At 65.8% G+C, this 55,544-nt stretch carries 55 protein-coding genes and 4 tRNA genes (1 of these 59 running past the window's edge); 16 read left to right on the top strand and 43 right to left on the bottom strand.

Annotation, left to right across the window (positions count from 1 at the left end; translation table 11 throughout):
- Positions 1-108 precede the first annotated feature (108 nt).
- Entirely contained in the window at positions 109-1,485 is a 1,377-nt protein-coding gene (gene otsA / locus WS45_RS26210) for an alpha,alpha-trehalose-phosphate synthase (UDP-forming) (RefSeq protein WP_059523680.1), read from the bottom strand.
- Complete coding sequence (gene otsB / locus WS45_RS26215; RefSeq protein WP_059523682.1) at positions 1,482-2,234, bottom strand: trehalose-phosphatase; 753 nt, start codon at positions 2,232-2,234, stop codon at positions 1,482-1,484. The genes otsA and otsB overlap by 4 nt, the downstream gene beginning before the upstream one ends.
- A 283-nt stretch (positions 2,235-2,517) precedes the next feature.
- Here otsB and WS45_RS26220 point away from each other — a divergent pair, with 283 nt between their 5' ends.
- The 3 genes from WS45_RS26220 to WS45_RS26230 are packed head-to-tail and all read left to right on the top strand — an operon-like array spanning position 2,518 to position 4,494.
- Positions 2,518-3,162: an SCO family protein gene (locus tag WS45_RS26220; protein WP_059702462.1), complete on the top strand. Its 645-nt coding sequence runs from the start codon at positions 2,518-2,520 to the stop codon at positions 3,160-3,162.
- An 8-nt stretch (positions 3,163-3,170) separates the two neighbouring features.
- On the top strand, positions 3,171-3,611 hold the full coding sequence (locus WS45_RS26225; protein ID WP_059691100.1) for a copper chaperone PCu(A)C: 441 nt from the start codon (positions 3,171-3,173) through the stop codon (positions 3,609-3,611).
- A 10-nt stretch (positions 3,612-3,621) separates the two neighbouring features.
- The gene (locus WS45_RS26230; RefSeq protein WP_059702464.1) at positions 3,622-4,494 is read left to right on the top strand and encodes a cytochrome c oxidase assembly protein; all 873 of its coding nucleotides are present in this window, start codon (positions 3,622-3,624) and stop codon (positions 4,492-4,494) included.
- Between the two features lie 12 nt (positions 4,495-4,506).
- Here the strand turns inward: WS45_RS26230 and WS45_RS26235 are convergent, their stop codons facing one another.
- The gene (locus WS45_RS26235) at positions 4,507-4,998 is read right to left on the bottom strand and encodes a GNAT family N-acetyltransferase (protein WP_059523690.1); all 492 of its coding nucleotides are present in this window, start codon (positions 4,996-4,998) and stop codon (positions 4,507-4,509) included.
- A gap of 127 nt (positions 4,999-5,125) precedes the next feature.
- Positions 5,126-5,992, bottom strand: a complete 867-nt coding sequence (locus tag WS45_RS26240; protein WP_059523692.1) for a pirin family protein — start codon at positions 5,990-5,992, stop codon at positions 5,126-5,128.
- Between the two features lie 110 nt (positions 5,993-6,102).
- Between WS45_RS26240 and WS45_RS26245 the strand changes: the two genes are divergently transcribed.
- Positions 6,103-7,020 (top strand): LysR family transcriptional regulator, encoded by a 918-nt coding sequence (locus WS45_RS26245; RefSeq protein WP_059691097.1) that lies wholly within the window; start codon positions 6,103-6,105, stop codon positions 7,018-7,020.
- Positions 7,021-7,134: 114 nt separating this feature from the next.
- Entirely contained in the window at positions 7,135-7,638 is a 504-nt protein-coding gene (locus tag WS45_RS26250) for a GAF domain-containing protein (protein WP_059702466.1), read from the top strand.
- A 74-nt stretch (positions 7,639-7,712) separates the two neighbouring features.
- On the opposite strand, the gene map is transcribed toward WS45_RS26250, so the two are convergent.
- Positions 7,713-8,519, bottom strand: coding sequence for a type I methionyl aminopeptidase (gene map / locus WS45_RS26255; protein ID WP_059523698.1), 807 nt, complete (start codon positions 8,517-8,519; stop codon positions 7,713-7,715).
- Positions 8,519-8,755 carry a ParD-like family protein gene (locus WS45_RS26260; protein ID WP_059523699.1) on the bottom strand — a complete coding sequence of 79 codons (237 nt, stop codon included), beginning with the start codon at positions 8,753-8,755 and terminating at the stop codon, positions 8,519-8,521. The genes map and WS45_RS26260 overlap by 1 nt, the downstream gene beginning before the upstream one ends.
- A gap of 149 nt (positions 8,756-8,904) precedes the next feature.
- Here WS45_RS26260 and WS45_RS26265 point away from each other — a divergent pair, with 149 nt between their 5' ends.
- Positions 8,905-9,564, top strand: a complete 660-nt coding sequence (locus WS45_RS26265; protein WP_059523701.1) for a helix-turn-helix domain-containing protein — start codon at positions 8,905-8,907, stop codon at positions 9,562-9,564.
- Entirely contained in the window at positions 9,561-10,109 is a 549-nt protein-coding gene (locus WS45_RS26270) for a GNAT family N-acetyltransferase (protein ID WP_059691094.1), read from the top strand. The genes WS45_RS26265 and WS45_RS26270 overlap by 4 nt, the downstream gene beginning before the upstream one ends.
- Before the next feature lie 265 nt (positions 10,110-10,374).
- Here the strand turns inward: WS45_RS26270 and WS45_RS26275 are convergent, their stop codons facing one another.
- The 10 genes from WS45_RS26275 to uvrC form a co-directional block, all read right to left on the bottom strand.
- Positions 10,375-11,067, bottom strand: coding sequence for a hypothetical protein (locus WS45_RS26275; protein WP_059702468.1), 693 nt, complete (start codon positions 11,065-11,067; stop codon positions 10,375-10,377).
- Between the two features lie 12 nt (positions 11,068-11,079).
- Entirely contained in the window at positions 11,080-11,694 is a 615-nt protein-coding gene (locus tag WS45_RS35275; RefSeq protein ID WP_156437284.1) for a hypothetical protein, read from the bottom strand.
- Positions 11,691-12,431, bottom strand: a complete 741-nt coding sequence (locus WS45_RS26280) for a hypothetical protein (protein ID WP_059702471.1) — start codon at positions 12,429-12,431, stop codon at positions 11,691-11,693. Before WS45_RS26280 ends, WS45_RS35275 begins: the two co-directional genes overlap by 4 nt.
- 94 nt (positions 12,432-12,525) lie before the next feature.
- Positions 12,526-13,614, bottom strand: a complete 1,089-nt coding sequence (locus WS45_RS26285) for a site-specific integrase (protein WP_257140629.1) — start codon at positions 13,612-13,614, stop codon at positions 12,526-12,528.
- 279 nt (positions 13,615-13,893) lie between these two features.
- Positions 13,894-13,967 (bottom strand) — tRNA-Cys (locus WS45_RS26290).
- A 100-nt stretch (positions 13,968-14,067) separates the two neighbouring features.
- Positions 14,068-14,143, bottom strand: a tRNA-Gly gene (locus tag WS45_RS26295).
- Between the two features lie 51 nt (positions 14,144-14,194).
- Positions 14,195-14,270: transfer RNA gene (locus WS45_RS26300), tRNA-Gly, on the bottom strand.
- A gap of 53 nt (positions 14,271-14,323) precedes the next feature.
- Positions 14,324-14,399 (bottom strand) — tRNA-Gly (locus WS45_RS26305).
- Between the two features lie 144 nt (positions 14,400-14,543).
- Positions 14,544-15,131 (bottom strand): CDP-diacylglycerol--glycerol-3-phosphate 3-phosphatidyltransferase, encoded by a 588-nt coding sequence (pgsA, locus tag WS45_RS26310; protein ID WP_006757520.1) that lies wholly within the window; start codon positions 15,129-15,131, stop codon positions 14,544-14,546.
- A 99-nt stretch (positions 15,132-15,230) separates the two neighbouring features.
- Positions 15,231-17,261, bottom strand: coding sequence for an excinuclease ABC subunit UvrC (uvrC, locus tag WS45_RS26315; protein ID WP_059702472.1), 2,031 nt, complete (start codon positions 17,259-17,261; stop codon positions 15,231-15,233).
- A 76-nt stretch (positions 17,262-17,337) separates the two neighbouring features.
- Between uvrC and earP the strand changes: the two genes are divergently transcribed.
- The 3 genes from earP (at position 17,338) to WS45_RS26330 (ending at position 20,878) form a co-directional block, all read left to right on the top strand.
- Positions 17,338-18,525 (top strand): elongation factor P maturation arginine rhamnosyltransferase EarP, encoded by a 1,188-nt coding sequence (gene earP / locus WS45_RS26320; protein WP_059691089.1) that lies wholly within the window; start codon positions 17,338-17,340, stop codon positions 18,523-18,525.
- Between the two features lie 138 nt (positions 18,526-18,663).
- Positions 18,664-19,221, top strand: coding sequence for an elongation factor P (efp, locus tag WS45_RS26325; protein WP_034206788.1), 558 nt, complete (start codon positions 18,664-18,666; stop codon positions 19,219-19,221).
- 271 nt (positions 19,222-19,492) lie between these two features.
- Positions 19,493-20,878 (top strand): sigma-54-dependent transcriptional regulator, encoded by a 1,386-nt coding sequence (locus WS45_RS26330; RefSeq protein ID WP_059523708.1) that lies wholly within the window; start codon positions 19,493-19,495, stop codon positions 20,876-20,878.
- A 172-nt stretch (positions 20,879-21,050) separates the two neighbouring features.
- On the opposite strand, the gene nagZ is transcribed toward WS45_RS26330, so the two are convergent.
- From nagZ to WS45_RS26445, 23 genes are all read right to left on the bottom strand, one after another.
- Positions 21,051-22,079 (bottom strand): beta-N-acetylhexosaminidase, encoded by a 1,029-nt coding sequence (nagZ, locus tag WS45_RS26335; protein ID WP_059702475.1) that lies wholly within the window; start codon positions 22,077-22,079, stop codon positions 21,051-21,053.
- A gap of 16 nt (positions 22,080-22,095) precedes the next feature.
- Entirely contained in the window at positions 22,096-22,536 is a 441-nt protein-coding gene (gene acpS, locus WS45_RS26340; RefSeq protein WP_059702477.1) for a holo-ACP synthase, read from the bottom strand.
- Between the two features lie 69 nt (positions 22,537-22,605).
- The gene (gene pdxJ, locus WS45_RS26345) at positions 22,606-23,382 is read right to left on the bottom strand and encodes a pyridoxine 5'-phosphate synthase (protein WP_059447973.1); all 777 of its coding nucleotides are present in this window, start codon (positions 23,380-23,382) and stop codon (positions 22,606-22,608) included.
- A complete protein-coding gene (gene recO / locus WS45_RS26350; RefSeq protein WP_014897645.1) occupies positions 23,379-24,218 on the bottom strand; it encodes a DNA repair protein RecO in 840 nt (279 codons plus the stop codon). Before recO ends, pdxJ begins: the two co-directional genes overlap by 4 nt.
- Positions 24,205-25,104, bottom strand: a complete 900-nt coding sequence (gene era, locus WS45_RS35280; protein WP_059523712.1) for a GTPase Era — start codon at positions 25,102-25,104, stop codon at positions 24,205-24,207. The genes recO and era overlap by 14 nt, the downstream gene beginning before the upstream one ends.
- A gap of 60 nt (positions 25,105-25,164) precedes the next feature.
- Positions 25,165-26,412 (bottom strand): ribonuclease III, encoded by a 1,248-nt coding sequence (rnc, locus tag WS45_RS35285; RefSeq protein ID WP_059702479.1) that lies wholly within the window; start codon positions 26,410-26,412, stop codon positions 25,165-25,167.
- Between the two features lie 153 nt (positions 26,413-26,565).
- Positions 26,566-27,459 carry a signal peptidase I gene (gene lepB, locus WS45_RS26365; RefSeq protein ID WP_059447970.1) on the bottom strand — a complete coding sequence of 298 codons (894 nt, stop codon included), beginning with the start codon at positions 27,457-27,459 and terminating at the stop codon, positions 26,566-26,568.
- A 16-nt stretch (positions 27,460-27,475) separates the two neighbouring features.
- Positions 27,476-29,269: a translation elongation factor 4 gene (lepA, locus tag WS45_RS26370; RefSeq protein WP_021159691.1), complete on the bottom strand. Its 1,794-nt coding sequence runs from the start codon at positions 29,267-29,269 to the stop codon at positions 27,476-27,478.
- A 196-nt stretch (positions 29,270-29,465) separates the two neighbouring features.
- Positions 29,466-29,702 (bottom strand): glutaredoxin family protein, encoded by a 237-nt coding sequence (locus WS45_RS26375; protein ID WP_059702481.1) that lies wholly within the window; start codon positions 29,700-29,702, stop codon positions 29,466-29,468.
- A 7-nt stretch (positions 29,703-29,709) separates the two neighbouring features.
- Positions 29,710-31,215, bottom strand: a complete 1,506-nt coding sequence (locus WS45_RS26380; RefSeq protein ID WP_059523716.1) for a DegQ family serine endoprotease — start codon at positions 31,213-31,215, stop codon at positions 29,710-29,712.
- A gap of 121 nt (positions 31,216-31,336) precedes the next feature.
- Positions 31,337-33,037 carry a group II intron reverse transcriptase/maturase gene (ltrA, locus tag WS45_RS26385; RefSeq protein WP_059702485.1) on the bottom strand — a complete coding sequence of 567 codons (1,701 nt, stop codon included), beginning with the start codon at positions 33,035-33,037 and terminating at the stop codon, positions 31,337-31,339.
- Positions 33,038-34,001: 964 nt separating this feature from the next.
- Entirely contained in the window at positions 34,002-35,081 is a 1,080-nt protein-coding gene (locus tag WS45_RS26390) for a MucB/RseB C-terminal domain-containing protein (protein ID WP_059523721.1), read from the bottom strand.
- Between the two features lie 5 nt (positions 35,082-35,086).
- On the bottom strand, positions 35,087-35,704 hold the full coding sequence (locus tag WS45_RS26395; RefSeq protein WP_059702487.1) for a sigma-E factor negative regulatory protein: 618 nt from the start codon (positions 35,702-35,704) through the stop codon (positions 35,087-35,089).
- Positions 35,705-35,792: 88 nt separating this feature from the next.
- Entirely contained in the window at positions 35,793-36,392 is a 600-nt protein-coding gene (gene rpoE / locus WS45_RS26400) for an RNA polymerase sigma factor RpoE (protein ID WP_006752490.1), read from the bottom strand.
- 91 nt (positions 36,393-36,483) lie between these two features.
- Positions 36,484-36,948 carry a protein YgfX gene (locus tag WS45_RS26405; protein ID WP_059702489.1) on the bottom strand — a complete coding sequence of 155 codons (465 nt, stop codon included), beginning with the start codon at positions 36,946-36,948 and terminating at the stop codon, positions 36,484-36,486.
- An 11-nt stretch (positions 36,949-36,959) separates the two neighbouring features.
- Positions 36,960-38,192: a beta-ketoacyl-ACP synthase II gene (gene fabF / locus WS45_RS26410; RefSeq protein ID WP_059691082.1), complete on the bottom strand. Its 1,233-nt coding sequence runs from the start codon at positions 38,190-38,192 to the stop codon at positions 36,960-36,962.
- A 162-nt stretch (positions 38,193-38,354) separates the two neighbouring features.
- Positions 38,355-38,594 carry an acyl carrier protein gene (acpP, locus tag WS45_RS26415; protein ID WP_004197638.1) on the bottom strand — a complete coding sequence of 80 codons (240 nt, stop codon included), beginning with the start codon at positions 38,592-38,594 and terminating at the stop codon, positions 38,355-38,357.
- A gap of 144 nt (positions 38,595-38,738) precedes the next feature.
- Complete coding sequence (gene fabG / locus WS45_RS26420; RefSeq protein WP_059702491.1) at positions 38,739-39,488, bottom strand: 3-oxoacyl-ACP reductase FabG; 750 nt, start codon at positions 39,486-39,488, stop codon at positions 38,739-38,741.
- A 36-nt stretch (positions 39,489-39,524) separates the two neighbouring features.
- Positions 39,525-40,457 (bottom strand): ACP S-malonyltransferase, encoded by a 933-nt coding sequence (gene fabD / locus WS45_RS26425; RefSeq protein ID WP_059702493.1) that lies wholly within the window; start codon positions 40,455-40,457, stop codon positions 39,525-39,527.
- A gap of 85 nt (positions 40,458-40,542) precedes the next feature.
- Entirely contained in the window at positions 40,543-41,532 is a 990-nt protein-coding gene (locus tag WS45_RS26430) for a beta-ketoacyl-ACP synthase III (RefSeq protein ID WP_059523733.1), read from the bottom strand.
- Positions 41,533-42,639, bottom strand: coding sequence for a phosphate acyltransferase PlsX (plsX, locus tag WS45_RS26435; protein ID WP_057928056.1), 1,107 nt, complete (start codon positions 42,637-42,639; stop codon positions 41,533-41,535).
- A 129-nt stretch (positions 42,640-42,768) separates the two neighbouring features.
- The gene (gene rpmF / locus WS45_RS26440) at positions 42,769-42,948 is read right to left on the bottom strand and encodes a 50S ribosomal protein L32 (protein WP_006051932.1); all 180 of its coding nucleotides are present in this window, start codon (positions 42,946-42,948) and stop codon (positions 42,769-42,771) included.
- 98 nt (positions 42,949-43,046) lie between these two features.
- Positions 43,047-43,682: a YceD family protein gene (locus WS45_RS26445; protein ID WP_059702495.1), complete on the bottom strand. Its 636-nt coding sequence runs from the start codon at positions 43,680-43,682 to the stop codon at positions 43,047-43,049.
- A 255-nt stretch (positions 43,683-43,937) separates the two neighbouring features.
- On the opposite strand from WS45_RS26445, the gene WS45_RS26450 reads away from it, so the two are divergent.
- The gene (locus WS45_RS26450; protein ID WP_059702497.1) at positions 43,938-44,567 is read left to right on the top strand and encodes a Maf-like protein; all 630 of its coding nucleotides are present in this window, start codon (positions 43,938-43,940) and stop codon (positions 44,565-44,567) included.
- Positions 44,564-45,286: an SAM-dependent methyltransferase gene (locus WS45_RS26455; protein ID WP_059523739.1), complete on the top strand. Its 723-nt coding sequence runs from the start codon at positions 44,564-44,566 to the stop codon at positions 45,284-45,286. Before WS45_RS26450 ends, WS45_RS26455 begins: the two co-directional genes overlap by 4 nt.
- 72 nt (positions 45,287-45,358) lie before the next feature.
- On the opposite strand, the gene WS45_RS26460 is transcribed toward WS45_RS26455, so the two are convergent.
- The 4 genes from WS45_RS26460 to rluC are packed head-to-tail and all read right to left on the bottom strand — an operon-like array spanning position 45,359 to position 48,440.
- Positions 45,359-46,351 (bottom strand): S49 family peptidase, encoded by a 993-nt coding sequence (locus WS45_RS26460; RefSeq protein ID WP_059702499.1) that lies wholly within the window; start codon positions 46,349-46,351, stop codon positions 45,359-45,361.
- A gap of 12 nt (positions 46,352-46,363) precedes the next feature.
- A complete protein-coding gene (locus tag WS45_RS26465) occupies positions 46,364-46,774 on the bottom strand; it encodes a Rieske (2Fe-2S) protein (protein ID WP_059702501.1) in 411 nt (136 codons plus the stop codon).
- Positions 46,771-47,430 carry an HAD-IA family hydrolase gene (locus WS45_RS26470; protein WP_059702503.1) on the bottom strand — a complete coding sequence of 220 codons (660 nt, stop codon included), beginning with the start codon at positions 47,428-47,430 and terminating at the stop codon, positions 46,771-46,773. Before WS45_RS26470 ends, WS45_RS26465 begins: the two co-directional genes overlap by 4 nt.
- 5 nt (positions 47,431-47,435) lie before the next feature.
- Complete coding sequence (rluC, locus tag WS45_RS26475; RefSeq protein ID WP_059702505.1) at positions 47,436-48,440, bottom strand: 23S rRNA pseudouridine(955/2504/2580) synthase RluC; 1,005 nt, start codon at positions 48,438-48,440, stop codon at positions 47,436-47,438.
- A gap of 729 nt (positions 48,441-49,169) precedes the next feature.
- Between rluC and WS45_RS26480 the strand changes: the two genes are divergently transcribed.
- The 4 genes from WS45_RS26480 to moeA form a co-directional block, all read left to right on the top strand.
- Positions 49,170-52,295, top strand: a complete 3,126-nt coding sequence (locus tag WS45_RS26480) for an Rne/Rng family ribonuclease (protein ID WP_059702507.1) — start codon at positions 49,170-49,172, stop codon at positions 52,293-52,295.
- A 131-nt stretch (positions 52,296-52,426) separates the two neighbouring features.
- A complete protein-coding gene (gene moaA, locus WS45_RS26485) occupies positions 52,427-53,539 on the top strand; it encodes a GTP 3',8-cyclase MoaA (RefSeq protein WP_059702509.1) in 1,113 nt (370 codons plus the stop codon).
- Positions 53,540-53,567: 28 nt separating this feature from the next.
- Positions 53,568-54,185 (top strand): molybdenum cofactor guanylyltransferase MobA, encoded by a 618-nt coding sequence (gene mobA, locus WS45_RS26490; protein ID WP_059702511.1) that lies wholly within the window; start codon positions 53,568-53,570, stop codon positions 54,183-54,185.
- 105 nt (positions 54,186-54,290) lie between these two features.
- A protein-coding gene (moeA, locus tag WS45_RS26495; RefSeq protein WP_059691073.1) for a molybdopterin molybdotransferase MoeA crosses the window boundary here: on the top strand, positions 54,291-55,544 show its 5' portion. 42 nt of this gene lie beyond the right edge of the window; 1,254 of the gene's 1,296 nt are visible here — the first part of the coding sequence; its start codon is at positions 54,291-54,293; its stop codon lies off the right edge, out of view.

A 55,544-nucleotide genomic window follows, 5' to 3' on the forward strand; every position in this document is an offset into this window, starting at 1 on the left:
GGAATACAAAACGCCCGATGCGGTGCATCGGGCGTTCTAGCGTCTGGATACTGTCAACCTATTCCAGGACTTGACACATCGCGCGACCTTCGCCGCGCGGCGCGCGGATTACACGCGCTGCAGGTCGCGCAGGAAATTGTCGCGCCACACCGATACGTTGTTCTCGCGCAGCTGCGCGATCATGTCCGCATAGCGCGCGCGCCGCTCGGCGAGCGGCATCGTCAGCGCCTGCGACAGCGCGTCGGCCATCCCGTCGATGTCGATCGGATTGACGATCAGCGCGCCCGTCAGCTCGCGCGCCGCGCCCGCGAAACGCGACAGCACGAGCACGCCCGGATCCTCCGGATTCTGCGCGGACACGTACTCCTTCGCGACGAGATTCATGCCGTCGCGCAGCGGCGTCACGAAGCCCACGCGCGCGAGGCGATACAGCGCGGCCAGCACCTGCCGGTCGTACTGGCGGTGAATGTAGAGGATCGGCGCCCAGTCGAGCTCCGCGTAGCGGCCGTTGATGCGCCCCGACTCCGCTTCGAGCTGCAGGCGGATGTCCTGGTACGCGCGCAGGTCGGCGCGCGTCGACGGTGCGATCTGCAGGAACGACACGCGGTTGCGGATCGACGCCTGATGCTCCAGCAGCTTCTCGAACGCGCGGAACCGCTCGACGAGCCCCTTCGAATAATCGAGCCGGTCGACGCTCATGATCAGTTGGCGCCCGCGCAGCGACGTGGCCATGCGCGCGGCCTTGCCGTTCTCGCCGGCCTGCGCGAGCGACGCGATCTCGTCCGGATACACGCCGATCGGATAGGCGGCCGCACGCAGCGTGTTGCCGAACGCGCTGACGCGCACCGTATGCCCTTCGCGCGCCACTTCGCCGCCCGCCTCGAACTCGATGTAGTCGCAGAATGCGCGCAGGTCCGGATCGGTCTGGAAGCCGAGCAGGTCGAACGCGCACAGCGACTCGACGAGCTCGCGATGCGGCGGCACGTTGACGAGCACCTGCGCGGCCGGAAACGGAATGTGCAGGAAAAAGCCGATGCGGTTCTTCACGCCGGCCGCACGCAGCGCACGCGCGAACGGGATCAGGTGATAGTCGTGCACCCAGATCACGTCGTCGTCCTGCAGCAGCGGCACGAGCTGCTGCGCGAGCCAGACGTTCACGCGGCTGTAGCCCTCGAACTCGTGGCGGTCGTACTGGATCAGGTCGGCGCGGTAATGAAACGCGGGCCACAACGTCGCGTTCGAGAAGCCTCGGTAATACTGGTCGTAATCGCGGCGCGACAGCCCGACGGTCGCGAACGTCACGGGGCCGCGCTCCTCGATGCGGATCTGCGGCGCACCGGACGCGACCACCTCGCCGCTCCAGCCGAACCACATGCCGCCCGTCTCCTTCAGTGCGTCGTACACGCCGATCGCGAGGCCGCCCGCCGCCGGCTCGCCTTCCGAAATCGGGGCGACGCGGTTCGAAACGATGATGAGCCGACTCATGCGCCCTGCTGCTCCGCGCCAAGCCAGCGGGCGATCTGCTCGTGCAGCGCGTCGACCGAGTCGAGCCGCGTACGGGCCGACGTCTCGCCCGCGCCGACCTTGATCGACACACCGCCGCGCGCATTGACCACCGCGAAGCCCTTCTCGTCGGTCAGGTCGTCGCCCGCGAACAGCGGCATGCGGCCCGCGAACGGCGGCTCGTCGAGAAACGCGGCCAGCGCGCGCCCCTTGTCGACGCCCTTCGGCTTGATCTCGAATACCATCTTGCCGGGCTGCAGCACGTATGCATCCGCATATTCGGCGACGAGGCGCTCGGCCGCTGCGCGAGCGGCCGGCTCGCGCTCGGGCGCGTTGCGGTAGTGCAGCGCGACGGCCGCGCCCTTGATTTCGAGCAGCATGCCCGGATGACGGTCGACGACGGCCGCGAGCTCGCGCTCGATGCGCAGCAGCCGCTCGTCGTTGAAGCCGATGCGCTGCGTGTCGCCGTTCGCATCGCGACGTTCGGCGCCGTGCAGGCCCGCGATCGGCAGGTCCGGCATGTTCAGGAACGTGTCGAGATTGTCGATCCCGCGACCCGACACGACAGCGACCGCACCGTGCGTGCGACGCCGCAGTTCATCGAGCAGCGTCAGCAGCGACGGCGGCACGTGAATGCTGTCGGGCGTCGGCGCCAGCTCGACGAGCGTGCCGTCGAAGTCGAAAAAGAACGCGGTATCGGTCAGGGACAAGGAAGCCGGAACGGATTGCATCGATTCGATGGTCTGAGGAGCGGCCTGCAAACGCGGGGCCGCCGCTGCGAGAATGGAATTGTGCGCATCTTACCGCGCCTGCGTGGCGAGATGGGCGAAACCGGTGGGGCACGCGCCTCGCGCGGCCCTCCGCGTCAACTGCGACATATTGCCCCGCTCGCCCGTGCCGTACGGGTTTCGAAAGGACGCAGGCGCGGGAATTGCGCTACAGTCGGCAACCGCCGGCCGCGCGACGCATGGCGCCGCGCCGGCCGACGACCGTTCCGTCCGATCGAGCCCCAGGATGTCGTCTGCCCGTCCCGCGCCGCACCGGCGCCTCTTCAGTCTGACCCGCTTCGTCCGCACGGCCGCGGCGCTGAGCGCCGCCGTCGCGCTCGCCGCATGCACGCACGACGAGCCGAACTGGCAACTGACCAACGTCACGGGCCACCTGCCCGACCTGTCGTTCACGCTCACCGGCGGCGATGGCCACGCGACCGACGCGAACGCGTTTCGCGGCCGCGTCGCGCTCGTCTACTTCGGCTATACGCACTGCCCGGACGTCTGCCCCGAAACGATGGCACGGCTGATGGAAGTGCTCGCGAAGCTCGGCCCCCAGGCGAACGACGTGCGCATCCTGTTCGTCTCGGTCGATCCCGCGCGCGACACGCCGCAGGCGATGCAGTCGTACGTCGCCGCGTTCGACGCCGCGCACGCGCGCGGCCTGACCGGCACCGACGGCCAGATCGAATCGCTCGCGAAGCGCTATCGCGTCGCATACCAGATGGAAAAACGCGATCCGTCCGGCGGCTACGAGGTGACGCACAGCTCGGCCGTCTACATCTTCGACGCGAACGGTCGCGCGCGCCTGCTCGCGACCGACCGCGACTCGCCCGACGCCATCGCCGCCGATGTGCGCCGGATCATCGACACCGCCCCCACCACCTGAACTCCGACATGAAGACGACCCTCAAGACGTTCGCCCTCCTCGCCGCGCTGTGCACCGGCGCGCACGCGTATGCCGCCGGCGCGATCTCCGCGCACAACGCATGGGTGCGCTGGCTGCCGAACAAGCTGCCCGCGGGCGGCTACGTGACGCTCGTCAACACGGGCGACAAGCCGGTCGATCTCGTCGACGTCGACAGCCCCGACTACGGGATGGCGATGCTGCACCAGACGGTGTCGAACGGCTCGACGCAGAAGATGGAAATGGTCGACAAGCTGACGATCCCCGCGCGCGGCAAGGTCGACATCGCGCCGGGCGGCTATCACTTCATGCTCGAGGAACCCAGGCACGCGATCAAGCCCGGCGACACCGTGCGCCTGCGCCTGAAGTTCTCCGACGGCGAGACGGTCGACACGCCGTTCGCCGTGAAGTCGCCGGCCCAGGCGAAGTGATGCGCGCGCGATGAACGTCCTGTACTGGCTCGATCCGTGGGAACCGTCGCCGACCGTGGTCATCGCGGTGCTGACGGCCGCCGTGCTGTTCGCGCGCGGCGTGAAGAAGGCGAAGGTGTCGCCGCTGCGGCAGTTCTCGTTCTGGCTCGGGCTGACGGCGCTCTACATCGCGCTGCATACGCGGCTCGACTACTTCTTCGAGCACGAATTCTTCCTGCACCGCGCGCAGCATCTCGTGCTGCATCACCTCGGGCCGTTCTTCATCGCGCTGGCCTACCCGGGCGCAGCGATCAGCGCGGGCATCCCGTTTCGCTGGCGGCAGCGCTTCGTGCGCCCCGCGCTCGCCTGGGCGCCCGTGCGCGCGACGCTCGACGTGGTGTTCCATCCGGTCGTCGCGGTCGTGCTGTTCGTCGGGCTGATCTATTTCTGGCTGCTGTCGCCGATCCACTTCATCGCGATGCTCGACTGGCGCCTGTATCGCGTGATGAACTGGAGCATGGTGATCGACGGGTTGCTGTTCTGGTGGCTCGTCGTCGATCCGCGTCCCGCGCCGCCCGCGCGGCTGTCGCCGGGCCGCCGGATCCTGATCGTCGTCGCGGCGATCCCGCCGCAGATCGCGCTCGGCGCGCTGATCTTCTTCACGCCGCACGAGCTGTATCCGATCTACTCGATCTGCGGACGCGCATTCACGTGGCTCAGCCCGCTGCGCGACCAGCAGATCGGCGGCCTGCTGCTGTGGATCCCGGGTTCGATGATGAGCGTGATCGGCGCGCTGATCGCGCTGCGGCACTGGCTGCGGCTGTCGGCGCGCGGCCGCCTGATCGACGAGCGGGCGGCCGCCCGGCGCACGCAAAACCCGCCGGTGACACGCGCCGCCCACTGACGGCGCGGCGCGTCAGCCGCGCGCGCTGGTCATCCACACGTGCGGGATGCCGTCCTCGTCGTGCACGTCCGAGCTCGGCGTGAAACCGAATGCCCCATAGAAGCGCTGCAGATGGGCCTGTGCATGCAGGCTCACCTGCGCATCCGGCCACTGCGCGCGGATGTGCTCGAGCGCGCGCGACAGCAGCGCGTTGCCGAGGCCCGCGCCGCGAAACGGTGCGGTCGTCAGCACGCGGCCGATGCGCACGTCTGTGTGCTGCGCATCCGGCAGCAGCACGCGCAGATAGCCGGCGAGACGGCCCGCCGGATCGTACGCGGCCAGGTGCCACGCGGCCTGATCCGCACCGTCGATGTCGCGATACACGCAGTTCTGCTCGACGACGAACACGGCGCTGCGCGCGTCGAGGATCGAATAGAGTTCACGCGCCGTCAGCGCGTCGAAGGATTTCCAGTGCCAGTCGAGATCGTCGGCGCGCGCGGAGGCGGCAGGTGCGGAAGCATTCATGGTCGGTCCTGATTCAAGCGCGCCGGCCGGCGCGCGGCAACCGTCGATTATGCCTCGAAGCGCGCGCGGCACGCGTGCTGCCGCTCCGCGCATGAAAAAAAGCCCCGCGTTGCGCGGGGCCTGTCCGTCACGCCGGCATCTGGCCGAAGCGGCCGCTGTTGAAATCGTCGATCGCGGTCCGGATTTCCTCTTGCGAGTTCATCACGAACGGCCCGTAACCGACGACCGGCTCATCGATCGGCTCGCCGCTCAGAATCAGCAGCTTGGCGTCGCCGTTCGCTTCGATCTCGACGTCGCGGCCGTCGCGGCTCAGTTGCACGAACTGCGCCTCGCGGGCGACCGTCTCGCCGTTCACCAGCAACGTCCCGCTCAGCACGACCACCGCGAGCGTCCGCCCTTCGGCGATCGGGAACCGTGCACGGCCGCCTGCTGCAAGCCGCACGTCCCACACGTCGATCGGCGTGTGCGTGCGGGCCGGGCCGCGCCGCCCGTCGAACTCGCCCGCGATGATCCGCGCGCGACCTGCGCCGTCCGGCAATTCGACCACCGGGATGTCCGCGTCCAGAAGCGTCTGATAACCGGGCGCACCCATCTTGTCGGCGGCGGGCAGGTTCACCCACAGCTGCACCATCTCAAGCGGGCCGCCGCGCTTCGTGAACGCTTCCGAGTGGAATTCCTCGTGCAGGATCCCGCTCGCGGCCGTCATCCACTGCACGTCGCCCGGGCCGATCACGCCGCCCGCACCGGTCGAGTCGCGGTGCGCGACTTCGCCGTCATAGACGATCGTCACCGTTTCGAACCCGCGGTGCGGGTGCTGGCCCACCCCGCGCGGCGCCGAAGCCGGCTCGAAGTTCGCAGGACCGGCGTAGTCGAGCAGCAGGAACGGGCTCAGGTGCATGCCGTGAGACTGATAGCTGAACATCGAACGCACCGGGAAACCGTCGCCGACCCAATGACCGCGCGGCGCACTGTACACACCCTGGATCTTCTTCATTTGCCTTCTCCGAATTGCGGCGAAACACGTGTTTCGCATCCTGAGGAGGAATATAGAGGTGGAACGATCGATCCGGTAGACTGCCAAAATCGCACTCAGCGTTCCATTTTATGAACGATAACGGACGGGATCTGAACGATCTCTATTACTTCGTGCAGGTGGTCGAGCACGGCGGCTTCGCGCCGGCCGGACGCGCGCTGAACATGCCGAAATCGAAGCTGAGCCGCCGCATCGCGCTGCTCGAAGCGCGGCTCGGAATGCGGCTGATCCAGCGCTCGACACGCCGCTTCACTGTCACCGACGTCGGCCAGACCTATTACGCGCATTGCCGCGCGATGCTCGTCGAAGCCGACGCCGCCGACGAGGCGATCGCGCTGCTGCACGAGGAGCCGCGCGGCATCGTGCGGGTCAGCTGCCCGGTCGTGCTGCTCGATTCGCTGGTCGGCGCGATGATCGCCGCGTTCATGGTCGCGTGCCCGCGCGTGGAAATTCACCTGGAAGCGACCAACCGGCGCGTCGACGTCGTCGGCGAAGGGATCGACGTCGCGATCCGCGTGCGCCCGCCGCCGCTCGAGGACAGCGATCTCGCCCTGCGCGTGCTGGCCGAGCGCGGGCAGTGTCTCGTCGCGAGCCCCGCGTTGCTGCGCGAGCGGGGCGTGCCGGCCGTCCCCGCCGACCTGACCCGCTTGCCGAGCCTCGATCACGGCGTGCCGCAGGCCACGCACGTGTGGCGGCTGCGCGGCCCCGACGGCGCGCAGGCGGAAATCCACCACCAGCCGCGGCTCGTGACGGGCGGCATGCTCGCGCTGCGCGCGGCAGCCGTCGCGGGCGTCGGCATCGTGCAGTTGCCGACGATGATGGTGCGCGACGAAGTCGCGCGCGGCGAACTGGCGACCGTGCTGCCGGACTGGGCACCGCGCCGCGAGATCGTGCACGCGGTGTTCGCGTCGCGGCGCGGGCTGCTGCCCGCGGTGCGCGCGTTGCTCGATTTCCTGGCCGAGCGGTTCGCCGAACTCGAACCTGACTGAGCGACGGCACCCGCGAACCACGCGCTGCAAACGGGCCGCGCGTGCCGTAGACTGCGGAACGCGCATCGCGCTTTTCACAACCCCGCTGCCCACAACCCTTTTCGCATTTCAGCCATGTTCACGCTGCCCACCGCCCCTCACGCCTCCAAGGCCGAACTCTATGCGACGCTCGTCGAGCAGGCACGCGCGCTCGTCGACACGGAACGCGACCTGATCGCGAACGCCGCGAACTTCTCCGCGCTCGTCTATCACTCGCTCGACCGCCTGAACTGGGCCGGCTTCTATTTCTTCGACGGGACGGAACTCGTGGTCGGCCCGTTCCAGGGCAAGCCCGCGTGCGTGCGGATCGCGCTCGGCAAGGGCGTGTGCGGCACCGCCGCGCAGACCCGCGAAACGCAGGTCGTGCGCGACGTGCACGAATTCCCCGGCCATATCGCCTGCGATGCCGCGTCGGAATCGGAAATCGTCGTGCCGCTGGTGGCCGCCGACGGCACGCTGATCGGCGTGTGGGACGTCGACAGCCCCGTTGCCGCACGCTTCGACGACGAGGACCGCAACGGGATGGAAGCGCTCTGCCGCGTGTTCGTCGAACACGCATGGCAGAAGGCGCGCGGTTGAGCCGCGCGACGCCAAATGAAAAGGCCCCGTCATGGGGCCTTTTCATTGCGCCGCTGCGTGCGGCTCGCCGCGCGTCAGGCCGCGTGCGTGCCGGACAGCGCCGCGAACGCCGGCGGCGTCACATCGTCCGACAGGATCTCGAAGCCCTGCTCCGTCACGACGACCATGTGCTCCCATTGAGCGGACAGCGAATGGTCCTTCGTGACGACCGTCCAGCCGTCGGCCAGCACGCGCGTGTCGCGCTTGCCCGCATTCAGCATCGGCTCGATCGTGAAGATCATCCCCGGCCGCAGCGGCACGCCGGTGCCCGGGCGGCCGTAGTGCAGCACCTGCGGCTCGTCGTGATACACGTCGCCGATCCCGTGCCCGCAATACTCGCGGACCACGCTGAACCCTTCGCGATGCGCGACCTGCTGGATCGCGTAGCCGACGTCGCCGAGCGTCGCGCCCGGACGAACCGCGCGGATGCCCGCATGCATCGCCTCGTAGGTCGTCGCGACGAGGCGCCGCGCGAGTTCGCCCGGCTCGCCGACGAAGTACATGCGGCTCGTGTCGCCGAACCAGCCGTCCTTGATCACCGCGATGTCGAGATTCACGATGTCGCCGTCGCGCATCGGCCGCGACGACGGAATGCCGTGACAGACCACGTGGTTGACCGACGTGCACAGGGTTTTCGGATAACCGTGGTAGCCGATGTTCGCCGGGATCGCGCCGAGCTCGTCGACGATGTATTCGCGGCAGCGCGCATCCAGCTCGTCGGTGGTGACGCCCGGCTTCACGTGCTCGGTGATCATCGTCAGCACCTGGGACGCGAGCTTCGCGGCCTCGCGCGACCTGGCGATTTCCGCGGCACCGCGGATCGGGATTTCGCGTCTCGCCATCACGCCACCTGCTCGATGCCGTGGGCGACCGACTCCGTCGGCCCGGCGTCGCCGCCGCGTGCTTCGGTCTCGATCAGCATCCGGCAGATATCGCCGTAGGACAGCGACGGATTGAGCTCCGCGAGCATCCCGACGCGCAGCCAGTGCTCCGCCTGTGCATTGATCGAACGGCTCAGCGCGGTACTGGTCGAGCGCAGCCGTTCGTGCATGTGCTCGGATATCTTGATGATTCCCATATGTCTCTAATTAAACGAAATATAGCCGTTTCGTATATTACGCTCGCTCCGATCGCCGGGCAAGCGCCTGGCCGCCGGCGAATCCTCGATCCGGGACAGCAGCAATTCCGTTGACATCGAATTCCAGCTTGCTGGAAAATCAATCCATCATGCAAGAATCAACCGCCACCCCCGCCGACGACACCGGCATCAACGAACGCATCGCCCGGCGCGTGCGCGACCTGCGCACGCTACGAGGCTACACGCTCGATGCGCTCGCTGCGCGTTCCGGCGTCAGCCGTTCGATGATCTCGCTCATCGAGCGTGCGTCGGCGAGCCCGACGGCCGTCGTGCTCGACAAGCTCGCGGCCGGTCTCGGCGTGTCGCTGGCCGGGCTGTTCGCCGGCGATCGCGACGACGCACCCGCGCAGCCGCTGGTGCGGCGCGCACAGCAGGCGGAATGGCGCGATCCGGCGTCCGGGTACGTGCGGCGCAATCTTTCGCCGCCCGGCTGGCCGTCGCCGATCCAGCTCGTCGAGATCGATTTCCCGCCCGGCGCGCGCGTCGCGTACGACTCCGGCGGGCGCGAAAGCGCGCTGCATCAACAGGTGTGGGTCGTCCGCGGGCGCGTCGACGTCACGTTCGGCGATCAGCTTCACGAACTGCACGAAGGCGACTGTCTGGCCATGCGCGTCGATCAGCCGCTGGTTTTCAGCAATCCGTCGTCGCACGTCGCGCGCTATGTCGTCGCGATCTGCGATGCCCCCGCCGCCGTCGGCGCGCGGAATGTGTCATCCGTTCAAGGCCGACAGGCGCAGGAGCCCGTATGAATTCCCCGACACCGCGCGGCGACGTGCGCCTGATCGATTGCAGCGAGGCCGAGCATGCCGCGGCCATTCTCGAGATCCTGAACGACGCGATCGTGAACTCCACCGCGCTGTACGACTACCGGCCTCGCCCGCCGGAAGCGATGGTCACGTGGTTCGCGACGAAGCGTGCCGGCGGGTTTCCGGTCGTCGGCGCGGTCGACGAATCGGGCACGCTGGTCGGCTTCGCGAGCTGGGGTACGTTCCGCGCGTTCCCGGCGTTCAAGTACACGGTCGAGCACAGCGTCTACGTCCACCGCGACCATCGCGGCCGCGGGCTCGGCGAGTTGCTGCTGCGCGAGTTGATCCGGCGTGCGCGCGAGGCCGACGTGCATTTGCTGGTCGGCTGCATCGACGCGACCAACGGCGGCAGCGTCGCGCTGCATACGCGGCTCGGCTTCGTGCACTCGGGCACGATCACCGAAGCGGGCTTCAAGTTCGGCCGCTGGCTCGATGCGGCGTTCTACCAGTTGAGGCTCGACACGCCGGCACGGCCGGTCGACGGCTGACCGACATCGCCGAATGTTCGGCACGCTTACAGGCGCTGACGCAGAAGCGGATCGAACAGATCCGGGGCGGATCAGCCACGACGGACGAACGGGTGCACCGAGCCATCACAAAGCAGCTTTCATCGAGCGACCCGCGCCGTCCTGGAAGGAAAGCTCGGTCGCTCCCAAGTCTTCCGGACTTTGAGGAGCAGCAGAAGCACCAAGCTGCGCGAGTCTGAGCTCGGTCGGCCTCATGAGGCCGACGGGCAAGCAAATTTTGCAGACGTTACGCACCTAGCCCAAGTCTGCGCAATTCAGCGATGGTTTCAAGCCCCGTCGGCTGCACCACACTGTGAGGCAGCGGCTCGTCCTCGAAATAGTACGCAGCGCCGACCACTTCTTCCGGACGAAATCGCGGAACCTTGCCAATATTGTCAAACTGGGCAAGAAACTCGTCAGTCGACGTGGGTCGAGAAGCCTTTAACGAAGTGAGGATCTTGGCCTGCCATCCGGCGTCCTCTTCAGTGATCGGCCACGAAGCCAAGTCGAGCAAGTCGATACCGTAGTGTTCTAACACTGCTAAGACGAAAGTGGCACATGTCAACCCTGCCCCAAGTTCCGTTTTAATCAATTGCTTCGTGTCTCTATCAAAGTATTCACCACCGTCGTAGACAATCGAGTACGGAAGTCTAGTCGAATTGATAGATTGCAGAGTCACCAACAAACCAATCAGGGCGCTGGCCGTAAAGGGGTCAAGAAAATCAGAAATTACATATGCGTAACCCGGATCAATCTGCCTGTATCTGCACGTATTGTGCCATGCAAGATCAAATAAGTGGAGGGTATCCCCATCACCCTTGACCACGAATCCGACGTGCCGTTGCCCCTCAGTGTGGGTTACAGCCTCACCGCAGATTACAATTGCGAGAGACAAATCTTCCGGCAACCGATCGTCTACTTTGTGCAGCGCGATTGTCATACGTCAGTATTATTAACGATCTAGACCACGAAGCAATTTCGCCGCATTATGTCCGCGGTTATCGAGCTCTCGCCGAGCGGAATTCAACAATCCCCGCCATGCCGGCAAATGCTGCCGAGCAGAAAACGACGAACGCAACATAGCGATTATTGAGTATTCAGTCAACTCCTTTACTTCCGCCTCCTTGAGAAGGCGATTTATCATCGCATAGGATCTATGACGAAAACTTTGCTCGATAAAATATACGAGATAAAACGACGCCAACTGCGGCCTACCAGCCTTTTCGTAGCTCGCAACTACGCCTTTGGCACGACTCAACTCAGAGAACATCGCTGTCTCCGATGATTCAGCACCCGACGCATCAATCGTCAGGACGGAGGACCAAATCGTAACGGCACTTTTCAGGATAGTGCGCGACGACCTCATCCAAACGTCAGAGGCATTCAGCGCAGACATGTCTTCGACGCTAGTTTTCCAAGTTCGAAGTACGGCGCGAGCCGCATCAACCTTCACCGCCTGACTTACCCAATCATCGTCCACATCGGATGTAGTCGATGTGCTTAATACGCGCTCATAGCTATGCGGCACCTCAACGCTTCGTGCCGGATTGACGCCAACACGTATCATGGCCTGACTCCTTCTTTCACCATCGCTTCAGCCGAATCTATCAACTCATCGAAAATTCCGACGATTTTATCGGCCGGAAGTGGATTAGCATGATCAACGGGGGTACTAAAATCCAATTCCGCCCGACAATACATAGAATCAGATATGCTAGGAACCGGACCCGCTGGAGTTATATTTATCAACTGAAGAGAAAGCGTCGATAGCTTGATCAAGCGATTTACAACACTACCATCGAGGTTCTTGGATTCACGCGGATAATTGACCTGCACAAACAAGTCTTTAACATTCGACTCTTTAGAATTCAGAATTGGCAAATAATCGCCTATCGCTGCATTACCGTCCTTGATACTATCGACAGGCATTAGAAGCACCGCGCCGAATGCAACGCGGACCCACGGAACCTCGTTCCCCTTCGCTTCTAACCACGTTTTCACCGGCTTCCGAAGAGCCGAAAGAAAGTCGGCTGCACCTCCGAGAATGGGCAGCTTCGGGCCACCCGCGTCGACTGCCGAATAGATCCAATCGGCCCGGTTGAAAGCGATTCTCATATCCAACCTGCCCGGCCCGAACGCCCCAGTTTCGGAGTGCTCGAGCACGTTGGGTTTCGACGTGACCTGCTCCGGAGCAACGCCTACGGCAATCTGCCACCAGTCCTCGGCCTTTCCAACTGGTTGCTGACTTATGAATGAAGCCCGTAGCGACTGGACTTCCCACGCACCGATGTCCGGCAAAGCCATGAAATTCTCCTGTTTTTGGCGATTGTACACGGCGCGCCGTGAGTTACATCTTTTCCTTTCATGCCCAAGGGCCACCCCTGGCATCTCGTCAATATCACCACATCCTAGCCGCCAGATCGCTTCCCCACAGGTTCGCATACCGCATCAGTACCTTGGGATTGGTGTGGCCGGTAATCTTCGCGATCTGAATATCACTCAGTGTAGTCCGCTCGACCAGCCGCGACGTCGCCTCATGCCGGAGATCATGGAACACGAGGTCCGAGCATCCTGCAGCGTCGAAGATCCGTCCAAACTGAGCCGATAGGCGCGACGACACGCGTGCGAGCACCTTTCTCCGTAGCAGCGGCGCACCTCCCGCGCGCATCGATACTTCTATCTCATCCACCCAAGGGAATAGCTGCCCGCCGTCGAAGGTGAAGCCATTCATTTCGGGATCCCGGCTGGTCACCGCCGCAATGTAGCGCTCGTAGGCAGCTATCGCCACTGTCGTAAGTGGCACAGCACGCTTGCTCCCGTTTTTTGTCCGCTCGAGCGCGGCCGTCCGACGCCCGACATCGAACTGGTCGATACCGAGCGTGTACATTTCCCGCATTCGCATCGCGGACTCGATACCCAACTCAAAGAGAAACTCCAGCGCTGGCCGGTACGGGAGTTCGAACGCACGCTCACGCCCCTTCGGCTTGCCACCATCCATCAGCCGCCGAATCTCAACCAGCTCAGCATCGCTTGGCCGACGATCACGATGCATGTCCTCCTTTAGGTCGACGTTCTGTGCCTCCACCGCGACGCGGTCTTCCTCGGTATAGGTCGCGTAGCGCTTCGGGAGCAGGCGGATCGGGTTCGTAGCCAGCATCGGGGTGCCAGACCTCACCACCCAATCGAGGCAGCGAGCAAGCGCACCGACATAGTGACGGATCGTCGACGGGGAAAGGTGGTCATGGCGCTTCATGCTCGTGACCCATTGCTCGACCCACCTGTAATTGAGCGTAGATAACGCCTTCGCCTTTGTGGCCTCACGGCCAAGCAGTGCATTCAGTACCTGGACGTCGGAGTCGGGGACGGAGACGCGGCGCAAATAGGCCCGGATTGCGTCGCCGGTGGTCGCGAGCGCGTCATGCTGCTGCATGAGCTCTTCCGGCACGATGCCGGCGTCGAGCAGCTGCTCGAGGCGGGCGACATACACATCGCCCTTCCTCAGTCTCGAACGTGAGCGAAAGTGGCTTTGGTAAAAGCTTCGCTCGCTTGATAGTGTATTCCCACGTGCCGGAGGGACGCCGTCGCTTGTTCGCCATGCTTGATCAACTCGCCTCGATTGCCAATTAGCCGATTGATGGGTGGTTGGCGTCGGTTTTTAGTTGGTTACAGGCGACTTTTTTACCACTCTAGGCGACACATTTCCATCTTTGGAAAGACGCAGAAAAAAGAAAAGCCCTGACGAATCAGGGCTTTATCTCGTTCTACTTGGAGGCGCGAGCCGGAGTCGAACCGGCCTAAACGGCTTTGCAGGCCGCTGCATAACCGCTTTGCTATCGCGCCAAAAGCGGACTGTCCGTATGCCGTGGAGGCAAGCGACAGATTTTTATTCGAGGACCATCAGTCCATCAAATAAAAAGGGAAGCGTGGCTTCCCCATTACTTGGAGCGGGAGACGAGTCTCGAACTCGCGACCTCAACCTTGGCAAGGTTGCGCTCTACCAACTGAGCTACTCCCGCATTGTCCTGCACCTGCAGCGCTTTGCCGTACAACACGCTGCCAGAAAAATCTGGAGCGGGAGACGAGTCTCGAACTCGCGACCTCAACCTTGGCAAGGTTGCGCTCTACCAACTGAGCTACTCCCGCATGTGTCCTGCATCTGCAGCGCTTTGCCGTACAACACGCTGCCAGAAAAAATCTGGAGCGGGAGACGAGTCTCGAACTCGCGACCTCAACCTTGGCAAGGTTGCGCTCTACCAACTGAGCTACTCCCGCGTATTGCTGCGCTACTGCTTCCCCGTCACACACTTACTTCGTCGTGCAGCGGAGAAGCGAGATTATGTCGAAGGCACATTCGTGTGTCAAGGGCTTTTCCAGCCCTTTTTCCAAAAACCTGCGCAACCGCCCGTGCGGGGCCGGTCACGCGCCGCCGCGCTCGCGAATCTGCGGCCATGCAAGCTTCATGTAGTACAGCATCGACCAGATCGTCAGCACCGCCGCGAGGTACATCAGCCACTCGCCCCACACGCGCGTGTCGATCGTCGCGATGCCGAGCGGCAGCGGGCCGTAGTACAGCAGCATCGGGATCGCGACCATCTGGCACGCGGTCTTGAACTTGCCGAGCTGGTTCACCGCGACGCTCTTCGACGCACCGATCTGTGCCATCCATTCGCGCAGCGCCGAGATCGCGATCTCGCGGCCGACGATCACGAGCGCGATCGCCGCATCGACCCGCGAAATCTGCACGAGGATCAGCAGCGCGGCAGTCACCATCAGCTTGTCCGCGACCGGGTCGAGGAACGCGCCGAACGACGACGTCTGGTTCCACTTGCGGGCAAGAAACCCGTCGAACCAGTCGGTCAACGCGGCGAGGATGAAGATCGCCGCCGCCGCGAGGTTGCGGTGCGCGCCGCCCATCACCGTGTCCGGCAGATAGAACACGCCGACGACGAGCGGGATCAGCACGATCCGTACCCACGTCAGGAAAATCGGGAAATTGAACGGCATGGCATGCGGGTCAGTAAAGGATTCGCAATTGTGCCGTGTCGACCGGCCTGCCACAAGAACGCGAGATCGCGCGCTGGGGCCGCCGGCCGCACGGCCGCTTCAGTGAAGCTGCTTGTAGATTTGCTCGGCGAGTGCGTGCGAGATGCCGTCGACGCTCGCCAGTTCCTCGACGCTCGCAGCCACCACGCCGCGCAGCCCGCCGAACCGCGCGAGCAGTCGCTGCCGGCGTTTCGCACCGACCCCTTCGAGCTCCTCGAGCCGTGAGGTCTGGCGCGCCTTCGCCCGCTTCGCGCGCATCCCGGTGATCGCAAAACGGTGCGCCTCGTCGCGGATCTGTGCGACGAGCATCAGCGCGGCGCTCTCCTTGCCGAGTTCGAGCGGCGCGCGGCCGTCCGCGAACACGAGCGTCTCGAGGCCCACCTTGCGCCCTTCGCCCTTCGCGACACCAACCAGCATCGACGTGTCGAGCCCGAGTTCGGTGAACACCTGTCGCGCGATCTCGACCTGCCCTTTGCCGCCGTCGATCAGCACGATGTTCGGCAGCAGGCTCGATGCCTCGGCCTTGCGCGTCGATTCGCCGTCGATGCCGGCCGCATCGTCGGCGGACGCCGCCTGCGCGGCCTGCTCGACCATCTTCTCGTAGCGACGCGTCAGCACCTGCCGCATGGCCGCGTAATCGTCGCCCGGCGTGATGCCGGTGATGTTGTAGCGACGGTACTCGCCCGACTGCATCTTGTGATGGTGATAGACGACGCACGACGCCTGCGTCGCCTCACCCATCGTGTGGCTGATGTCGAAACATTCGATCCGCAGCGTTGCAAGATCGTCGCCTTCGAAGCTGAGCGTCTCCGCGAGCGCGCGCGTGCGCGCCTGCTGCGAGCCCTGCTCGGACAACAACCGTGCGAGCGCGATCTGCGCGTTCTGCTCGGCCATCGACAGCCACGCGCGCCGCTGCCCCTGCGGCTGCCGCACCAGCGAGACCTTGTGACCGGCCTGCTCGGACAGCAGTTCGAGCAGGTCGCGGCTCGCGGGCGCGTGGCTCACGACCAGCACGGGCGGCACGCGGTTGCCGAGATAATGCTGCGCGATGAACGCATCGAGCACCTCGGCCTCCACCGACGCCCCCGCGTCGCGCGCGGCGGCAGCATCTTCCGCAGGCCCGTCGGGCAATGCCGCGGCGGTTTCGTCGGCAGCGTCCGCCGCCTCGGCTTCGTCGCCGAGCCCGCCTTCGGCAAGCGTCAGCGCACTTTCGACGTGCGTCGGGAAATAGGCCTTGTCGCCGAGATGCCGGCCGCCGCGCACCATCGCCAGGTTCACGCACACGCGCCCGCCCTGCGCGACGACCGCCAGGATGTCGACGTCGCTGTCGCTGCCGACCTCGATCGCCTGCTGGTGCAGCACCGTCGCGAGCGAGCTCATCTGGTTGCGCACGGCGGCCGCCTGCTCGAACTTCAGGTCGGCGGCGAACGCGTGCATCTTCTGCTCGAGCTCCTTCATCACTTCCGACTGCCGGCCGAGCAGAAACCGCGCGGCATTCGACACGTCGATCGCGTAATCGTCCTCGGAAATCGCGCCGACGCACGGCGCCGTGCAGCGCCCGATCTGATGCAGCAGGCATGGCCGCGTGCGGTTGTTGAAGACCGAATCCTCGCAGGTGCGCAGCTGGAACACGCGCTGCAGGATCTGGATGCTCTCGCGCACGGCCCATGCGCTCGGGAACGGCCCGAAATACTGGTTCTGCTTGTCGACCGAGCCGCGGTAGTACGCCATGCGCGGAAAGCGGTGCGCGGTGAGTTTCAGGTACGGATACGACTTGTCGTCGCGAAACAGGATGTTGTAGCGCGGCGTAAGCGCCTTGATCAGGTTGTTCTCGAGCAGCAGCGCCTCGGCCTCCGAGCGCGTGACGGTCGTCTCGATGCGCGCGATGCGCGTGACCATCATCGCGATGCGCGGCGACAGCTGCGTCTTCGTGAAATAGCTCGATACGCGCTTCTTCAGGTCGCGCGCCTTGCCGACGTAAAGCACGGCGCCCGCCGTGTCGTAGTAGCGGTAGACGCCCGGCATGTGCGGCAATTGCGCGAGGATCTTCTTGGGTTCGAACGGGATGTCGGCGGCTTCTGGGGATGTCATGCGTGATCCGGGTGCCTTGTGGCGCGGAACGGGTCCATTAGAATCGCCAGTTTAGAGCATTCACCGGCCCGCTTCGATGCCCCGCACCGCCCCCGCCTCCCCTGCGCCGCTCGCACCCGACGAACCGATCGCGTGCGACCTCTTCTGCACCGTGATCGACAACTTCGGCGACATCGGCGTGTGCTGGCGCCTCGCGCGCCAGCTCGCACACGAGCATGGCTGGCAGGTGCGGCTCTTCATCGACGATCTGCGCACGTTCGCGCGGCTGCTGCCGGGGGTCGATCCCGATGCCGGGCGGCAGACGCTCGACGGCATCGTGATCGAACACTGGCATGCGGAAGTCGGCGATGCGCTGGAGATCGCCGACGTCGTGATCGAGGCGTTCGCGTGCGAGCTGCCCGGCGCGTATCTCGCGGCGATGGCGCGCCGCGCGCGCCGCCCCGTGTGGATCAATCTCGAATACCTGAGCGCCGAGGACTGGGTCGCCGATTTCCATTTGCGGCCATCGCCGCATCCGCGCTACCCGCTGCTGAAGACGTTCTTCTTCCCGGGTTTGTCGGCCGGCACGGGCGGCGTGCTGAAGGAACGCGACCTCGACGCGCGCCGCACGGCCTTCGAAGCCGACGCGGCAGCGCGCGCCGCCTGGTGGCGGCAGGCGACCGGCGACGCGCCGCCGGCGCCGGGCACGACCGTCGTCAGCCTCTTCGCCTATGAAAATCCGGCCGTCGACGCGCTGCTCGCGCAGTGGCGCGACGGCCCGTCGCCCGTCGTCGCGCTCGTGCCCGTCGGCCGCATATCGCCGGCCGTCGCCCGTTTCTTCGGGGTCGAATCGTTCGGCGCCGGCGCGCGCGCGACCGCCGGCAACCTGACCGCTTACGGGCTCGCGTTCGTCCCGCAGGCCGACTATGACCCGCTGCTATGGGCGGCCGACATCAACTTCGTGCGCGGCGAGGACTCGTTCGTCCGCGCGCAATGGGCGCGCAAGCCGTTCGTGTGGCACATCTACCCGCAGGCCGACGACGCGCACCTGCCGAAGCTCGACGCCGCGCTCGCGCACCTGTCGGCTGGCCTCGCCGACGCGCCGCGCGCGGCGCTCGAGCGCTTCTGGCACGCATGGAACGGCGGCGGCACGCCCGATTGGGCCGATTTGCTGCAACATCGTGCCGCGCTGGACGCCAACGCGGCATGCTGGGCCGACGCGCTGGCGGGCGTCGGCGATCTCGCCGGAAAGCTGGCGGAATACGCAAAATCTCAGTTAAAATAAGCGGTTATCCGACGGCTGACCACGCAAGCGCTCGCGTTTGGGGCTCTTGGCACCCACCGGAACGCCCCCCGCTTGCGCCGTCAGCCGTTGTGCAACGCTCAGGCACCTATTTATTTGATTGGATCAGGACAGTTTTTTATGAAGACCGCACAGGAACTCCGCGTAGGCAACGTCGTGCAGATCGGCAGCGACGCATGGGTCATCGCAAAGACGGAATACAACAAGTCGGGCCGTAACGCCGCCGTCGTCAAGATGAAGATGAAGAACCTGCTGACGAACGCAGGCCAGGAATCGGTCTACAAGGCTGACGACAAGTTCGACGTCGTCGTGCTCGACCGCAAGGAAGTGACGTATTCGTACTTCGCCGATCCGATGTACGTGTTCATGGACGCCGACTACAACCAGTACGAAGTCGAAGCGGAAATGATGGGCGAAGCGCTGAACTACCTCGAAGACGGCATGGCGTGCGAAGTCGTGTTCTACAACGAGAAGGCGATCTCGGTCGAACTGCCGACGATCCTGGTTCGCGAGATCACCTACACGGAACCGGCCGTCAAGGGCGACACGTCGTCGGGCAAGGTGCTGAAGAACGCCAAGCTCGCAACGGGCTTCGAACTGCAAGTGCCGCTGTTCTGCAACACCGGCGACAAGATCGAAATCGATACGCGCACGAACGAATATCGCAGCCGCGCGTAATCGCCCGCGATTTCCGGATCGAACAAAGCGCCCTTCGGGGCGCTTTTTGTTTGTCTGCCGCCAACAGCACCGATGCGTCGGCACCATGGGCAACACAAAATCCAGCACTAAAGGTATTCAATTTGTATCATCGGTAACTGTTTTATAGCGACAAAGAAATAATGCACGTCAGGTGTTCAGCGGGGCATAAAATCAGTTTTTAATCTGACATGCGGCTGCGGCCGGCTCGATGGCCGACAGCCCGCCTCTCTTGACTCGACTCGCGTCCACCATGCCACACGCCCTGATTGTCGAAGACGATCCCAACAGTCTGTCCGGCCTGACCGCACTGCTCGCCGCGGACGGCTTCTCGGTCGACACGGCCACGTCGCTCGCCGAGGCACGCACGGCGCTCGGCCGCTCGATTCCCGATGTCGTCCTGGTCGACCTGAACCTGCCGGACGGCAGCGGATTCGACCTGCTCCAGCATCTGCCGCAGCAGCAGCCGAACGGCTCGCTGCCGGTGATCGTGTTGACGGGCAATGCGACGGTCGAGAGCGCGATCGAAGGCCTGCGTCACGGCATCTGGGATTACCTGCTGAAGCCGATCAACATTCCGCGCCTGCGCAGCCTGCTGGCCCGGATTCCGCGTCCCTACGAACTGATCGACGAAGTGCGGACGCTGCGCGCGTCGCTGCGCCACCTGGGCCGTTTCGGCGCGCTGGTGGGCCGCAGCGAGGCGATGCAGCACGTGTACGACATGATCGAGCACAACGCCGGCACCGAAACGGCCGTGCTGTTCACGGGCGAAGCCGGCACCGGCAAGAAGCTGGCCGCGCGCACGCTGCACGACCTGAGCCGGCGCCGCAAGGGGCCGTTCGTGTCGTTCGACTGCCGCACGATCGCGCATGCCGGGCGTCACGGCGCGTCGCTCGACAGCGTGCTGTTCGGCCATGAACGCGGCGCGTTCGACGGCGCCGAGCGGCGCGAATCGGGCCTGTTCGAACAAGCGGGCGGCGGCACGCTGTTCCTCGACGAGATCACCGCACTGCCGCTCGTGCTGCAGGAGGCGCTGCTGCATGCGCTCGACTCGCAGAACTTCATGCGGATCGGCGGCACGAGCTCGATCGCGAGCGACTTCCGGCTGATCGCGACCACGCGCCGCCCGGCCCGCGAGGCAGTCGCGAACGGCACGCTGCGCGAGGATCTGTGGCTGCGTCTCGACGCGGCATCGATCACGATGCCGCCGCTGCGCGAGCGCGACGGCGATGCACTCGCCATCGCGGACGCGCTGATCGACGAACTCAACCGCGAAGCGCGCGCCACCGGCCGCAGCACGACCGACAAGCGCGCGGCCCCCGGCTTCGTGCGCGAATGCCTGTCCTACGAATGGCCCGGCAACGTGCGCGAATTGCAGGAGCGCGTGCGTTTCGCCTATGACGCGTCCGGCGATTTCATCGAAACGCTGCGCGCGGGCGAAGCGAGCTTCGCGGCCGGCGCCGCGCTGAACGGCAGCAGCGTGCAGATCAAGGTCGGCACCCCGCTGTCCGACGTCGAGGACCTGCTGATCCGCGCGACGCTCGACGCGGTCGGCGGCACGCGCCATCGCGCGGCGACGCTGCTCGGCATCAGCCCCAAGACGCTGTACAACAAGCTGCAGCGGATGAAGGTCAACTGACCGCGCCGCAGTTGTTCGGGGCGCTGGCGGGGGTTGACGGTTAGTTGCACGAGGCTATGTCGCCTTGCACCTCGCCCCGCGTCGATGGAAAAGCAAAAAGCCGCGCACAAGCGCGGCTTTTTGCTTTCGACAACGACAACGGGAAAGGCGACACCGCGCCGCCCTTCTCCGCTTACGCCAGCGCGCTGCCGAGCAGCGCCTGCGCCTGCAAATACTCGGGTTGCACGATCAGCTTGTCCCACTTGAGCGGCTTGCCGCGCGCCCGCATCCGCTTGATGCGCCGCACCGACTCGGCCGACGCCTGCGCCTTCAGCCCGTTCAGCACGACCTCGGCCGCGTCCGGCTGGTTGCAGACGAGCACCATGTCGCAGCCGGCGGCGAGCGCCGCGTCGGCCGCCTGCGTGAGCGTGCCGCCTTCGCGTGCCGCCTCCATCGACAGGTCGTCGCTGAAGATCGCGCCCGTGAAGCCGAGCTGCCCGCGCAGGATGTCCTGCAGCCACACGCGCGAGAAACCCGCGGGCCGCTTGTCGACCTGCGTGTAGATCACGTGCGCGGGGATCACCGCGGACAGCGACAGGCCAAGCCAGTCGTACGGGGCGACGTCCTGCTTGAGGATCGCATCGAGCGGCCGGTCGTCGGTCGGCAGCGCGACGTGCGAATCGGCTTCCGCGAAGCCGTGCCCCGGAAAATGCTTGCCGCAGTTCGCCATGCCCGCGAGCGACAGCCCGTGGTTCAGGCTCTTCGCGAGCAGCGTGACGACGCGCGGGTCGCGATGAAACGCGCGATCGCCGATCACCTTCGAATGCCCGTAGTCGAGATCGAGCACCGGCGTGAAACTCATGTCGATCCCGCATGCGCGTAGCTCGGCGGCCAGGATGTAGCCGACCGCGGTCGCGACCTTCGTCGCGAGCAGCACGTCGCGGTCCCACAGCTCGCCGAGGCGGCGCATCGCCGGCAGCACGGTGAAGCCGTCGGTGCGGAACCGCTGTACGCGGCCGCCTTCATGATCGACGGCGATCAGGATGTCCTCGCGCACCGCGCGAATCGAATCGGTCAGCGCGGTCAGTTGCGCGCGGTTCTGGAAATGCCGTGCGAACAGGATCACGCCGCCGGTGTTCGGATGCGCAAGGCGCCGCGCGTCGTCGCGCGACAGGGCCGTGCCGACGATGTCGAGCATGACCGGGCCGGGAGTCGTTTTCATCGAATCGGAAAGTCCGTCAGGGAGTGGTTCGGGAAACAGGTGCGGGTGCAGGCGGCGCCGCGGCATCGGCCTCGGCGACCACGAATGACACCGCGTAGTCGCGTTCGTCGCTGACCGTCACGCGCGCCGTGATGCCGCGCGCGGCGAGCCAGTCGGCCAGCTCGCCCGACGCGACGACGTACGGTTCGCCGCTGCGCTGGTTGAGGGTCTGCAGCGCGCGCCACGTCATCGGCCAGTGCATGCCGAGCCCGATCGCCTTCGAAAACGCTTCCTTCGCGGAAAAGCGTGTCGCGAGAAACGCGATGCCGCGCGCCTCCGAGCGCGCACGGCGCGCATGGAACACGCGCAGCTCGTCGGGGCCGAGCACCTTCTCGGCGAACCGGCCGCCCGTGCGCTCGAGCACGGCCGCGATGCGGCTCACCTGGACGATGTCGGTGCCGATGCCGTAGATCGCCATCTCAGCGCCCGCCGTGATGCGCGGACGATGCCGGGCGACGAGCGAAGCGCGCGCGCACGCAACGCATCGTCAGCGCGCGCCGCCGTGCAGCGCGGCGACCCGTGCGGCGACCATGATCGCCTTCATCTCGCGCACCGCGTTGTCCCAGCCGGCGAAGATCGCGTGCGCGACGATCGCGTGGCCGATGTTCAGTTCGACGATGCCGTCGATCGCGGCAATCTGCTGCACGTTCGTGTAATGCAGGCCGTGGCCGGCGTTGACCTTGAGGCCCAGTTGCGCGCCGGCCTGCACGCCCGCGACGATGCGCTCGTATTCGCGCTGCTGCTCGGCTTCATCGTGCGCATCGGCGTAGCGGCCGGTATGCAGCTCGACCACCGGTGCGCCGGCTTCATGCGCGGCGCGGATCTGCGTCTCGTCCGGATCGATGAACAGCGACACGCGCACGCCGGCGTCGGCGAGCTGCCTGCATGCCGCACGCACGGCCTCGAAACGGCCGGCAACGTCGAGACCGCCTTCGGTCGTCAGTTCCTCGCGCTTCTCCGGCACGAGGCACGCGTCGTGCGGACGCACTTCGCATGCGATATCGAGCATCTCGGCCGTCACCGCGCATTCGAGGTTCATCCGCGTCTTCAGCAGCGGGCGCAGCTTGCGCACGTCGGCGTCGACGATGTGGCGGCGGTCCTCGCGCAGGTGCAGCGTGATCGCGTCGGCACCGGCCTCTTCGGCGGCGAGCGCCGCGCGGATCGGATCGGGATAGGTCGTGCCGCGCGCGTTGCGCAGCGTCGCGACGTGGTCGATGTTCACGCCGAGGTCGATGGCGGTGGGCGTTGTCAGGAAGAAACTCATAGGTTTTGCAGGTCGATCAGGATCTGACGCGTGGCAAGCGGCGTACCGCCGAGATAGGTGTTCAGCAGGAAGCGCATCAGCGTCTTGCTTTGCGCGACCGTCTGGGCTCGATGGTAATCGTCCTGCTCCATGTCGAGCAACGTCTGTCCGGTAATCACCGGCCAGTGCGACGGTACGTCGTCGTCCGCATTGCGCACGCCGCGCTCGGGATCGAACACGTAGCGGCGATCCGGTTCGACCGCACGGCGCGCGACCGTGCGGTTCAGCGCCATCGCATAGCCGGTCTCGCGCAGCAGCACGCGCTCGAACGAACGCAGCACCTGCACCGCGGGCTCGCCGTGCGCAAGGCGCGTGAGGGTGAGCACGTAATGATTGAAGAGCGGCGGCTGCGGATCCTCGCGCGCGCAGAATTTCACGAGCAGCTCGTTCGCGTAGAAGCCGCACAGCAGCCCGTCGCCGCCGAGCGGCAGCATCCCGCCGACCCACTCGGCACCGGTCAGCGTGCGTACTTCGGATTTGCCCGACCAGGACAGCAGCAGCGGCTGGAACGTCTGCAGCACGCCGCGCAGCGCGGAGTGCGGGCGCTTCGCGCCCTTCGCGACGAGCGCGAGGCGGCCGTGATCGCGCGTGAGCACGTCGATGATCAGGCTCGTTTCCCGGTACGGATAGCTGTGCAGCACGAACGCCGGCTGCTCGGCGACGCGGAAATCGGACGTGCGAGACGTCGCGCGCCGCGCCTTGCGACGCGGCGGTTCGGGCGGTGCCGGCAACGGCGCGTCGTTCGCGCCGGCGGTCACCGCGTCTTCGGTCGACGTCAGCGCGTCATTCGTACCCATAGGCGCGCAGCCCCGCCTCGTTGTCGGCCCACCCGCTCTTCACCTTCACGAAGGTCTCGAGATACACGGGGCCGTCGAACAGCTTCTCCATGTCCATCCGCGCCTCGGTGCTGATCTGCTTGAGCTTCTCGCCCTTCTTGCCGATCACCATCGCCTTGTGCGAATCGCGCTCGACGAGGATCGTCGCGAAGATACGCTTCAGGCGCCCTTCCTCCTCGAACTTGTCGATCAGCACGGTGCTCGTGTACGGCAATTCGTCGCCGGTCCAGCGGAACACCTTCTCGCGCAGGATTTCAGCCGCGAGGAAGCGTGAGCTGCGGTCGGTCAGTTCGTCCTCGCCGTAGATCGGCTCGCCTTCCGGCAGGTACGGCTTGATCGTGTCCAGCAGGCGCTTGATGTCTTCCGGCCGCTGCGCCGACAGCGGCACGAGTTCGGTGAATTCGCGCAGCTCGCTCACCTTCTGCATGAACGGGAACAGCGTCGCCTTGTCGGCCACGCGGTCGATCTTGTTCGCGATCAGCAGCGTCGGCATGCCGGGCGGGATCAGGTCGAGCACCTTCTGGTCGTCGGGCCCGAAGCGGCCGGCCTCGATCACGAACAGGATCACGTCGACCGACGTGAGCGTCGACGTGACCGCGCGGTTGAGCGAGCGGTTCAGCGCGGTGCTGTGGCGGGTCTGGAAGCCCGGCGTGTCGACGAACACGAATTGCGCGTCGTCGAACGTGTTGATGCCGGTGATGCGATGGCGGGTCGTTTGCGCCTTGCGCGACGTGATGCTGATCTTCTGGCCGACGAGTGCGTTCATCAACGTCGACTTGCCGACGTTCGGGCGGCCCACGATCGCGATCATGCCGCAACGGAAACCGGTAGGAGCGGGAGTGTTCATATCGTTTGGGAGACAGGTTCGGAAACGGCCGCGCGGCGCGCGGCACGATCGAGGGGCAATTCAGTGGTCGGCATCGGCCACGCGCGCCTGCGCGGCAGCGAGGCTTGCGCCGCCCTGCGGCGTCTCGGCACCGGGCGCCGCGGTGTCGCGGGCGCGCGGCGCCGCACGCGACGCGGCGTCGGAACCGGCTGCAGGCTTGTCGGTCGACGCAGCCGGATCGGACGCCTGGCCGGCCTGCTTGTCGGCTGCACGGGGCGCGGCTTCCGCGGGCTTGTCCGCCGCGCGCGAGCCGGCTTCGTTGCGATCCGACGGCTTCTCGGGCGCCTTCTCGGCAGGCTTGTCGGCCGTCGGCTTCGTGGGCCGGTCGGCCTTCTCAGCGGCCGTTTCCACATGTGCCGCGCGAATCGCGGCCATCGGCGCCTGCGCCGGCCGCTCGGTCGGGTGCGCGCCGGCGTCGATCGCTGCCGACGCGGCAGCCGCCGCCTTCGCATCGCGCGCCGCCGCACGCTCCTTCCGTTCCGGCGAACGCAGGTCCAGCGCTTCCTGCACGCCCTTCACGCCCGGCACGATTTCAGGCTCGACATGCTTCGACCCGCGTGCGTTCTTCGAACGCTTCGGCTTCGCGGCCAGCATCGGCGCAGCTGCCAGCACCTCGTCGAGCGCCTTCTTCGCGGCAGCCTGCTCGGCCGCCCGCCGGCTCGCACCGGAGCCCGACACCTTCACGTCGAGCTTCGGCACCGTGCATTCGACCTCGAACTGCTGATTGTGCGCCGCACCATGCGTCGCGACGACCGTATAGGTCGGCAGTGCGATCTTGTGCCCCTGCAGGTATTCCTGCAGCAGCGTCTTCGCATCCTTGCCGAGCGTGCGCGGGTCGATGTGGTCGAGAATCGGGATATAGAGGCGCTTGATGACCCCTTGGGCGGCTTCGAAGCCGCCATCGAGGAATACCGCCCCGATGATGGCTTCGAACGCGTCCGCGAGGATCGACGGGCGACGGAAGCCGCCGCTGCGCAATTCGCCCTCGCCCAGCCGCAGCCCTTCCGAAATATTCAGGGCCTGAGCGATTTCGTAGAGCGACTGCTGCTTGACGAGATTGGCGCGCACGCGCGACAGGTCGCCTTCGTCCAGCTTGCTGAAACGCTGGAACAAAAGGGCGGCCACCGCGCAATTCAGAACGGAATCGCCGAGAAACTCGAGCCGTTCGTTGTGCGTGGCACTGTGACTGCGATGGGTCAAAGCCTGGCGCAACAATTCCGCATTGCGAAATTCATAGCGCAGCCGGCTTTCCAACTGGGATAGGGGCATGTGCAGGAGTATAACGCGGGCGCCGGTCGGGCCGAAACGGCACGGCCGGACGCGAAAAGGCATGACGAGGCGGTGTTACCGCCGGTTCTTAAAGTAGTTCGGCAATACGCGACGCGGCCCGTGCGTCGCGTATTGCGTGCGAGTCGAACGCGATCAGTTGAAGGAACCGATGCGCTTCAGGTCGCCGAAGTTCATCCAGATGAAGAACGCGCGGCCGACGATGTTGTTGTCCGGCACGAAACCCCAGTAGCGGCTGTCCGCGCTATTGTCGCGGTTGTCGCCCATCATGAAGTAGTGGCCCGGCGGCACCTTGCAGATCACGCCGCGGCTGTTGTACGTGCAGTTGTCGCGATACGGATAATCGTAGGCGCCCATCACGAACGGCGGCACGGCGGGATTGTTGAGGATCGCATTCTTCTTCGTGCCGATCGTCTCCTCGAACTGCTTCGCGTAGTTCTGGCGCTCGTCGTCGAAGAAATCCGGCAGCGGCGTTTCGGGCACCGGCTGGCCGTTGATCGTCAGTTGCTTGTCCTGGTAAGCGACCGTGTCGCCCGGCAGGCCGATCACGCGCTTGATGTAGTCGACCGACTCGTCCTTCGGATAACGGAACACGACGACGTCGCCGCGCGACAGCGGGCTGCCCTGCGTGATCTTCGTGTTCGTGATCGGCATGCGCAGGCCGTATTCGAACTTGTTGACGAGGATGAAGTCGCCGACCAGCAGCGTCGGCACCATCGAGCCCGACGGGATCTTGAACGGCTCGACGACGAACGAACGCACGACGAACACGGCCAGGATCACCGGGAAGAAGCTTGCCGTGTACTCGAGCCACCACGGCTGGCGCAGCTTTTCGTCACGCAGCTTCGAACGCGTCTGCCCCGCGTTTTCGTCCGCGAAACGCTTGTCGATACGCGACTGCTGGCGATCGAACTCCTCGATCGCCGCGTCGGCCGCCTTGCGTCGCCGCGGCAGGAACACCAGTTTGTCCAACACCCACGCTACGCCCGTCACGACGACGAGCACAAAAAGAATCAGCGCAAAATTCATAAAAGGATCAGTCCTGTTATTTGTCTTCGACGCGCAAGATCGCGAGGAACGCCTCCTGCGGGATCTCGACCGAACCCACCTGCTTCATGCGTTTCTTACCTTCTTTCTGCTTCTCGAGCAGTTTCTTCTTTCGCGTGATGTCGCCGCCGTAGCACTTCGCGAGCACGTTCTTGCGAAGTGCCTTGATGTTCTCGCGCGCGACGATGTGCGCACCGATCGCCGCCTGGATCGCCACGTCGTACATCTGGCGCGGAATGATCTCGCGCATCTTCGCGGCCACTTCACGGCCGCGATACTGCGACTGCGAGCGGTGCACGATGATCGACAGCGCATCGACCTTGTCGCCGTTGATCAGCATGTCGACCTTCACGACGTCCGACGAACGGTATTCCTTGAACTCGTAATCCATCGATGCATAGCCGCGCGACACCGACTTCAGGCGGTCGAAGAAGTCGAGCACGATTTCGGCCATCGGGATTTCGTACGTGAGCTGCACCTGGCGGCCGTGATACTGCATGTTGATCTGCGAGCCGCGCTTCTGCTCGCACAGCGTGATCACGGATCCGACGTAGTCCTGCGGCATGTACAGGTTCACCGTGACGATCGGCTCGCGGACTTCCGCGATGCGGCCGGGCTCCGGCATCTTCGCCGGGTTCTCGACCATGATCGTCGAGCCGTCGCTCTGCACGACCTCGTAGACGACCGTCGGTGCGGTCGTGATGAGGTCCATGTCGAACTCGCGCTCGAGTCGCTCCTGCACGATTTCCATGTGCAGCAACCCGAGGAAGCCGCAGCGGAAACCGAAACCGAGTGCCTGCGACACTTCCGGCTCGTACTGCAGCGACGCATCGTTGAGCTTCAGTTTCTCGAGCGATTCGCGCAGCGCGTCGTACTGGTTCGCCTCGACCGGATAGAGGCCCGCGAACACCTGCGGCTTCACTTCCTTGAAGCCCGGCAGCGGCTCGGCGGCGGCCTTGGTCGCGTGCGTGACGGTATCGCCGACCTTCGCGGCGGTCAGTTCCTTGATGCCCGCGATGATGAAGCCGACCTGCCCGGCCGACAGCGATTCGAGATTGCGCGACTTCGGCGTGAACACGCCGACGTGCTCGACCGGATACTGCGCGCCGGTCGCCATCATCTTGATCTTGTCCTTCGGACGCAGCGTGCCGTTGACGATGCGCACGAGCATCACGACGCCGACGTAGTTGTCGAACCACGAGTCGATGATCAGCGCCTGCAGCGGCGCGGCCGGATCGCCCTTCGGCGGCGGCACTTTCGCGATCAGCGCTTCGAGCACGTCCTCGACGCCGAGCCCCGTCTTCGCGCTGCAGCGCGTCGCGTCGGTCGCGTCGATGCCGATCACGTCCTCGATCTCCTCGATCGCGTTCTCGGGGTTCGCGGCCGGCAGGTCGATCTTGTTCAGCACCGGCACGACCTCGACGCCGAGCTCGATCGCCGTGTAGCAGTTCGCGACCGTCTGCGCCTCGACGCCCTGGCTGGCGTCGACCACGAGCAGCGCACCTTCGCACGCGGACAGCGAACGGCTGACTTCGTACGAGAAGTCGACGTGCCCCGGCGTATCGATCAGGTTGAGGTTGTAGACCTTGCCGTCGCGGGCGCGATAGGACAATGCCGCCGTCTGCGCCTTGATCGTGATGCCGCGTTCGCGCTCGATATCCATCGAGTCGAGCACCTGCGCTTCCATTTCACGGTCGGCGAGGCCGCCGCATACCTGGATGATGCGATCCGCGAGCGTCGACTTGCCATGGTCGATGTGCGCGATGATCGAGAAATTGCGAATATGATCCATTCAGTGCCGATCAAGCGAAAAAGGCGCGCTCGACGACTGCGGAGCACGCCTTGTAAGTCGGTGAAAAAACGGCTTATTTTAGCCGAAAAGGCCTTTGCCGGGCGGTAATTTGGGACGCCTGGTCAGGGCGTCCTGCCGGAGGCCTTGGCGGGCGGACTCGCACCGGCACCCCGCGCAGCCGGCGACGGGGCCAGGTTCAGCGCTGCGCCGTCAGCGCGCCGCGCACCCTCGCCTCGTCGAACCGGTGGCGACACACTTCCGTGCCGTCCAGCAACAGCACCGGCACGTCCTCGTCGTAACGGGCGACGAGTGCCGGATCGGCATCGATGTCGACGTAGTCGACGGCAACGCCGAATTCGGCCGCCACCGGCGCCAGCGCATCACGCATGTCGTCGCACAGGTGGCACCAGCCGCGGCCGTAGAGCGTGAACATCGGCGCGTTACTTCTGGATCGGGCGCGGGCGCACCGGCACGAACTGCGTATTGTCGCCGCGCCGCACGAGCACCGCGACCGCCTTCTGCGGATCGAGCTGCGCGGTCACGTCGGCGAACTGCTTCGCGCTCGTGATGTCGGTGTCGCCGACGCGCAGCACGATGTCGCCGCGCTGCAGGCCCGCCCGGGCCGCCGGGCCGTCGACGCCGTCGATCTGCACGCCGTTCTTCAGCTTCAGCGACTTCAGCTGGTCAGCCGAAAGGTCGCTGACCGTCAAGCCGAGTGAATTGGCCGGGCGCGGCTTCTGCGGCACATTCTTGCGCTGCTCGGCCTTCGCCGTCGTCTCCGCCGGCGTCTCGGCGATCGTGATCGGCACATCACGCGCCTGACCCTTGCGCCACACGCTGACGGTCGCCTTGGTGCCCGGCTTCGTGTCGCCAACCATGCGTGGCAGATCCGACGCCGTATCGACCGACCGGCTGTTGAACTTCAGGATGATGTCACCTGGCTGGATGCCCGCCTTGTCGGCCGGACCGCCCGGCTCGACGCTGCTGACGAGGGCGCCCTCCGCCTTCGGCAGCCCGATCGAATCGGCCACCTCTTTCGTCACTTCGCCGATCGCCACCGCAATGCGGCCGCGCGTGACCTTGCCGGTCGCCTTCAGCTGATCTGCCACCCGCATCGCCTCGTCGATCGGGATCGCGAACGAAATGCCCATGAAACCGCCGGTGCGGCTGTAAATCTGCGAGTTGATGCCGATCACCTCGCCCTGCATGTTGATCAGCGGGCCGCCCGAGTTGCCGGGGTTCACCGCGACGTCGGTCTGGATGAACGGCAGGTAATCGCCCGTGTTGCGGCTCTTCGAACTCACGATGCCGGCCGTCACGGTGTTGTCGAGGCCGAACGGCGAGCCGATCGCGACGACCCACTCGCCGACGCGCACCTTGTTCGAATCGCCGATCGCGACGACCGGCAAGTTCGACGCCTGGATCTTGACGACCGCGACGTCCGTACGGTCGTCGACGCCGACCAGTTTCGCCTTGAATTCGCGCTTGTCGGTCAGCGTCACGTAGATGGTGTCCGCGTCGTCGACGACGTGCGCGTTGGTCATCACGTAGCCATCCGCCGACACGATGAAGCCCGAACCGACGCCGCGGTTCTGCTCGGTGTCGGGCGGATTGTCCGGCGCCGGCGCGTTCTTCGGGCTGCCATTGCCGTTGCCGCCACCGTTGCCGGGCGCCTGCGGCAGCGGAATGCCGAAGAAGCGCCGGAAGAATTCCGACATGTCGCCGTTATCGAAGCCCGGCGGGAGCACACCGCGCGGCCCGGGCGTCGGCACGTTCGCGGTGGTCCGGATGTTCACGACAGCCGGCCCGACCTTCTCGACCAGATCGGCGAAGTCGGGAAGGCTGGCTGCTGGAGGCGTGACAGCGGCCGCGGTTTGCGGGGCGAGCGGCAGGCAGGCAAACAGCACCGCCGCCGCGAGCACTTTGCGCAGCGTGAGTTTCGTCATGTCGGAAGCCGTAGCGTTACTTGGGTAGGGTAGCCCCCTCTCCTTGCGGAGAGAGGGCCCCCTAGGAACCGTACGTGCGAGTTTCCCCGCATACGGCTCGAGCCTACAAACAAAGTCCTAGCTATTGCTGGACCGGCTTAGTTACAGCAATTCTACCAACGTGCACCTGCTGGTGGCAGTGTGGGTGCAGCAGCACTCTGTTGGAGAGCGCGTCGGTTCCGCCATGCATCCGATACTCCAGATGGTGGTCGTGCCAACCCGTTTCGTCCGTCAGAGCACATCCGCAATGCGCACACAGCCCGCACTGCGTCATGTACAGCGTGACCCACTGTCGCCGGTAGCGCATCGAATCTGCCATGCGCTCCTGTCGTAGTTGTTCGCTGTACTGCTCCCAACTCGGATCAAAGGGATTGAAGTCCCCCTTCACCTTCTTGTGCCGCTTGATGACCGTGCCGCTGATCTGGTACAGCTCAAGTAGCCCAACACTGCCGTCTTCCCGTACAGTCCGGGAGGCAAACACCCACCGCCGGTTGTCAACCGAGTGGAAGTACTTCCTTCGCACCCAGTCGGCACCTTTCTGCGGGTGCCGCCTCTTCGACCACCGCCAGAGTCTCTGGAATATCAGATGCTCCAAACGGCTGTACGCCTGCTTAGCTACTACGGGGCAGTGGTATTGCGCCCACCCGCGTAGCATCGGGTTTAGCAGTCGGATCAACTCCTCCTGCTTTACCGTCTTATTGCCGCTGATCGCTTCCGCCACCTTGCGGTAGAACGTCTGCACGTTCTTCTTGCTAGGTTTGATGAGCAGCTTTCCCGAGTACTTCCGGAAATTCCACCCAAGGAAATCGAAGCCTTCGTCAATCTGGACAATCCGCGTCTTTTCCTCGGAAAGTTGCAGTCCTCGTTGTGCAAGGAATCCTTCTACCCAAGGTCTGACCTTGTCCTCCAGCACTTCTTTCGATGCGCCGGTTATAACAAAGTCGTCCGCGTATCGCACCACATTTACTTTCAGCTTTTGGGCCGTCCGCACCCCTAATGTCGCATTCAGATGCAGCATCAAGTCACGTTCCAGCCCGTTCAGCGTCACATTAGCCAGCGTCGGGGAAATGATGCCTCCCTGCGGCGTACCAGCCTCAGTCGCCTGTAGCCGACCTTCGTGGATCAGGCCAGCCTTCAACCACTTCCGCAAGATCTCCTTGTCCATTGGGACGTGGGTCATCAGCCAGTCGTGATTGATGTAGTCGAAGCAGCCTTTGATGTCTGCCTCCAGAATCCATTGGGCCGAGGCCTTTTTGGCCAAAGAGACAAATATCTGCGACATGGCGTCAGCCGTTGAGCGATTAATCCGAAACCCATATGAGTTCGGGTCGCTCGTCGATTCCGACACCGGCTCCAACGCCAGCAAGTACAGGGCTTGCATCGCCCTATCCCGCATGGTCGGTATGCCCAGAGGGCGTAACTTTCCATTGGCCTTGGGGATAAAGACTCTCCTTAATGGCAGAGGCTTGTATCCGCGCCGCTTCAACTTGCCGATGGCTTCCCATCGGCTCTCAGGCGAGTCCCATACCTCACGATCGACCCCAGCCGTTCGTGCACCTTGGTTTTGCGTAACACGTCGTACCGCATACAGCTTTGCGGACAACGTGCGAGTCAGCATCCTTTGCAGGGTTTTCACCTTGCGCCAGTTGCCTTCCCGCGTCGCCTTCGCAATTCGAATCTGCATCCCTCTCACGTTCCGTTCCACGCGACGCCAATCGACGTCGTGCCAGTGGTTCAGCGCGTGGGAAAGCGCAGATCCGCCCTCACGGGTAGATACTTTCATGCTGCTCTCCTGCTCCGAGAAGTGAATCCCTTTGCGGAGAGCAACACGTCCCCTTGCGGGAGCGTTTTGCTCCCACAAGGGATGAAAAAGAAACACTGATGACTAAGAAGCCACCAGCAATCACACCTCAGCCTGAGGGTTAGTCAGCCGTCTTGCGACGGTAGACCAGACGGAAGTCTGCCCGCTTTCGCGTGGGATGATGTTTCAATCCCTATCCGAGCCATTACAGCCCGACATTCGCTTTTTCCGTCCTCCCATACCCGCACAATCAACAGCGTCCCTTGCGGTTCGCCTGCCAGCCGACTGCGCTGGCGACCATACGGGCTTACCGCGTTCCCGGCATGTCACACGACTGAATTAGGCCCTGCCTCTCCCCCGGCGGTCCGATGACGACGTAACCCGATACTCCAGCGGGTTATCCGACCGCACACCATTTTGGTTGATGCCTAACAGCAGCTTTGGCATCGCAATACTGACGAGGTTTATCAGCAGTTCACTTACGTTGGCCATCTCAGTCAACCTAGCTCCTTGACCCCTTTGCTGCTTGGAGTCTCCAAGTAGCGGCCTCGCGACCGATACCTGCCCGATACTTCTAGGGGCTACATTGTCAGAGAAGCTTCACACCCCACCGTTACCAGTGACGCATGTCCTCCTAGGTTACTGCTGGTCGTACAGCAGGTTCACTACCTCCCATTGCTGCCAGGAGGCCGAACAATGACACGCCGAACTCTCGCTCGACTGTAAACACAACCCCGCATCCGGAAGCTACGGGGAAAATTGCAAACACCAATCCGCCTTGTCAGCGGAGTTGACGCCGCTAACTAGGCGGAACCCGATGGTAATCGGGCTAATGCAATACGATAGACGGCCAACTGCGACCGCTTTTCGTCTATAGAGGGTTCCAACGTACGGCTGTCAGTTCCCCCTCTCAAAAATAGTGACCAAAGGTCACTCTGTGGTCGGCTTAACGCCGACAGTCGATGCGACTCGCGTCGCACGAAGCCTTGTATTCTATGGCAGACGCGAACTGCTGCAAGGTGGCCGGCGGCACTTCGCCGAGCACGGTGATCCAGTAGTCGCCGCGACGCTTCACGAGCACGTGGGTCGCGCCGGTGCTGCCCGCCCCTTCCTTGCGCGTGTTCTTTTCGGCCGGCTCGATGAAGACGGAGATCGTCGCGAGGCCGTCGGTGAAGACGGCCTGATCGACCGGAATCGGCGGATCGCCGGCGTCGCGCGCGGCCATCGGCCGGCGCACCTCGCGAATCTTCCGGAAGCCGGCGATGGTCGGTGCGATCTGCCAGCCCTGCGCTTCCATGTCGACCGTCGCGACCGGCGGGCGAACGACCGTCCAGCCGCTCAGGTTGCGCATGCCGGCCGCGATCGCGGATTTGTCGCCGACCGTGCCGCCCGTCTGCACTTGCGAAAACGCGACCTGCTCGAGCACATGATCGCTCGCATCGAGCGTCTGCGAACGCAGCAGCAGCCCGGTGCGGGTGTCGGCCCACAGCTTGTACGTGAACCGGTACGCATCCTTCGGCACGAGTTCGACCACTTGCGCGTCGACCCCGGCCACCCGGTCCTTGCCGAGCAGCTTCGCGTCATAAACGGACATCACGTGCTCGCCGCCCGCGCCGAGCAGTGCAGGGAACGAATCGCGCGTCTGGCGGCGCTCGACCACGCACAACTTGCGCTCCGGGACGAACGTGTACAACTCGTCGTTGTGCCGCAGAACCTTGCGCGGCTTGCCGTCGAGCGACTCGATCCGCTCGAACTCGCCGTCGCGGGACGCCACGTGCGCGATGCGCGACGACTGGACATACCCGCCGCGCTGGTAGACGAACGTACCCTCGTAGCTCTGCTGCTGCGCCGCCTGCTGGATGCGATCGAGCCAATCCGCCGCACCCTTGCGGGTCGCGACGGGATCGTCCGGTTGCTGGGCGCTGGCTGGGAGGGATTGAACGGACAACAGGGCGGCTGCGCAAAGCAGGAGGGCCGGCAGCCGCTTCCATCCGGAGATGGCGTGATTCAACTGCAATGTCCGCATCGGGTTTATTGGCCTGGCGTGGTGGTCACGGCAGCGCGGATCAGCGGCATCGAGCCCGTGACGACGGGCTGCTGCGCGAATTGCTGATGCGCTTCAAGGTATTGGTCGAGACTTGCGTCGCGGATGATGTTGACGTCCTGCAGGCCCGGCTGCGCCGATGCCTGCGCAACCGTCACGCGCTGCAGGTTGCCGTTCTGCGGTGCGCCTGTCGACGCGACCTGGACGGCGCCCGGCGCACCGGCCGTCTGCATCTGCGGGACGACGATCCACGTCAGCGTGGCGGCCGCGGCGGCCACCGCGAACGCGGGCACGACACGCCGGCGCAGCGACAGCAGCTTGCGCGTGACCGGCGCGGCGGCCGGCGCGAGCAGGTGCGGCTCGCTTTCCAGCGCGGCCGACATGCGCGCGGTGAACGCGACGCTCAGCGCGGGCGACAGCGCGAGCTCGTCCGAGCGCAGCGCATCGCCGATCAGGTGGTAATGGGCCCACGCAGCGCGATCCGCGCGGTCGAGCTCAGCCAGAAACTGCCCGTGATCCGGGCCGTCGAACAGTTCACCGTCGACCAGAGCGGAAAGGCGCTCGCCGCGCGAGCACGCTTGCGACTGCGTATTGACCGACCCCATGATGCTCCCCATCTTGCACACACCCCGTCGTGACTTCACGACTCTATCCGTAACTAGACCCCGACCCGCGTCGTTGCGCCCGTCGCGCTTACCAGCGCTTGCCTTCGGGCGTATCGAGCAGCGGACGCAATTTCGCAGCGATTGCCTCGCGCGCCCGGAAGATCCGCGACCGGACCGTCCCGATCGGACAATCCATCATTTCCGCGATCTCTTCGTAGCTCAGGCCCTCGATCTCGCGCAGCGTGATCGCCTGACGCAGTTCTTCGGGCAGGACGGCCATTGCAGCGTTGACCGTCTCGGCAATCTGCTTGCTCATCAACATCGACTCAGGCGTGTTGATATCCCTTAGTTGGTCTGCGTCGGAGAAAGTTTCCGCTTCCTCGGCATCGGCCTCGGTGGAGGTCGGTGCCCGGCGGCCCTGCGTCGCAAGGTAGTTCTTCGCCGTATTGACGGCAATCCGGTACAACCACGTGTAGAACGCCGACTCGCCGCGAAATTGCGGCAGCGCACGATACGCCTTGATGAACGCGTCCTGGGCCACATCCTCGACCTCGGCGGGATCCCGCACGAGGCGCGAGATCAGCCGAATGATCTTGCGGTGGTATTTGGAGACCAGGAGTTCGAACGCCGCCTTGTCGCCTTTCTGTACGCGCTCGACCAGAGCCTGATCGATTTCTTTTTCACTCACCTGACAAATCCGTTAACTAGGGATGCAACGCGGAGCGTTATTGTAGCGTTCCGGCGCCGGCCGCTGGTTACGGTCGGTAACTGCGCCGCCGTCATGCCCGCCCCGCCGTGCCCGCGGTACGCGCCAGCACGGACAGCGCGCTGAACGACGCGGCGTCGAGCGCATCGGCCGGGATCAGCAGCGGCCGGGCACGCCGGGCGCCCTGCCCGACCGACAGCACGAGCAGCAGGCTGCTCCAGTGCGCATGGCCGGTCACGCGTCCCCGGGCCAGCAAGCGCCCGGTGCGGCCAAACGCCGCAATCTCCCCGAATGCATCGATCCGCAACTCGGCCGGCAGCCGACGGGCACAGGCCCGTGCGGCACACATGGCAAGCAGCGCTGCCGTCGCCGCGGACACGCACACGCCGGCTGCGGCACCGGCCCGCGGCGCCCAGAACAGGTACGCGGACGCGGCAGCCGCCGCGACGAACACGGCCAGCACGACATACGACACGGCCGAGGCCCGCAACGCAAAGCGCTGCGGACGCCCGGCCGGAGCATCGAATGGACTCGTCAAGCGATTCAGCGTCAGACGCGCTTGAACACCAGCGTGCCGTTGGTACCGCCGAAGCCGAAGTTGTTCTTCACGGCAACGTCGATCTTCATGTCACGCGCGGTGTTCGCGCAGTAATCGAGATCGCACTCGGGGTCCTGGTTGAAGATGTTGATGGTCGGCGGCGACACGTTGTTGTGCAGCGCCAGCACCGTGAACACCGACTCGAGGCCGCCCGCGCCACCCAGCAGGTGGCCCGTCATCGACTTCGTCGAGTTCACGACGAGCTTGTACGCGTGCTCGCCGAATGCCGCCTTCACCGCGTCGGACTCGTTCTTGTCGCCGAGCTGCGTCGACGTGCCGTGCGCGTTCAGGTACTGAACCTCATCCGCGTTCACGCCGGCGTCGCGCAGCGCCGCAACCATGCAGCGGCGCGGACCGTCCATGTTCGGCGCGGTCATGTGGTACGCATCGCCCGTCATGCCGAAGCCGGAGACTTCCGCATAGATCTTCGCGCCGCGCGCCTTCGCCGCCTCGTACTCCTCGAGCACCATCACGCCCGCGCCCTCGCCCAGCACGAAACCGTCGCGATCCTTGTCCCACGGACGGGACGCCGTGGCCGGATCGTCGTTGCGGGTCGACAGCGCACGCGCGGCCGCAAAGCCGCCGATGCCGAGCGGCGACACCGTCGATTCGGCGCCGCCCGCGACCATCACGTCGGCGTCGCCGGCCTGGATCAGGCGCGCCGCGAGGCCGATGCTGTGCAGACCGGTCGTGCAGGCCGTCACGGCCGCGAGGTTCGGGCCCTTCAGGCCGAACATGATGCTCAGGTGACCCGAGATCATGTTGATGATCGAACCCGGCACGAAGAACGGCGAGATCCGGCGCGCGCCGCGATCGACGTAGGTCTGGTGCGTGTCTTCGATCATCGGCAGGCCGCCGATGCCGGAGCCGACCAGCACGCCGATGCGTTCCGCATTGGCTTCGTTCACTTCGAGGCCGCTGTCCCGGATTGCCTGGACGCCGGCTGCGATGCCGTAATGGATGAACGTATCCATGTTGCGGGCTTCCTTCGCCGGAATGTATTCCTCGGCGCTGAAACCCTTCACCTCGCCGGCGAAATGGCAGGCGAGGTTCGACGGATCGAACTTCGTGACGGTGGCGATGCCGGACTTGCCGGCGACGAGATTGGCCCAGCCGTCGGCAACATTATTGCCAACGGGCGAAATCAGCCCCAGGCCTGTAACGACAACACGACGGCGGCTCACGGTAACCTCTTTTCCATTGGATGACAAAAACAAAAGCCACAGTGGCCACAGGAACCAGCCCTGCGAGCCCTGTGGCTGTTAGTCCGTCCGGCGCGGTTGCCGGCAGGATGGCGCGTCAAACGCGAAGATCGCGGCGACGTGGCAGATAAGCGCGAAAGGCGCTTACGCCTTGACGTTTGCGCGAGCGTAGTCGATCGCTTGCTGAACGGTCGTGATCTTCTCTGCTTCTTCGTCCGGGATTTCCATGCCGAACTCGTCTTCGAGCGCCATCACCAGTTCGACCGTGTCGAGCGAGTCCGCGCCCAGATCGTTCACGAACGATGCTTCGTTCTTGATCTCGGCTTCTGCGACGCCCAGTTGCTCAGCGACGATCTTCTTGACACGTTGTTCGATGTTATCCATTACCCCTCCGAGGGAAAGTTCAGATTTACAAGTGCGCGCATTTTATCAGGTTTGCTGACGCCAAAACGCGCGTTGGCTTGATGGTCGATCAAGCGCCGATCCGCCTGAAAAACGGGATACGGCGCGGATGGTAAACGAAAATCGTTACGACATGTACATGCCGCCGTTCACGTGCAGCGTCGTGCCGGTGATGTAACCGGCCTGCGGCGATGCGAGGAACACGACGGCATGGGCGATGTCTTCCGGGCTGCCGAGGCGGCCGAGCGGAATCTGGGTCTTGAGCGCGGCCTGCTGTTCTTCCGGCAGCGTCTTCGTCATGTCGGTGTCGATGAAGCCCGGCGCGACGCAGTTCACCGTGATGCCACGGCTGCCGATCTCGCGCGCGAGCGCACGCGTCATGCCCGCGACGCCGGCCTTCGCGGCCGCGTAGTTGGCCTGGCCCGGGTTGCCGGCCGAGCCGACCACCGACGTGATGTTGATGATGCGGCCGCCGCGGGCCTTCATCATCGGACGCAGCACCGCACGCGACAGGCGGAACACCGACTTCAGGTTGGTGTCGATCACCGCGTCCCAGTCCTCGTCCTTCATCCGCATCGCGAGCTGGTCCTGCGTGATGCCGGCGTTGTTGACGAGCACGTGAAGCGCGCCGAATTCCTTCACGGTCGCGTCGATCAGCGCTTCGGCCGCCGCCGCGTCGTTGACGTTCAGCACCGCGCCGCGGCCCGTCACGCCCGCTTCCGCGAACCCCGCGGTAATCGCGGCGGCGCCCGATTCGCTCGTCGCCGTGCCGATCACCGTCGCGCCCTGGCGCGCGAGTTCGAGCGCGATCGCCCGGCCGATGCCGCGCGATGCGCCGGTCACGATCGCGACCTGTTTATCGAGAGTCTTTTCCATGAATCGAATATCCGTCTCTTGAGGAAAGGCGCCGCGTCAGGCGGTCGCCAGCTTCAGTGCTTCGTCGAGCGAAGCCGGATCGAACACCGATGCGCCGACCAGGCTGCCGTCGATGCGCTTCGTCAACCCTGCCAGCACCTTGCCCGGACCGCACTCGATCACGTGCGTGACGCCCGTGCCCGCGATGTGCTGCACGCATTCGACCCAGCGCACCGGACCAGCGGCCTGGCGCACCAGCGCGTCCTTGATCGCGGCCGGATCGCTGACCACCGCGACGTCGATGTTGTTGACGACCGGAATCTGCGGCGCCTTCACGTCGACGTTCGCGAGATAGTCGCGCAGCTGGTCCGACGCCGGCTTGAGCAGCGACGAATGGAACGGCGCCGACACCGCCAGCGGCAACGCGCGCTTCGCGCCCTTCGCCTTCGCGATCTCGCAGGCCTTCTCGACGGCCGCCTTCGCGCCCGCGATCACGACCTGCGCCGGCGCGTTGAAGTTCACGGCTTCGACGACGCCCGCTTGCGCGGCTTCGGCGCACACCGCGCGCACCGTGTCGTCATCGAGACCCAGGATCGCGGCCATGCCACCCTCGCCGACCGGCACGGCCGTCTGCATCGCCTGCGCGCGGAAGCGCACGAGCGGCACGGCGTCCTTGAACGCGATCGCACCCGCGGCGACGAGCGCCGTGTATTCGCCGAGGCTGTGGCCCGCGACGATCGACGGTGCCGGGCCGCCGGCCTGCTGCCATGCGCGATAGCACGCGTAGGCGGCCGTCAGCATCACGGGTTGCGTGTTGGTGGTCAGATTCAGCTCTTCGGCCGGACCTTCGGCGATCAGCTTGCCGAGATCCTGATTGAGTGCATCGGATGCTTCCTGGAGCGTCTCGCGCACGACGGCCAGATCGGCGAATGCGTTGAGCATGCCGACCGACTGCGAGCCCTGCCCCGGAAAAACGAATGCAAATTTCATATCGTCCCCAATTGAATCGATTCGGACGGCGCGCGCGAACGGCGCGCCGGTTCGGGATCCGCGCGCAGCAAATGCGCGCCGCGGATCAGTAGCGGAAGACGGATGCGCCCCACGTGAAGCCGCCGCCGACGCCTTCGATCAGCACGTGCTGACCGCGCTGGATGCGGCCGTCGCGCACCGCGGCGTCGAGTGCCAGCGGGATCGACGCAGCCGACGTGTTGCCGTGCTGGTCGACCGTCACGACCATGCGCTCCTGCGGCAGGCCGAGCTTGCGGCAGGTGCTGGTCATGATGCGGATGTTGGCCTGGTGCGGGATCAGCCAGTCGACCTGCTCGGGCGCGAGATTCGCCTTGGCGAGCGCCTCGATCGCGACCTTTTCGAGCACGTTGACCGCGAGCTTGAACACGGCCTGCCCGTCCATGTACAGGAACGCGCTGCCGTCGATCACGCCGCGATTGACGTTGCCCGGCGTGCAGAGGATGTTCGAATAGCTGCCGTCCGCGTGCAGCGCGCTGCCGAGCACGCCCGGCTCTTCCGATGCGGACAGGATCACCGCGCCCGCGCCGTCGCCGAACAGCACGCAGGTCGTGCGGTCCTTGAAATCGAGAATGCGCGAGAACGTCTCCGCGCCGACGATGAGCGCCGTGCGGTGCTGGCCGCTGCGGATGAAGCTGTCGGCCGTCGCCATCGCATACGCGAAGCCCGAGCACACGGCCTGCACGTCGAATGCCGCGCCGCCGTTCTTGATACCGAGCTTGTTCTGCAGCAGGCACGCCGTGCTGGGGAACACGAAATCGGGGGTCGAAGTCGCGACGATGATCAGGTCGATCGACTGCGGATCGATGTCGGCCGCCTCGATCGCACGACGCGACGCTTCGAGCGCGAGATCGCTCGTCGTGACGTTCGGTGCGGCGAAGTGACGCGCATGGATGCCCGTGCGCGCAACGATCCACTCATCGCTCGTCTCGATGCCTTCCTTCGCGAGTCGATCGGCGAGCTGCTGGTTCGTGACGCGGTCGGGCGGCAGGTAGCTGCCCGTGCCGAGCACGCGGGAATAGAGAGTCGATTGGGCCATTTATGCTTTAGAGGATTGCGCAGCGGAAGGTTCGGCGTGATGGCCTGCGGCCGGGCTCGTCTGGCCCGCGCCGCCCGCGTCGTGTTCGCCGTCGCCGAGCGACACCGAATTGTCCGCCATCGCGCGCGCGAGGCGCTCCAGCACGCCGTTTTTGACGGCATCATACCCGCGTTTGATCGCCCACTCAAACGCGTAGGCATCGGCCGAACCGTGGCTTTTGATCACGAGGCTCTTCAGCCCCAGCAGCGCCGCACCGTTGTACTGGCGGTGATCGACGCGCTTCTTGAAACGCATCAGCACCGGCAGCGCAAGCAGCGCCATCAGCTTCGACATCAGCGAACGGCCGAACTCCTCGCGGATGATGTCGGACAGCATCTGCGCGAGCCCTTCGGACGTCTTGAGCGCGACGTTGCCGACGAAGCCGTCGCAAACGATCACGTCGACCGTGCCCTTGTAGATGTCGTTGCCTTCGACGTTGCCGCGGAAATTCAGCGTGCTGGCGCGCAGCAGTTCACCTGCGCGCTTGATCGTCTCGTTGCCCTTGATGACCTCTTCGCCGATGTTCAGCAGGCCGATCGTCGGACGCTCCTTGCCTTCGAGCGCGGCGACGAGCGCGTGCCCCATCTCCGCGAACTGCAGCAGGTGCTGCGGCTCGCAGTCGACGTTCGCGCCGAGGTCCAGCATCATCGTGTAGCCGGTCGGGTTCGGCAGCGCGAACGCGATCGCAGGCCGCTCGATGCCGGGCAGCGTCTTGAGCACATAACGGGAAACGGCCATCAGCGCGCCGGTGTTGCCGGCGGAGATACAGGCCTGGGCCGCGCCTTCCTTGACGTGGTTGAGCGCGACACGCATCGAAGAATCCTTCTTCTTGCGCAGCGCCACTTCGACAGGGTCGTCCATCGCCACGACTTCGGTGGCGGGCACGATGGTCAGCGCGGGATCGTCGAGGGCTTTCAGCTTTTTCAGCTGAGCGCGGATCGCGCTTTCGATGCCGACGAGCATCAGGTGCGCATCGGGATGCGCGCGGACGAACTTGACTGCCGCGGGAACGGTCACGGACGGGCCGTGGTCGCCTCCCATGCAATCGATTGTGAGCTTTACGGTCATGGAATGCGACGAATTTCAGGCACAAAAAAGCGGCAGTTGAATGCCGCCTTTTTGTTGAGCCAGGAAAGTGTCAAGCGAACCAGTTGTCACGCGAACGGCGATCGTAGCGCGCAACGCGTGACTTGACGCTTAGTCGTTCTTCGTCTTGACGACTTTCTTGCCGCGATAGTAGCCGTTCGGGCTGACGTGGTGACGCAGGTGCACTTCACCCGTGCTCGGCTCGACTGCCAGCGGCGCTGCCGTCAGGAAATCGTGCGAACGATGCATGCCGCGCTTCGACGGCGACTTCTTGTTTTGCTGGACTGCCATGACTAACTCCTAAATAATTTTCCGGATTCTAACACAGCCCGATCCGGCGCTTAACTACCCTGGCCCAAAGCCCTTACGCCTTCCCGCGCCACAACTGCTTAGTGTTTCTTGCCGCCGTCCCCGTCCTTCTTCAGCGCTTCCAGCGCCGCGAACGGATTCGGCCGTTTGCCTTCGTCCTCGTCTTCGGCGGACTCATCGTCCGCGTCTTCCGAAGGACCGCTCGCACCCGACACGAGGCTTTCGTGAACTGCCGGGCAAACCTCGTGCTTGGGCACGAGCGGCAACGAAAGCAGCAACTCCTCTTCGATCAAGTCGACGAGATCGAACTGGCGTGAGCCCACGATCACATCGGCTTCATCGTCGTCGAGCGGAAATTCTTCAGCTTCTTCTTCGGTCGCAACGACCCGGTACGTCATGTCGACGTCGAACGTCTGGTCGTACGGGGTCATGCAGCGCTGGCACGTGAGCCACGCATGGCCGTGCACCGCGAGGCGCAGATACGGCTGCTGCCCATCGGCGCCGTCGTCCTGCAACTCCTTCTGGGTGAACCCTTCGGCCTGCCACGTGAAGACCGTGTCGCGATCGGGCGCGTCCGCCGGCACTTCGTTCAGCATGCGCGGCAGCTGCGACAGACGCACGGCACCCGCTGCCTGCCGCCCGCTGCGGGCGAATTCGAACAGGTCGACCGCGTGCGGATCAAGCGACGCCGCAGGTTTGCCAGAAGAAGTGTTCATGTTGCGCTCCTGCCTACAGGCTGACTTGCGGGATCCGGCTTGCTGGCGCCGCACATTCGGCGCCGCGCACGTGCGCGATCTACGCCGCGTACGATTACGTACTTTACTTCCGAAGACCCGGCAGGCGCCACCACTGCGAAAGCCTGCCGACGAAAAGCGGGAAAGCATACCTGTTTTACCTTTTGCGGTCAATCACTTATGCTTGCGCCCTCGCAACACCGCGCCACACCTGACGACTCATCGCCCCAATCGACCATGCCGGATACCGTTTGCCGCCCGCCGCGGCTGATTCTCGCCTCCAGTTCCCGCTACCGCCGCACGCTCCTCGAGCGCCTCGGCGTGCCGTTCGACGTGATGTCGCCCGACCTCGACGAAACCCCGCTCGCAGGCGAAACGCCGGCCGCGACCGCGCTGCGCCTCGCGGGCGCGAAGGCGCGCGCGGTCGCCGCGACGATCGACGCGCCGGACGGCGTACTCGTGATCGGGTCGGACCAGGTCGCGACGTTCGACGGCCGCCAGATCGGCAAGCCCGGCACGCACGAGCGCGCGCTCGCGCAGCTCCTGGCGATGCAGGGCCGCGACGTCGAATTCCACAGTGCGCTCAGCCTGTACGACAGCCGCACGGGTGAAACCTGGAGTGAGGACGTCGTCACGCACGTGCGCTTCCGCTCGCTGCCCGAAGCCGAACTCGACGCATACTTGCGTGCGGAAACGCCGTACGACGTCGCCGGCAGCGCGAAATCCGAAGGCCTCGGCATCGCGCTGCTGGATGCCATCGACTCCAACGACCCGACGGCGCTCGTCGGCCTGCCGCTGATCGCGCTCACGCGGATGCTTCGCGCCGCGGGCTATCCGCTCTTTGCCACCCAGGGAGACCGCGCATGACCGCCGGCACGCTCTATCTCGTCCCGAACACCCTCGGCGAAGGCGACGCATCGATGCTCGCCGCCGTGCTGCCCGCGGCCGTGCAGGCGCGCGCCGGCACGCTCGGCTATTACATCGGCGAAAACGCGAAAACGACCCGCGCGTTCCTGAAGAAAATCGGCACGACGCGGCCGATCCAGGAAATCGAGATTCGGGAACTGAACGTCAATACGCCGGCCGGCGAGATCGACCGGCTGCTCGCACCGGTACTGGCGGGCGCGGACGCCGGGCTCGTATCCGAGGCCGGCTGCCCCGCCGTTGCCGATCCTGGCGCGCTGCTGGTCCGCCGGGCGCACGAGCGCGGCGTGAAGGTCGTGCCGCTCGTCGGGCCGAGTTCGATCCTGCTCGCGCTGATGGCATCCGGCCTGAACGGCCAGAGTTTCGCGTTCAACGGCTATCTGCCGGTCGATGCAGCCGCGCGCGCGAAACGCCTGCGCGAACTCGAGCAGTTGTCGCGCAAGGCGCGCCAGACGCAGATCTTCATCGAGACGCCGTACCGGAACCACGCGATGCTCGACACGCTCGTCGCGACCTGCGCACCGTCGACGCAGATCTGCGTCGCAGCCGATCTGACCCTCGAGACCGAGACGATCGCCAGCCGTACGGTGGCCGACTGGAAAAAGGCGCCTGCGCCGAATCTGCACAAGCGCCCCGCCATCTTCCTGCTGCTCGCGAACTGAGATCGGCGCCGGCAACAGCCTCGCGGCACGGGGCGCCCCGCCCCGCTCGCCGCGGCGCCGGCCGGCTGCCGCTCAGCGCAGGCTGAACGACGCGCCGCCGGCGGTCAGCGCCTTCATCGCGGCACCGCCGACGGCCGCGCCGAACTTGCGCGCAACGCGATTCGTCAGGCTTTCCTTCACCGTGTAGTCGACGAGATCCGGCGCCTTCAGCACGTCGCGCGCGACCGTGTCGGTCGTGCCGTAGCCGTCGGCGAGCCCGAGTTCGACGCTCTTCTCGCCGGTCCAGAACAGACCCGAGAACATGTCGGGCGTTTCGTGCAGCCGCTTGCCGCGGCCATCCTTCACGGCCTTGATGAACTGCGCATGGACCTGGTCGAGCAGCGCCTGCGCATGGGCATCCATCTTTGGCGTCTCGGGCGAGAACGGGTCGTAGAAGCCCTTGTTTTCGCCCGACGTGTGCAGGCGGCGATCGACGCCCAGCTTGCCCATCAGGCCCGTGAAGCCGAACCCGTCCATCAGCACGCCGATCGAGCCGACGATACTCGCCTTGTCGACGAAGATCTTGTCGGCGGCGGACGCAATGTAATAGCCGCCCGATGCGCACATGTCGGTCACGACGACGTACAACGGCTTGTCCGGATACTTCGTGCGGAGCCGGCGGATCTCGTCGTAGACCATTCCTGCCTGCACCGGGCTGCCGCCCGGGCTGTTGATCCGCAGCACGACGCCGGCCGTGCCGCTGTCGTCGAAAGCGGCATCCAGCGCCGTATTGATGTCGTCGGCGTTCGCGTTGGTGCCCGCCGCGATCTCGCCGTCGATCGTCACGAGCGCCGTGTGGCGCCCGCTCGACGAGAACTTCGAGTCGCTCGAGAAATCGATCAGCGCGAACGCGAACAGCACGAATACGCCGAGGAACGCGAAGCGGAAGAAGATCTTCCAGCGCCGCGCCGCGCGCTGTTCCTTGACGGCCGCGAGCGCGATCCGCTCGAGCGCCGCACGCTCCCAGTTCGGTTCGCGGCTGTCGGGACGGGACGAGGAATCGGGGATGTTCGGTTGGTCGGCCATGCAGTAATGTCTTCAGTCGGTCGTGGCGGAAGGAGGCGGAGCGGCGGGCCCCAGGTCGGCATCCGGCAGCCAGAATACCGCACGCCCGTCCGGCGTGTCGCGCTCGTCGACTTCGACCGGCCGCAGACGACCGCCGCGGCACGGGCCGCCGACACACTTGCCGGTATCCGGCGCGTAGATCGCGCCGTGCGTCGCGCACATCAGGTACAGGCCCGACGACTCGAAGAACTGCCCTTCGGCCCAGTCGAGCTCCATCGGCACGTGCGCGCAGCGGTTCAGGTAGCCGTACGCGCGACCTTCGTAACGCACGAAGAACACGACCGCCTGCTCGCCGCGCAGCGACGCGTCGACGCGCACGCCGGCGCCGCCGTCGGCCAGCGCGTCCGATGCGCACACGCGCACGGCGTCCGGCGTCGTGCTCATGCGTGCTCCCGCAGCCACGCCGCCAGCGCGCCGACGTCCGGCGCGACGAAGCGCGGCGTCAGTGCGGCCAGCGCATCGGCCGTGTGCGCGCCGTACGCGACGCCGATGCCGGCAGCCCCGGCACTGGCGGCCATCTGCAGGTCGTGCGTGGTGTCGCCGATCATCACCGTACGCGCAAGATCCTGCCCCAATTCGCGCGACAGCTCGTGCAGCATCGCCGGGTGCGGCTTCGAGAATGTTTCGTCCGCGCAGCGCGTCGCATCGAACAGGCTCGTCAGCTTCGACTGGTCGAGCACGCGGTTCAGCCCGACACGGCCCTTGCCGGTCGCGACCGCGAGCAGGTAACCCGTATCGCGCAATTCCGCGAGCAGTTCGCGCACGCCGGCGAACAGCTCGATGCGCTGATCGTCCAGCAGGTAGTGATAGCGATAACGTTCGGCCAGCCGCGGATAGTCGGACGGATCGAGGGTCGGCGCAGTAATCTGGAGCGCATCGCGCAGGCCGAGGCCGATCACATAGCGGGACGCCTCGTCCGACGGCGTGGGCAGGCCGAGATCGCGGCACGCGGCCTGGATGCTGTGCGCGATGTGCGCAGTCGAATCCATCAGCGTGCCGTCCCAGTCGAAGACGATCAGGTCAAATTGCTGTCGGGCCATGCGAGTCAGGCGGTATCGCGCAGAGCGCGGAGTTGATCGAGGAAGCGCCGGCATTCGTCCGGCAGCGGCGCGTCGAACTGCAGCGCCTCGCCGGTCAGCGGGTGCGCGAGCTTCAGCCGGTGCGCATGCAGGAACATCCGTTTGAGCGACGGCTGCGCGTTCGCGCGCGCCAGCGCCTTGTTCAGTGCGAAGTCGCCATACTTGGCGTCGCCGGCGATCGGCAGGCCGAGATGCGCGAGGTGCACACGGATCTGATGGGTCCGACCCGTTTTGAGTTCCGCCTCGACCAGCGCGTAGTCCGGCCAGCGCTCGATCAGGTTGAACACCGTGTGCGACGGCAGGCCGTCGTCCTGCACGCGCACGCGCCGCTCCCCTTCCGGGGTCGAATACTTGAACAGCGGCGCCTTCACCGCACGGCGGCGGCCCCAGTCGGACTGCCACTCTCCGTGTCCGCACGCAAAGTAACGCTTGTCCATCCGGTTCTCGCGGATCTGCTCGTGCAGGCCGACGAGCGCCGAGCGCTTCTTCGCGAGCATCAGGATCCCGGAGGTCTCGCGGTCGAGCCGATGCACGAGTTCGAGGAACTTCGCGCGCGGACGCGCCTGGCGCATCTGCTCGATCACGCCGAACGCGACGCCGCTGCCGCCGTGCACGGCGACGCCGGCCGGCTTGTTGATGACGAGCATCGCATCGTCTTCGTACAGCACCTCGAACTGCGCGGGCGGCACGATCGGCGTGTCGGCGCGCGCGAGGTCGGCCGCCGCCACCCGCACGGGCGGCACGCGGACGATGTCGCCGAACGCGAGGCGATACTGGGCGTCGACCCGACCCTTGTTCACGCGCACTTCGCCGCTGCGCAGGATCCGGTAAATATGGCTTTTGGGCACGCCTTTACAGACGCGCAACAGGAAGTTGTCGATCCGCTGACCGGCCGAGTTTTCGTCGATCTGGATCATCGATACCTGGCCGCTTGCGACTGAATTCTGGGATATTTTGCCTAACTCATTCATACTGAATATAATTTTGCCCAGCCGGACGTTGAGGGTGGCCTGACAGGCCGGCCCCGACGGAATCGGGCAAGGCGCAAGCGCAAGCGCAAACCGCTATTTTACTTGCGCCGGGGGTCTGCTGCTCGCCCCTGATCAAAGAGATGCAGCAAGTTGCACGCACGGCGCCGCCCGTCGGCAAGGATCGCGCCCACAGGCGGATTCGGTCGGCAAGGCGCCGCGGTAACGGAAAGTTGGTTGAAAAGAATTTGATCGGCAGCCCGACGGCGTGAAGTACGTCCGCAGGCTGCCGGTTGCGAAAATACGGCGTTGCGCCCGATTTGGCCCCGCGAAGCGTGCGGGGCTTGGCGACGTCAAACCAGGGAAGTACACCCCAGGCGGGAAAGTCGGGCTGGATTCGATACTCCCCGCTGCGGCCCAAGCCGCAGCATCTGCCGCCCGTCGGCGCGCGCGACGCATTGCGCGCGCCCCGTGGCAGTGCCCCGGTCTCAGGCTTAGCGCGCTTTCGCAGCGTGCGGTGTGTGGACGCCGTGCTTTGAAGCCGTGTTCGCAGGTGCCCTTTGGCCGCCGGCCCCGTCTTTCGGGCCCAAGCGCCTCTTCAGGCAATTCTCCCCGCCATCCTTCCCGCTCCAGCGTGCCCGTGACAACACAACAAGGCGCGGCCTGCCGTCGTTCCCGCCCTCGCGACTGACAACCGCGAGGCGCCGGCAGCAGAGCCGCCTGGAGTCGTTCATGAAACGCATGCTGTTCAATGCGACGCAGCAGGAGGAGCTGCGCGTCGCCATCGTCGATGGGCAGAAGCTCATCGACATCGACATCGAGACAGCCGGGCGCGAACAGCGCAAGGGCAATATCTACAAAGGTGTCGTGACCCGCATCGAGCCGTCGCTCGAAGCGTGCTTCGTCAACTACGGCGAAGACCGCCACGGCTTCCTGCCGTTCAAGGAAGTCGCCCGCCAGTACTTCAAGGAAGGCATCGACATGCGCTCCGCGCGCATCCAGGATGCCCTGCGCGAAGGCCAGGAGCTGATCGTTCAGGTCGAGAAGGAAGAGCGCGGCAACAAGGGCGCCGCCCTCACGACCTTCATCTCGCTCGCCGGCCGCTATCTCGTGCTGATGCCGAACAACCCGCGCGGCGGCGGCGTATCGCGCCGGATCGAAGGCGACGAGCGGCAGGAACTGCGCGAAACCATGGCGCAGCTTCAGATTCCCGACGGCATGAGCATGATCGCCCGCACCGCGGGCATCGGCCGCAGCGCCGAGGAACTGCAGTGGGACCTGAACTACCTGCTGCAGCTGTGGCGCGCGATCGAAGCGGCATCGCAAAGCGGCAATTCCGGCCAGCCGATGCTGATCTATCTGGAATCGAGCCTCGTGATCCGCGCGATCCGGGACTATTTCCAGCCCGATATCGGCGAAATCCTGATCGACACGACCGAGATCTACGATCAGGCCCGTGCATTCATGGACATCGTGATGCCGGACAACGTGTCGAAGGTGAAGCGTTACCACGACGACGTGCCGCTCTTCTCGCGCTTCCAGATCGAGCACCAGATCGAGACCGCGTATTCGCGCACGGTGCCGCTGCCGTCTGGCGGCGCGATCGTGATCGACCACACCGAAGCGCTCGTCGCGATCGACGTGAACTCGGCGCGTGCGACCAAAGGCGCGGACATCGAGGAAACGGCGACCCGCACGAACCTCGAAGCGGCGGACGAAGTGGCCCGCCAGCTGCGCCTGCGCGACCTCGGCGGCCTGATCGTGATCGACTTCATCGACATGGAGTCGGCGAAGAGCCAGCGCGAAGTCGAGCAACGCCTGAAGGACGCGCTCAAGCACGACCGTGCGCGCGTGCAGATGGGCAAGATCTCCCGCTTCGGCCTGATGGAACTGTCGCGCCAGCGCCTGCGTCCGGCCCTGTCGGAAGGCAGCCACGTGACGTGCCCGCGCTGTAACGGCACCGGCCACATCCGCGATACCGAATCGTCCGCGCTGCAGGTCCTGCGGATCATTCAGGAAGAAGCGATGAAGGAAAACACCGCGGCGATCCACTGCCAGGTGCCGGTCGAGGTGACCGCCTTCCTGCTCAACGAAAAGCGTCAGGAAATCAACAAGATCGAGTCGCGCTTCAAGGTCGGCATCGTGCTGATCCCGAACAAGCACCTCGATACGCCGCACTACAAGCTCGAGCGCCTGCGCCATGACGACGCGCGCCTCGACGATCCGCGCGCGTCCTGGAAGATGGCGGAAGAAGCCGCCCGCGAACTGGAGTCGGAAACCGGCTACAGCAAGCGTGCGGCCGACGTGAAGCCGAAGCAGGAAGCCGCGGTCAAGGGCATCACGCCCGAGCGTCCGGCACCGAGTCCGGCACCGCAGCGCCCGGTCGAACCGGTTGCGGCGCCCGCACCGGTCGCCGCGGCGAGCGGCGGCTTCATCGGCTGGCTGAAGGGTCTGTTCGGCATGTCGCCGGCTCCGGCACCCGCGCCGGTCGCACCGGCACCGGCCAAGGAGCAGGCAGCCCGTCCGGCCCGCGAGCGGACCGAGAAGACCGAGCAGCGCGGCGGCGATCGCAACCGCAACCGTCGCGGCGGCGCCCAGCAGGCTCAGGGCGGTCGCGATCAGGCAGCGGCAGGCCGTGGCCAGTCGCAACGCCTGGAACGCGAAGGCAAGGAAGGGCGCGAGCCGCGTGAACCGCGCGAAGGTCGCGAACCGCGTGAAGGCCGTGAGCCGCGCGAAAGCCGTGAGGGTCGCGAAAGTCGCGAGGGCCGTGGCCCGCGCGAAGGCCGCGAGCCGCGCGAGCCGCGTGAGAGCCGTGAACCGCGTGAACCGCGCGAGAACCGCGAACCGCGCGAGCGCACCGAGCAGCCGGAAGCCGTCGAGGCAGCCGGCCGCGGCGAGCGCCAGGAACGCGGCGAACGTCGCGAGCGCGGAGAGCGCCGCAAGCCGACGCAACACGCGGCGACGCTCGAAACCGTCACCCGTGGCGAGAACCATCCGGAAGCGGCAGCCGACCAGACTGCAGCCGTCGCCCTGCCGGGCGCCGATGTCGCAGCCGACGCGGAAGCCGGCGCACGTGACGGCGAGGAACGTCGCCGCCGCCGCCGCGGTCGCCGTGGCGGTCGTCGCGAGCGCGAGGACGAAGGCGCAGTCGTCGACCACGCCGAGCAAGGCGCGGACGGCGAAGCCGCCGTGCAGGCCGTGACGACGGAAACCCCGAGCGCGGTCGAGCCGGCTCATACGGCCGCACCGGTCGCGGTGGCAGCCGTCGCAGCAGCAGGCGCAGTCGTTGCGGAAGCGGCGGCACCGGTCGCAGCCGAGCCGCAACCGGCACCGGTTCGCGTCGAAGCGACGCCGGTCGCGCCGCTCGAGCCGCTCGAGCCGGCCGTCGTCGCACCGGCAGCCGAAGCGGCACCGGTCACGCCGGCCGCTGCTCCGGAAGCCGCCCCGGCTCCGGTCGCGGTTTCGCCGACCGATGCGTTCGAAGTGCCGGCCGCGCCGGCTGCCGTCGAAGCGCCGCAGTCCGCGCCCGTCGAGCAGGCTGCACCGGCACCGGTCGTCGCAGCCGAAGCGGCTCCGGCCGCCGTCGAACCGGCTCGCGTCGAAACTGCGCCGGTCGAAGCCGTTGCCGCGCCGGCTCCGGCGCCCGTGCAAACGGCCGCTGCACCAGCGTCGGCGAGCCTCGATGTCGTGCTGGAACAAGCCGGTCTCGTGTGGGTGAACACCGACGCCGACAAGTTCCGCGCTGCTCAGGAAGCCGCGTCGCGCCTGCCGCGCGCAGTCCGCGTTCCGCGCGAGCGCAAGGCGCTGCCGCCGGTCGACACGACCCCGATGCAGCAGGTCGAAACGTCGCAACATTAAGCGACGCATCGCCCGACCAGGAAAAGCCCGCCTCCGGCGGGCTTTTCCATTTCCGCGCTGCGGGTTTCCGCCCACCGGCCCGGCCAGCCGCTTGCGGCTAGAATAGAAGCTTGGCTCGCACTTCTTTCAACATGTCCCGACGCATCATTCCTCTCGCCGACGTCAGCGGGATGCCGGATATCTCCGGCGTCGCGCATACCCCCGACGGCGCCTTGGCCGACACGTTCGCCAGGCCGCTGCGCGACCTGCGCATCTCGGTGACGGACCGCTGCAACTTCCGTTGCGTGTACTGCATGCCGCGAGACGTGTTCGACAAGAACTACCCGTTCCTGCCGCACAGCGCGCTGCTCACGCACGAAGAAATCGAGCGCGTGGCGCGGCTGTTCGTCGCGCACGGCGTCGAAAAGATCCGGATCACCGGCGGCGAACCGCTGCTGCGCAAGAACCTCGAATTCCTGATCGAGCGCCTCGCGCGCCTGACGACCCATGACGGCCGCCCGCTCGACCTGGCGCTGACCACCAATGGCTCGCTGCTCGCGCGCAAGGCGCGCGCACTGAAGGATGCCGGCCTCACGCGCGTGACGGTCAGTCTCGACGCGCTCGACGATACGTTGTTCAAGCGTATGAACGACGCCGACTTCGCGAGCGCCGACGTGCTCGACGGCATCTTCGCCGCGCAGGCCGCGGGCCTCGCGCCGGTCAAGGTCAACATGGTCGTGAAGCGCGGCACCAACGACAGCGAGATCCTGCCGATGGCCGAGCGCTTCCGCGACACCGGCGTGATCCTGCGTTTCATCGAATACATGGACGTCGGCACGTCGAACGGCTGGAACATGACCGAAGTGCTACCGTCCGCGGACGTCGTCGCACGGATCGCCGAACAGTTCCCGCTCGTGCCGCTCGAGCCGCACACGGCGGCGGAAACCGCGCAGCGCTGGGGCTATGCCGACGGCAGCGGCGAAATCGGCGTGATCTCGAGCGTCACACAGGCATTTTGCGGCGACTGCACGCGCGCGCGGTTGTCGACCGAAGGCAAGCTGTACCTGTGCCTGTTCGCGTCGACCGGCCATGACCTGCGCGCCCTCGTGCGCGGCGGCGCCAGCGACGCCGAGATCGCGACCGCGATCGCCCGCATCTGGCAGGCCCGCACCGACCGCTATTCGCAGCTGCGCGGCAGCGCGGCCGCCGACGCGGCGCCCCACGATGCCGGCAAGCGCGTAGAAATGTCGTACATCGGCGGCTGACGCGCGCCCGCCGCCCCGATTTCCCGCGATGTCCGCTTCCGCCTCGCCTTCCGTCACCGGCCTGCTGCTCGCGGGCGGCCGCGCGACGCGCATGGACGGCGCCGACAAGGGCCTGCAACTGCTCGACGGTACGCCGCTTGCGCTGCACGTGCTGCGCCGGCTCTCGCCGCAGGTCGACGAGACGCTGATCAGCGCGAATCGCAACATCGATCGCTATGCCGAGCTCGGTGCGCCGTTCGACGCGCGCATCGTGCTGGACGAAACACCCGATTTCCCCGGCCCGCTCGCGGGTCTGCTCGCCGGCATGCGCGCGGCGCGCGCACCGCTCGTCGCGTGCTCGCCGTGCGATACGCCCTATTTGCCGACCGACCTCGTCGCACGGCTGCACGCGGCGCTCGATGCGCAGCAGGCCGACATCGCGATGGCGGTGACCGTCGACGCGCAACAGGCACGTTCGCCGCAGCCGACCTTCGCGCTGCTGCGCACGTCGCTCGCCGACGACCTCGCGGCCGGGCTCGCGGCCGGCGAGCGCAAGGTGCGTGCGTGGTACGCACGCCACAAGACGGTCGAAGTCGAGTTCTGCGACGAGCGTGCGTTTTACAATGCCAACTCCTGGCAGGAACTTGCCGCGCTTGCCCGCCGTTGACGGCCCCGGCATCCGCTCCCGCCCGCCGCATGCGCCTTCGCGCTCCGGCGCCCTCCGCGCGCCACCGGCCACGAACCCGATACGCCTTGCGGCGCAGTCAGACTGATGATCACGCAATCCTCGCCCGCCTCCCGAACCGCACCCGATTCCGCTGCCCCGTTGTCGCTCGCCGACGCGCAGGCGCTCGCGTGCCGGTTCGCGGTGCCGGTCGACGCGTGCGACACGGTGCCGCTGCATGACGCCCTCGACCGCGTGCTCGCGGCCGACGTGAATGCGCCGTTCGACATTCCCGCGTACGACAACTCGGCGATGGACGGCTATGCATTCGACGGCAGCGTGCACGCACTTGCATCGGCCGCCGACATCGCGCTGACGGTCGCCGGCACGGCGTTCGCCGGCCATCCGTTCGACGGAGCCGTGGCGCCCGGTGCGTGCATCCGCATCATGACCGGCGCGCCGATGCCGGCCGGATGCGACACGGTCATTCCGCAGGAACGCGTGCGCGTCGACGGCGACGTCATCCGCTTCGCCGCGCACGACGTCACGCGCGGCGCAAATTGCCGCCGGGCCGGCGAGGATCTCGCCCGCGGCGCCTGCGCGCTTGCCGCGGGGCGCATCCTGCGCCCGTCCGATCTGGGCTTGCTCGCATCGTTCGGGTTGCGCGAAGTCACGGTGCGCCGCCGCGTGCGCGTCGCCGTGTTCTCGACCGGCGACGAACTGCGCGAACCCGGCGAGCCGCTCGATCGCGGCACGCTGTACGACAGCAATCGCGGGATGCTGGTCGCGATGCTCGAACGGCTGCACATCGACGCGCTCGATCTCGGGATCGTCCGCGACGATCCGGCGGCGCTCGAACGCGCGCTGCGCGATGCCGCCGCCGCACAGGCCGACGCGGTGATCACGTCGGGCGGCGTGTCGGTCGGCGAAGCCGATTTCACGCGCGACGTGATGGCGCGGCTCGGCGACGTGACCTTCGCGAGCCTCGCGCTGCGGCCCGGCCGGCCGCTCGCGTGCGGCACGCTCGCGCCTGCGGCCGACGGCGCCGGCCACGTGCTGTTCTTCGGGCTGCCCGGCAATCCGGTCGCGTCCGCCGTGACGTTCTACGCGATCGTGCGCCCCGCGCTGCTGACGCTGGCCGGCGCGCATGCGCCACCGCCGGCGATGTACACGGCACGCAGCACGCAGGCGCTGAAAAAGCGCCCGGGCCGTACCGAATACCTGCGCGCCGTCGCGACGCGCGACGCCGACGGCCAGTGGCACGTCGCGCCGGCCGGTTCGCAGAGTTCCGCATCGCTGAGCGGCCTCGCGGCCGCCAACTGTTTCATCGTCCTGGGCCACGATTCCGCGGCAGTCGACGCG

It is taken from the genome of Burkholderia sp. RF2-non_BP3, from assembly GCF_001522185.1.
GTDB lineage: Bacteria > Pseudomonadota > Gammaproteobacteria > Burkholderiales > Burkholderiaceae > Burkholderia > Burkholderia diffusa.

What these genes read in the sequence shown, in the direction of transcription:
- WS45_RS26250 (WP_059702466.1), top strand. Translation starts at nt 7,135, where the DNA reads ATGTTCACGCTGCCCACCGCCCCTCACGCCTCCAAGGCCGAACTCTAT.
- uvrC (WP_059702472.1), bottom strand. Translation starts at nt 17,261, where the DNA reads ATGACATCCCCAGAAGCCGCCGACATCCCGTTCGAACCCAAGAAGATC.
- WS45_RS26460 (WP_059702499.1), bottom strand. Translation starts at nt 46,351, where the DNA reads ATGGCCGACCAACCGAACATCCCCGATTCCTCGTCCCGTCCCGACAGC.
- lepA (WP_021159691.1), bottom strand. Translation starts at nt 29,269, where the DNA reads ATGGATCATATTCGCAATTTCTCGATCATCGCGCACATCGACCATGGC.
- acpP (WP_004197638.1), bottom strand. Translation starts at nt 38,594, where the DNA reads ATGGATAACATCGAACAACGTGTCAAGAAGATCGTCGCTGAGCAACTG.
- earP (WP_059691089.1), top strand. Translation starts at nt 17,338, where the DNA reads ATGCCCCGCACCGCCCCCGCCTCCCCTGCGCCGCTCGCACCCGACGAA.
- WS45_RS26280 (WP_059702471.1), bottom strand. Translation starts at nt 12,431, where the DNA reads ATGGCTTTGCCGGACATCGGTGCGTGGGAAGTCCAGTCGCTACGGGCT.
- pdxJ (WP_059447973.1), bottom strand. Translation starts at nt 23,382, where the DNA reads ATGAGTTTCTTCCTGACAACGCCCACCGCCATCGACCTCGGCGTGAAC.
- lepB (WP_059447970.1), bottom strand. Translation starts at nt 27,459, where the DNA reads ATGAATTTTGCGCTGATTCTTTTTGTGCTCGTCGTCGTGACGGGCGTA.
- otsB (WP_059523682.1), bottom strand. Translation starts at nt 2,234, where the DNA reads ATGCAATCCGTTCCGGCTTCCTTGTCCCTGACCGATACCGCGTTCTTT.
- WS45_RS26235 (WP_059523690.1), bottom strand. Translation starts at nt 4,998, where the DNA reads ATGAATGCTTCCGCACCTGCCGCCTCCGCGCGCGCCGACGATCTCGAC.
- fabG (WP_059702491.1), bottom strand. Translation starts at nt 39,488, where the DNA reads ATGGAAAAGACTCTCGATAAACAGGTCGCGATCGTGACCGGCGCATCG.
- mobA (WP_059702511.1), top strand. Translation starts at nt 53,568, where the DNA reads ATGTCCGCTTCCGCCTCGCCTTCCGTCACCGGCCTGCTGCTCGCGGGC.
- WS45_RS26465 (WP_059702501.1), bottom strand. Translation starts at nt 46,774, where the DNA reads ATGAGCACGACGCCGGACGCCGTGCGCGTGTGCGCATCGGACGCGCTG.
- WS45_RS26260 (WP_059523699.1), bottom strand. Translation starts at nt 8,755, where the DNA reads ATGGGAATCATCAAGATATCCGAGCACATGCACGAACGGCTGCGCTCG.
- nagZ (WP_059702475.1), bottom strand. Translation starts at nt 22,079, where the DNA reads ATGAAAACGACTCCCGGCCCGGTCATGCTCGACATCGTCGGCACGGCC.
- efp (WP_034206788.1), top strand. Translation starts at nt 18,664, where the DNA reads ATGAAGACCGCACAGGAACTCCGCGTAGGCAACGTCGTGCAGATCGGC.
- WS45_RS26240 (WP_059523692.1), bottom strand. Translation starts at nt 5,992, where the DNA reads ATGAAGAAGATCCAGGGTGTGTACAGTGCGCCGCGCGGTCATTGGGTC.
- acpS (WP_059702477.1), bottom strand. Translation starts at nt 22,536, where the DNA reads ATGGCGATCTACGGCATCGGCACCGACATCGTCCAGGTGAGCCGCATC.
- ltrA (WP_059702485.1), bottom strand. Translation starts at nt 33,037, where the DNA reads ATGAAAGTATCTACCCGTGAGGGCGGATCTGCGCTTTCCCACGCGCTG.
- WS45_RS26270 (WP_059691094.1), top strand. Translation starts at nt 9,561, where the DNA reads ATGAATTCCCCGACACCGCGCGGCGACGTGCGCCTGATCGATTGCAGC.
- otsA (WP_059523680.1), bottom strand. Translation starts at nt 1,485, where the DNA reads ATGAGTCGGCTCATCATCGTTTCGAACCGCGTCGCCCCGATTTCGGAA.
- WS45_RS26430 (WP_059523733.1), bottom strand. Translation starts at nt 41,532, where the DNA reads ATGGCCCAATCGACTCTCTATTCCCGCGTGCTCGGCACGGGCAGCTAC.
- fabD (WP_059702493.1), bottom strand. Translation starts at nt 40,457, where the DNA reads ATGAAATTTGCATTCGTTTTTCCGGGGCAGGGCTCGCAGTCGGTCGGC.
- WS45_RS26450 (WP_059702497.1), top strand. Translation starts at nt 43,938, where the DNA reads ATGCCGGATACCGTTTGCCGCCCGCCGCGGCTGATTCTCGCCTCCAGT.
- WS45_RS26445 (WP_059702495.1), bottom strand. Translation starts at nt 43,682, where the DNA reads ATGAACACTTCTTCTGGCAAACCTGCGGCGTCGCTTGATCCGCACGCG.
- WS45_RS26225 (WP_059691100.1), top strand. Translation starts at nt 3,171, where the DNA reads ATGAAGACGACCCTCAAGACGTTCGCCCTCCTCGCCGCGCTGTGCACC.
- recO (WP_014897645.1), bottom strand. Translation starts at nt 24,218, where the DNA reads ATGGGTACGAATGACGCGCTGACGTCGACCGAAGACGCGGTGACCGCC.
- moaA (WP_059702509.1), top strand. Translation starts at nt 52,427, where the DNA reads ATGTCCCGACGCATCATTCCTCTCGCCGACGTCAGCGGGATGCCGGAT.
- WS45_RS26395 (WP_059702487.1), bottom strand. Translation starts at nt 35,704, where the DNA reads ATGGGGTCGGTCAATACGCAGTCGCAAGCGTGCTCGCGCGGCGAGCGC.
- WS45_RS26230 (WP_059702464.1), top strand. Translation starts at nt 3,622, where the DNA reads ATGAACGTCCTGTACTGGCTCGATCCGTGGGAACCGTCGCCGACCGTG.
- era (WP_059523712.1), bottom strand. Translation starts at nt 25,104, where the DNA reads ATGAACACTCCCGCTCCTACCGGTTTCCGTTGCGGCATGATCGCGATC.
- WS45_RS26375 (WP_059702481.1), bottom strand. Translation starts at nt 29,702, where the DNA reads ATGTTCACGCTCTACGGCCGCGGCTGGTGCCACCTGTGCGACGACATG.
- WS45_RS35275 (WP_156437284.1), bottom strand. Translation starts at nt 11,694, where the DNA reads ATGATACGTGTTGGCGTCAATCCGGCACGAAGCGTTGAGGTGCCGCAT.
- WS45_RS26330 (WP_059523708.1), top strand. Translation starts at nt 19,493, where the DNA reads ATGCCACACGCCCTGATTGTCGAAGACGATCCCAACAGTCTGTCCGGC.
- WS45_RS26390 (WP_059523721.1), bottom strand. Translation starts at nt 35,081, where the DNA reads ATGCGGACATTGCAGTTGAATCACGCCATCTCCGGATGGAAGCGGCTG.
- WS45_RS26220 (WP_059702462.1), top strand. Translation starts at nt 2,518, where the DNA reads ATGTCGTCTGCCCGTCCCGCGCCGCACCGGCGCCTCTTCAGTCTGACC.
- WS45_RS26275 (WP_059702468.1), bottom strand. Translation starts at nt 11,067, where the DNA reads ATGACAATCGCGCTGCACAAAGTAGACGATCGGTTGCCGGAAGATTTG.
- pgsA (WP_006757520.1), bottom strand. Translation starts at nt 15,131, where the DNA reads ATGCCGTTCAATTTCCCGATTTTCCTGACGTGGGTACGGATCGTGCTG.
- WS45_RS26245 (WP_059691097.1), top strand. Translation starts at nt 6,103, where the DNA reads ATGAACGATAACGGACGGGATCTGAACGATCTCTATTACTTCGTGCAG.
- map (WP_059523698.1), bottom strand. Translation starts at nt 8,519, where the DNA reads ATGGCGAGACGCGAAATCCCGATCCGCGGTGCCGCGGAAATCGCCAGG.
- rnc (WP_059702479.1), bottom strand. Translation starts at nt 26,412, where the DNA reads ATGCCCCTATCCCAGTTGGAAAGCCGGCTGCGCTATGAATTTCGCAAT.
- rluC (WP_059702505.1), bottom strand. Translation starts at nt 48,440, where the DNA reads ATGAATGAGTTAGGCAAAATATCCCAGAATTCAGTCGCAAGCGGCCAG.
- WS45_RS26380 (WP_059523716.1), bottom strand. Translation starts at nt 31,215, where the DNA reads ATGACGAAACTCACGCTGCGCAAAGTGCTCGCGGCGGCGGTGCTGTTT.
- WS45_RS26480 (WP_059702507.1), top strand. Translation starts at nt 49,170, where the DNA reads ATGAAACGCATGCTGTTCAATGCGACGCAGCAGGAGGAGCTGCGCGTC.
- WS45_RS26265 (WP_059523701.1), top strand. Translation starts at nt 8,905, where the DNA reads ATGCAAGAATCAACCGCCACCCCCGCCGACGACACCGGCATCAACGAA.
- plsX (WP_057928056.1), bottom strand. Translation starts at nt 42,639, where the DNA reads ATGACCGTAAAGCTCACAATCGATTGCATGGGAGGCGACCACGGCCCG.
- WS45_RS26470 (WP_059702503.1), bottom strand. Translation starts at nt 47,430, where the DNA reads ATGGCCCGACAGCAATTTGACCTGATCGTCTTCGACTGGGACGGCACG.
- WS45_RS26455 (WP_059523739.1), top strand. Translation starts at nt 44,564, where the DNA reads ATGACCGCCGGCACGCTCTATCTCGTCCCGAACACCCTCGGCGAAGGC.
- rpmF (WP_006051932.1), bottom strand. Translation starts at nt 42,948, where the DNA reads ATGGCAGTCCAGCAAAACAAGAAGTCGCCGTCGAAGCGCGGCATGCAT.